The organism is Flavobacterium aestivum, assembly GCF_026870175.2.
In the GTDB taxonomy this organism is placed as follows: domain Bacteria; phylum Bacteroidota; class Bacteroidia; order Flavobacteriales; family Flavobacteriaceae; genus Flavobacterium; species Flavobacterium aestivum.
The window spans coordinates 1,325,953-1,383,623 of the sequence record NZ_CP113977.2 but is presented as its reverse complement, the minus strand read 5'-3'; the positions used below and the strand labels follow the sequence as shown (position 1 = coordinate 1,383,623).

The 57,671-nt window shown below is 33.3% G+C and carries 52 protein-coding genes, 1 tRNA gene and 1 riboswitch (2 of these 54 only partly in view); of the genes, 26 read left to right on the top strand and 27 right to left on the bottom strand.

From position 1 onward, the window contains the following. Positions 1–796, bottom strand: the 5' portion of a protein-coding gene (locus OZP08_RS06025) for a cytochrome c3 family protein (protein WP_268848759.1). 548 nt of this gene lie to the left of the window's left edge; only the first 796 of its 1,344 coding nucleotides appear in the window; its start codon is at positions 794–796; its stop codon lies beyond the left edge, outside the window. 217 nt (positions 797–1,013) lie between these two features. Between OZP08_RS06025 and OZP08_RS06020 the strand changes: the two genes are divergently transcribed. After that, complete coding sequence (locus OZP08_RS06020) at positions 1,014–1,403, top strand: SPOR domain-containing protein (protein WP_268848758.1); 390 nt, start codon at positions 1,014–1,016, stop codon at positions 1,401–1,403. 246 nt (positions 1,404–1,649) lie between these two features. Here the strand turns inward: OZP08_RS06020 and OZP08_RS06015 are convergent, their stop codons facing one another. From OZP08_RS06015 to rimP, 4 genes are all read right to left on the bottom strand, one after another. Further along, the gene (locus OZP08_RS06015; RefSeq protein WP_281323225.1) at positions 1,650–2,408 is read right to left on the bottom strand and encodes a 5'-methylthioadenosine/adenosylhomocysteine nucleosidase; all 759 of its coding nucleotides are present in this window, start codon (positions 2,406–2,408) and stop codon (positions 1,650–1,652) included. 212 nt (positions 2,409–2,620) lie between these two features. Then, the gene (infB, locus tag OZP08_RS06010; protein ID WP_268848756.1) at positions 2,621–5,515 is read right to left on the bottom strand and encodes a translation initiation factor IF-2; all 2,895 of its coding nucleotides are present in this window, start codon (positions 5,513–5,515) and stop codon (positions 2,621–2,623) included. A 95-nt stretch (positions 5,516–5,610) separates the two neighbouring features. Continuing rightward, a complete protein-coding gene (nusA, locus tag OZP08_RS06005; protein ID WP_268848755.1) occupies positions 5,611–6,864 on the bottom strand; it encodes a transcription termination factor NusA in 1,254 nt (417 codons plus the stop codon). 13 nt (positions 6,865–6,877) lie between these two features. After that, positions 6,878–7,342, bottom strand: coding sequence for a ribosome assembly cofactor RimP (gene rimP, locus OZP08_RS06000; RefSeq protein WP_281323224.1), 465 nt, complete (start codon positions 7,340–7,342; stop codon positions 6,878–6,880). Positions 7,343–7,494: 152 nt separating this feature from the next. Here rimP and OZP08_RS05995 point away from each other — a divergent pair, with 152 nt between their 5' ends. Continuing rightward, on the top strand, positions 7,495–8,319 hold the full coding sequence (locus tag OZP08_RS05995) for a universal stress protein (RefSeq protein ID WP_281323223.1): 825 nt from the start codon (positions 7,495–7,497) through the stop codon (positions 8,317–8,319). Between the two features lie 143 nt (positions 8,320–8,462). On the opposite strand, the gene OZP08_RS05990 is transcribed toward OZP08_RS05995, so the two are convergent. Then, positions 8,463–8,533, bottom strand: a tRNA-Gln gene (locus OZP08_RS05990). Positions 8,534–8,806: 273 nt separating this feature from the next. Between OZP08_RS05990 and OZP08_RS05985 the strand changes: the two genes are divergently transcribed. Further along, positions 8,807–12,082: a glycosyltransferase family 117 protein gene (locus OZP08_RS05985; RefSeq protein ID WP_281323222.1), complete on the top strand. Its 3,276-nt coding sequence runs from the start codon at positions 8,807–8,809 to the stop codon at positions 12,080–12,082. A gap of 84 nt (positions 12,083–12,166) precedes the next feature. Then, positions 12,167–12,805: a polysaccharide deacetylase family protein gene (locus OZP08_RS05980; protein ID WP_268848753.1), complete on the top strand. Its 639-nt coding sequence runs from the start codon at positions 12,167–12,169 to the stop codon at positions 12,803–12,805. A 12-nt stretch (positions 12,806–12,817) separates the two neighbouring features. Here OZP08_RS05980 and OZP08_RS05975 read toward each other — a convergent pair whose 3' ends face one another. The 6 genes from OZP08_RS05975 to OZP08_RS05950 all read right to left on the bottom strand — a co-directional run bounded on the left by OZP08_RS05975 (position 12,818) and on the right by OZP08_RS05950 (position 17,415). After that, positions 12,818–13,114, bottom strand: a complete 297-nt coding sequence (locus tag OZP08_RS05975; protein ID WP_268848752.1) for a thioredoxin family protein — start codon at positions 13,112–13,114, stop codon at positions 12,818–12,820. 73 nt (positions 13,115–13,187) lie between these two features. Continuing rightward, a complete protein-coding gene (locus OZP08_RS05970; RefSeq protein ID WP_281323221.1) occupies positions 13,188–14,423 on the bottom strand; it encodes a metallophosphoesterase in 1,236 nt (411 codons plus the stop codon). 185 nt (positions 14,424–14,608) lie between these two features. Continuing rightward, entirely contained in the window at positions 14,609–14,812 is a 204-nt protein-coding gene (locus OZP08_RS05965; protein ID WP_281323220.1) for a hypothetical protein, read from the bottom strand. Between the two features lie 103 nt (positions 14,813–14,915). Further along, positions 14,916–16,250: a sensor histidine kinase gene (locus tag OZP08_RS05960; RefSeq protein WP_281323219.1), complete on the bottom strand. Its 1,335-nt coding sequence runs from the start codon at positions 16,248–16,250 to the stop codon at positions 14,916–14,918. A gap of 105 nt (positions 16,251–16,355) precedes the next feature. Continuing rightward, the gene (locus OZP08_RS05955; RefSeq protein ID WP_268848749.1) at positions 16,356–17,030 is read right to left on the bottom strand and encodes a response regulator transcription factor; all 675 of its coding nucleotides are present in this window, start codon (positions 17,028–17,030) and stop codon (positions 16,356–16,358) included. 187 nt (positions 17,031–17,217) lie between these two features. Further along, positions 17,218–17,415 carry a hypothetical protein gene (locus tag OZP08_RS05950; protein WP_268848748.1) on the bottom strand — a complete coding sequence of 66 codons (198 nt, stop codon included), beginning with the start codon at positions 17,413–17,415 and terminating at the stop codon, positions 17,218–17,220. A gap of 269 nt (positions 17,416–17,684) precedes the next feature. On the opposite strand from OZP08_RS05950, the gene polA reads away from it, so the two are divergent. Both polA and OZP08_RS05940 read left to right on the top strand, forming a co-directional pair. After that, positions 17,685–20,543, top strand: coding sequence for a DNA polymerase I (polA, locus tag OZP08_RS05945; protein ID WP_281323218.1), 2,859 nt, complete (start codon positions 17,685–17,687; stop codon positions 20,541–20,543). A 279-nt stretch (positions 20,544–20,822) separates the two neighbouring features. Then, complete coding sequence (locus OZP08_RS05940; protein ID WP_281323217.1) at positions 20,823–21,227, top strand: hypothetical protein; 405 nt, start codon at positions 20,823–20,825, stop codon at positions 21,225–21,227. Between the two features lie 96 nt (positions 21,228–21,323). Here OZP08_RS05940 and OZP08_RS05935 read toward each other — a convergent pair whose 3' ends face one another. Next, the gene (locus OZP08_RS05935) at positions 21,324–22,352 is read right to left on the bottom strand and encodes a LacI family DNA-binding transcriptional regulator (RefSeq protein ID WP_281323216.1); all 1,029 of its coding nucleotides are present in this window, start codon (positions 22,350–22,352) and stop codon (positions 21,324–21,326) included. A gap of 347 nt (positions 22,353–22,699) precedes the next feature. On the opposite strand from OZP08_RS05935, the gene rplM reads away from it, so the two are divergent. The 4 genes from rplM (at position 22,700) to tsf (ending at position 25,652) form a co-directional block, all read left to right on the top strand. Next, positions 22,700–23,155, top strand: a complete 456-nt coding sequence (gene rplM / locus OZP08_RS05930; protein WP_268848745.1) for a 50S ribosomal protein L13 — start codon at positions 22,700–22,702, stop codon at positions 23,153–23,155. Further along, positions 23,155–23,541 (top strand): 30S ribosomal protein S9, encoded by a 387-nt coding sequence (rpsI, locus tag OZP08_RS05925; protein WP_268848744.1) that lies wholly within the window; start codon positions 23,155–23,157, stop codon positions 23,539–23,541. Before rplM ends, rpsI begins: the two co-directional genes overlap by 1 nt. 243 nt (positions 23,542–23,784) lie before the next feature. Then, on the top strand, positions 23,785–24,564 hold the full coding sequence (rpsB, locus tag OZP08_RS05920) for a 30S ribosomal protein S2 (protein WP_268848743.1): 780 nt from the start codon (positions 23,785–23,787) through the stop codon (positions 24,562–24,564). 125 nt (positions 24,565–24,689) lie between these two features. Then, on the top strand, positions 24,690–25,652 hold the full coding sequence (tsf, locus tag OZP08_RS05915) for a translation elongation factor Ts (protein WP_268848742.1): 963 nt from the start codon (positions 24,690–24,692) through the stop codon (positions 25,650–25,652). A 328-nt stretch (positions 25,653–25,980) separates the two neighbouring features. On the opposite strand, the gene OZP08_RS05910 is transcribed toward tsf, so the two are convergent. Continuing rightward, positions 25,981–27,219 (bottom strand): MFS transporter, encoded by a 1,239-nt coding sequence (locus OZP08_RS05910; protein WP_268848741.1) that lies wholly within the window; start codon positions 27,217–27,219, stop codon positions 25,981–25,983. Between the two features lie 224 nt (positions 27,220–27,443). Here OZP08_RS05910 and OZP08_RS05905 point away from each other — a divergent pair, with 224 nt between their 5' ends. The 11 genes from OZP08_RS05905 to OZP08_RS05855 all read left to right on the top strand — a co-directional run bounded on the left by OZP08_RS05905 (position 27,444) and on the right by OZP08_RS05855 (position 37,291). After that, positions 27,444–28,502: a Ppx/GppA phosphatase family protein gene (locus OZP08_RS05905; RefSeq protein ID WP_268848740.1), complete on the top strand. Its 1,059-nt coding sequence runs from the start codon at positions 27,444–27,446 to the stop codon at positions 28,500–28,502. A 141-nt stretch (positions 28,503–28,643) separates the two neighbouring features. Next, positions 28,644–29,360: a hypothetical protein gene (locus OZP08_RS05900; protein ID WP_268848739.1), complete on the top strand. Its 717-nt coding sequence runs from the start codon at positions 28,644–28,646 to the stop codon at positions 29,358–29,360. Further along, positions 29,360–29,923 carry a DNA-3-methyladenine glycosylase I gene (locus OZP08_RS05895; RefSeq protein ID WP_268848738.1) on the top strand — a complete coding sequence of 188 codons (564 nt, stop codon included), beginning with the start codon at positions 29,360–29,362 and terminating at the stop codon, positions 29,921–29,923. The genes OZP08_RS05900 and OZP08_RS05895 overlap by 1 nt, the downstream gene beginning before the upstream one ends. 109 nt (positions 29,924–30,032) lie before the next feature. Then, positions 30,033–30,128, top strand: a riboswitch (TPP riboswitch). Between the two features lie 63 nt (positions 30,129–30,191). Continuing rightward, positions 30,192–30,398, top strand: coding sequence for a sulfur carrier protein ThiS (gene thiS, locus OZP08_RS05890; RefSeq protein ID WP_268848737.1), 207 nt, complete (start codon positions 30,192–30,194; stop codon positions 30,396–30,398). Between the two features lie 148 nt (positions 30,399–30,546). Next, on the top strand, positions 30,547–32,370 hold the full coding sequence (gene thiC, locus OZP08_RS05885) for a phosphomethylpyrimidine synthase ThiC (protein ID WP_268848736.1): 1,824 nt from the start codon (positions 30,547–30,549) through the stop codon (positions 32,368–32,370). A 78-nt stretch (positions 32,371–32,448) separates the two neighbouring features. Next, complete coding sequence (locus tag OZP08_RS05880; protein ID WP_268848735.1) at positions 32,449–33,060, top strand: thiamine phosphate synthase; 612 nt, start codon at positions 32,449–32,451, stop codon at positions 33,058–33,060. Next, entirely contained in the window at positions 33,033–33,788 is a 756-nt protein-coding gene (locus OZP08_RS05875; protein ID WP_268848734.1) for a hydroxymethylpyrimidine/phosphomethylpyrimidine kinase, read from the top strand. Before OZP08_RS05880 ends, OZP08_RS05875 begins: the two co-directional genes overlap by 28 nt. Next, the gene (locus tag OZP08_RS05870) at positions 33,781–34,419 is read left to right on the top strand and encodes a thiamine phosphate synthase (RefSeq protein WP_281323215.1); all 639 of its coding nucleotides are present in this window, start codon (positions 33,781–33,783) and stop codon (positions 34,417–34,419) included. Before OZP08_RS05875 ends, OZP08_RS05870 begins: the two co-directional genes overlap by 8 nt. Further along, the gene (locus OZP08_RS05865) at positions 34,400–35,176 is read left to right on the top strand and encodes a thiazole synthase (protein WP_268848733.1); all 777 of its coding nucleotides are present in this window, start codon (positions 34,400–34,402) and stop codon (positions 35,174–35,176) included. The genes OZP08_RS05870 and OZP08_RS05865 overlap by 20 nt, the downstream gene beginning before the upstream one ends. Before the next feature lie 198 nt (positions 35,177–35,374). Then, on the top strand, positions 35,375–36,532 hold the full coding sequence (gene thiH / locus OZP08_RS05860) for a 2-iminoacetate synthase ThiH (RefSeq protein ID WP_281323214.1): 1,158 nt from the start codon (positions 35,375–35,377) through the stop codon (positions 36,530–36,532). 48 nt (positions 36,533–36,580) lie between these two features. Beyond that, on the top strand, positions 36,581–37,291 hold the full coding sequence (locus OZP08_RS05855) for a HesA/MoeB/ThiF family protein (protein WP_281323213.1): 711 nt from the start codon (positions 36,581–36,583) through the stop codon (positions 37,289–37,291). Between the two features lie 28 nt (positions 37,292–37,319). Here the strand turns inward: OZP08_RS05855 and aat are convergent, their stop codons facing one another. The 3 genes from aat to OZP08_RS05840 form a co-directional block, all read right to left on the bottom strand. After that, entirely contained in the window at positions 37,320–37,958 is a 639-nt protein-coding gene (gene aat, locus OZP08_RS05850; RefSeq protein WP_268848732.1) for a leucyl/phenylalanyl-tRNA--protein transferase, read from the bottom strand. Between the two features lie 84 nt (positions 37,959–38,042). Continuing rightward, positions 38,043–38,417, bottom strand: coding sequence for a DUF3127 domain-containing protein (locus OZP08_RS05845; protein WP_268848731.1), 375 nt, complete (start codon positions 38,415–38,417; stop codon positions 38,043–38,045). A 20-nt stretch (positions 38,418–38,437) separates the two neighbouring features. Then, positions 38,438–39,325 (bottom strand): flavin reductase family protein, encoded by an 888-nt coding sequence (locus OZP08_RS05840; protein ID WP_268848730.1) that lies wholly within the window; start codon positions 39,323–39,325, stop codon positions 38,438–38,440. Positions 39,326–39,582: 257 nt separating this feature from the next. On the opposite strand from OZP08_RS05840, the gene OZP08_RS05835 reads away from it, so the two are divergent. Continuing rightward, entirely contained in the window at positions 39,583–40,740 is a 1,158-nt protein-coding gene (locus tag OZP08_RS05835; protein WP_268848729.1) for a sensor histidine kinase, read from the top strand. Here the strand turns inward: OZP08_RS05835 and OZP08_RS05830 are convergent. From OZP08_RS05830 to greA, 3 genes are all read right to left on the bottom strand, one after another. Next, positions 40,733–41,899: a transglutaminase domain-containing protein gene (locus OZP08_RS05830; RefSeq protein ID WP_268848728.1), complete on the bottom strand. Its 1,167-nt coding sequence runs from the start codon at positions 41,897–41,899 to the stop codon at positions 40,733–40,735. The genes OZP08_RS05835 and OZP08_RS05830 overlap by 8 nt on opposite strands. An 82-nt stretch (positions 41,900–41,981) precedes the next feature. After that, positions 41,982–42,371 carry an HIT family protein gene (locus tag OZP08_RS05825; protein WP_268848727.1) on the bottom strand — a complete coding sequence of 130 codons (390 nt, stop codon included), beginning with the start codon at positions 42,369–42,371 and terminating at the stop codon, positions 41,982–41,984. A 74-nt stretch (positions 42,372–42,445) separates the two neighbouring features. Further along, a complete protein-coding gene (gene greA, locus OZP08_RS05820; RefSeq protein ID WP_268848726.1) occupies positions 42,446–42,922 on the bottom strand; it encodes a transcription elongation factor GreA in 477 nt (158 codons plus the stop codon). Positions 42,923–43,153: 231 nt separating this feature from the next. Here greA and OZP08_RS05815 point away from each other — a divergent pair, with 231 nt between their 5' ends. Next, a complete protein-coding gene (locus tag OZP08_RS05815; protein ID WP_281323212.1) occupies positions 43,154–43,567 on the top strand; it encodes a Rieske (2Fe-2S) protein in 414 nt (137 codons plus the stop codon). A 68-nt stretch (positions 43,568–43,635) separates the two neighbouring features. Here the strand turns inward: OZP08_RS05815 and OZP08_RS05810 are convergent, their stop codons facing one another. The 6 genes from OZP08_RS05810 to OZP08_RS05785 form a co-directional block, all read right to left on the bottom strand. Beyond that, positions 43,636–45,867: a TonB-dependent receptor gene (locus tag OZP08_RS05810; protein ID WP_432419629.1), complete on the bottom strand. Its 2,232-nt coding sequence runs from the start codon at positions 45,865–45,867 to the stop codon at positions 43,636–43,638. A 276-nt stretch (positions 45,868–46,143) separates the two neighbouring features. Next, entirely contained in the window at positions 46,144–46,545 is a 402-nt protein-coding gene (arfB, locus tag OZP08_RS05805; RefSeq protein ID WP_268848723.1) for an alternative ribosome rescue aminoacyl-tRNA hydrolase ArfB, read from the bottom strand. 2 nt (positions 46,546–46,547) lie between these two features. Next, a complete protein-coding gene (locus tag OZP08_RS05800) occupies positions 46,548–48,674 on the bottom strand; it encodes a DUF4301 family protein (RefSeq protein WP_281323211.1) in 2,127 nt (708 codons plus the stop codon). Beyond that, positions 48,623–49,258 carry a nicotinamide riboside transporter PnuC gene (gene pnuC, locus OZP08_RS05795; protein ID WP_268848721.1) on the bottom strand — a complete coding sequence of 212 codons (636 nt, stop codon included), beginning with the start codon at positions 49,256–49,258 and terminating at the stop codon, positions 48,623–48,625. Before pnuC ends, OZP08_RS05800 begins: the two co-directional genes overlap by 52 nt. A 40-nt stretch (positions 49,259–49,298) precedes the next feature. After that, entirely contained in the window at positions 49,299–50,021 is a 723-nt protein-coding gene (locus OZP08_RS05790) for a phosphoglycerol geranylgeranyltransferase (RefSeq protein WP_281323210.1), read from the bottom strand. A 66-nt stretch (positions 50,022–50,087) separates the two neighbouring features. Beyond that, on the bottom strand, positions 50,088–50,744 hold the full coding sequence (locus OZP08_RS05785) for a 4'-phosphopantetheinyl transferase family protein (protein WP_268848719.1): 657 nt from the start codon (positions 50,742–50,744) through the stop codon (positions 50,088–50,090). 240 nt (positions 50,745–50,984) lie between these two features. On the opposite strand from OZP08_RS05785, the gene ahcY reads away from it, so the two are divergent. After that, complete coding sequence (ahcY, locus tag OZP08_RS05780) at positions 50,985–52,301, top strand: adenosylhomocysteinase (RefSeq protein ID WP_281323209.1); 1,317 nt, start codon at positions 50,985–50,987, stop codon at positions 52,299–52,301. Between the two features lie 91 nt (positions 52,302–52,392). On the opposite strand, the gene OZP08_RS05775 is transcribed toward ahcY, so the two are convergent. Beyond that, positions 52,393–54,234 (bottom strand): hypothetical protein, encoded by a 1,842-nt coding sequence (locus OZP08_RS05775; protein WP_281323208.1) that lies wholly within the window; start codon positions 54,232–54,234, stop codon positions 52,393–52,395. A gap of 690 nt (positions 54,235–54,924) precedes the next feature. Between OZP08_RS05775 and OZP08_RS05770 the strand changes: the two genes are divergently transcribed. After that, positions 54,925–56,028, top strand: coding sequence for a fatty acid desaturase family protein (locus OZP08_RS05770; protein ID WP_281323207.1), 1,104 nt, complete (start codon positions 54,925–54,927; stop codon positions 56,026–56,028). A 165-nt stretch (positions 56,029–56,193) separates the two neighbouring features. Continuing rightward, a protein-coding gene (locus OZP08_RS05765; protein ID WP_281323206.1) for a patatin-like phospholipase family protein crosses the window boundary here: on the top strand, positions 56,194–57,671 show its 5' portion. It continues 847 nt past the right edge of the window; only the first 1,478 of its 2,325 coding nucleotides appear in the window; its start codon is at positions 56,194–56,196; its stop codon lies off the right edge, out of view.

The window sequence follows — 57,671 nt, the reverse complement described above, 5'->3', positions numbered from 1 at the left end:
TATGTGAGTAATGTATAGGCTGAATTGGCTGATAATTTTGATCAACTCCAACCTGCATAAAGAAACCATATACGAAATAAGCTCCAGACAACAACATTAATATTGCAGCTACCAAAACTAAAAACTGGTTCTTAACAAAAGCTTTCCAGATTGGCATTGATGGTTCTTTTGAAGCAACTTCAATACCGTTAGCCAAAGCAACTTTTCTTAAAACTTTGTTAACTAAAACCAACATTACAATAAGTATTGCCATTACCAATGACAAAGCACCTAATATCACATTATTAGAAATACCTCCTTCTTGCGAAGCATCTTTTGCAGTAGCAGCAGTACCAGCCGCCGGTGTTGCAGCAGCAGCATCAGCTTTTGGCTCAGAAGTATAAGCTATAATATTATCAATATCCCCTTCAGACAATTGAGGAAAACTTGTCATAGGGATTTTATTGTTTTCTTCAAAAACTTTTACAGCGGCAGCATCGCCAGATTTAATCAAATCAGAACTATTATGAACCCACTTGTATATCCAAGAAATATCATGTCTTGAAATAACATCTCTTAGTGCTGGCCCAGTAGATTTAGCATCTAATTTGTGACATGCAGCACAATTTGCATTAAAAAGTTCTTTACCTTTTGCAGCATCACCACCACCTGTAGCAGCAGCTGGAGCAGCTGAAGTTGTAGCATCTGCAGCAGGGGCTGCATCTTGCGCAAAAGAAGTTAAGGAAACACTTAACATTAACGCTAAGCTTAAGATTAATTTCCTTGAAATCGAATTATGGTTACCCACCTTTTCCATATAGTATAATGATTATCTACTAAAACTTACCCGTTTATTGCATATAAATATTAAACAACAAACGAATCTATATTTTAAAATTTCGACAAAAATACGACTTAAGAACTATTCTCAAAACTTAAAATAATCTTAATTATAATTTATATTTAATCTAAATAAGGTTTCTAACTTTCATTTACTCATTAAATGCTATTTTTGCATTATAAACAATCACATTATGAGAATTTTAAGAACCCTAAAATCACTGTCTCTCTGCACAATCCTATTTTTTTGCAGTAATAGCCTAAAAGCACAAAACCAAAATTTGACCGTAAATCAAGACCCAAAATTCGAACAACTGTTAAACGAAAAAAGAAAAATAAATTCCAATTTACCTTACACAGACCGTTACAAAATTCAAATATTTAATGGCTCAAGTGAAACTGCCAAAAAAACCTTAAATGAATTCAAACAAGAATTCAAAAACATAGACGGGACTATAATCTTTAACACTCCAAATTATAAAGTTTGGGTTGGTAATTTTAGGACAAGAATGGAAGCCGAACGCAATCTTGTCGATATCCGAAAAAAATACAAAACCGTATTTTTAATCAAGCCGAGTAAATAAAAAAAGAGCCATTTTGAATTTAAAATTCAAAATGGCTCTTTTTTTATTTACTATCATTTATGTAAACTAACATCATTTTTCAGCAAATTTTCTGCAATTTACATTTTTTTTAATCATAAAAGTATTTATACACCAATTATAACAAGAAAAAGCTTTTTTAAAATAGCCAAAACCCAATAAAAAACCTATCAATAGGTGTTATCTACAGAAAATCTTATATATTCTAAAATCACTAGAAACTGTCTATTATTTCACTAAAGCCTTAATAATTGCAATTCCAAATCTAGAGGCAACCTGCCCAACAAACTCTTTAAAATCAACATGCGACGACTCATTTGCCGCATCCGAGATCGTTCGAATAATTACATATGGAATATTGTATTCAAAACATACTTGAGCAACCGCAGCACCCTCCATTTCAACACATAATACATCGGGAAGTAATTTCAGAAGACTTTCTTTTTCATTGTTATTAGCAAAAAACTTATCCCCACTTGCAATTTTACCCAGAAAAACTTTTGGATTTGAGATAGAAAAGTTTTCCTGTTGTTCCATTGAAATCAACTGCAACAAACTTGAACTACTTTCTAGTTTCTTCATTTCATAAAATGACCTTTCCAATAACTCTTTCGGAGGATACAATTCTACTTTACCCAATAATGGAATTTCAAATTGTTTCACTATTGGTCGCGCATCCATATCGTGTTGCACTAAACTACTCGCAACAACTATATCTCCTATTGCTAAATCCAAACTAACCGAGCCAGCAACACCTATAAAATACAACTGGGAGATCCCAAATTCTACAATTAAATGCGTAACAGTAGTTGCCGAAGCCACTTTACCCCACCTAGAAAAAACAACTACTACCTCTATATCATTTATTGTACCCACATAATAGGTACGCATTCCTTTTACAATTTCTTGCTTATCCTTAAGCAAAGAAACAATTCCGTTTATCTCTTCAGGCATCGCGCCAAGAATACCGATTCTATTAACACTCATACATGATGTTTTATTTTTATATTCAAAGCTAGGTCTCTCTTGCTTTTGAATTTTAGATTTAAATCTAATTATATAGCCAAAAACTATACAACCAAGTAACAATTAATTTTTAGCGAAACACAACAACAGACTTCATTTTACAAATCAGATTGTAATGTATAAAAAAATCCCAACGAATTGGGATTTTAAAATTTTAAAAATATTTTGAAATACTATTTTAATTTCTTTTTAATAGCTACTTCATGGTAAGCTTCAATAATATCTCTTTCTTCGATATCATTGTAGCCTTTAATTTGAATACCGCAATCATATCCTTTAGAAACTTCTTTAACATCATCTTTGAAACGTTTCAATGCAATCAGCTCACCTTCATGAACTACTACCCCATCACGGACAATTCTGATTTTTGCATTTCTAAGGATTTTACCATCCATAACCATACAACCTGCGATAGTACCAACTTTAGAAATTTTGAATAACTCTCTGATTTCAGCAGTACCAAGCACTTCTTCTTTCATTTCTGGAGCCAACATACCTTCCATCGCATCTTTCAAGTCATCGATAGCTGCATAGATAATAGAGTAATAACGTATATCAATTTCTTCCTTATCTGCCAACTGTCTAGCATTTCCTGCAGGACGAACATTAAATCCGATAATGATAGCATCTGAAGCTGAAGCCAACATAACATCAGTTTCTGTAATTGCCCCTACTCCTTTATGAATAATATTGATTTGAATCTCATCTGTAGATAATTTAGAGAACGAATCAGACAATGCCTCAACAGAACCATCCACGTCTCCTTTAAGAATAATATTCAATTCTTTAAACTGACCTAATGCTATTCTTCGTCCAATTTCATCTAATGTGATGTGACGTTGCGTACGAACTGATTGTTCACGCATTAATTGAGAACGTTTTGCCGCAATTTGTTTTGCCTCTTTTTCGTCTTCAAAAACATTGAATTTATCACCCGCAGTTGCAGCACCGTCTAGACCTAGAACTGATACTGGAGTTGAAGGACCAGCTTCTTTTACCGTATTCCCTCTTTCATCATGCATGGCTTTAATTTTACCATGATGTTTTCCAGCCAACATATAATCTCCAATTCTAAGAGTTCCTTGTTGAACTAATATAGTAGAAACATATCCTTTACCTTTATCTAAAAATGCCTCAACAACTGTTCCTTGAGCCACTTTATTTGGATTTGCTTTCAAGTCAAGAATTTCAGCTTCTAACAACACTTTTTCCAACAATTCTTTCACCCCTGTTCCCACTTTTGCAGAAATATCGTGTGATTGAATTTTTCCTCCCCAATCTTCAACAAGTAAATTCATACCTGCCAAACGCTCCTTAATCTTCTCAACATTCGCATTTGGCTTGTCAATTTTATTGATTGCAAATATAATTGGCACCCCAGCAGCTTGTGCATGAGAAATAGCTTCTTTGGTTTGTGGCATAATATCATCATCGGCAGCCACCACGATAATAGCAATATCGGTAACTTGAGCTCCACGTGCACGCATCGCTGTAAACGCTTCGTGACCAGGTGTATCTAAGAACGCTATTTTTTGACCGTTATCAAGAGTCACTCCATACGCTCCAATATGTTGCGTAATTCCTCCTGACTCACCCGCAATAACATTTTCTTTACGAATATAATCCAGTAAAGATGTTTTACCGTGGTCAACGTGCCCCATTACGGTAACGATAGGCGCTCTTGTAACTAAATCTTCTTCTTTATCTTCTACAACTTGAATTGCTTCTTCAATATCAACTGTGATAAACTCAACTTCATAACCAAACTCATCGGCAACAATAGTTAATGTTTCTGCATCAAGTCTTTGATTCATGGTAACCATGATCCCTAACGACATACACGTTCCAATTACTTTTGTAATTGGCACATCCATCATAATTGCAATTTCACCTACAGTAACAAATTCAGTAACTTTTATCGTTTTACTTCCTTCGTCTAAAGCTCTTTGCTCATCATCGGATTTCTGACGGTGTGTATCTCTTTTATCTCTTCTATATTTTGCCGCTTTAGATTTACCTCCTTTACCTTGAAGTTTCTCAAGAGTTTCACGGATTTGGTTTTTAACTTCCTCTTCTGTTGGCTCAACTTTTGCTACAATAGCCGGTCTGTTTCCTTTAACGAAACCAGGTCTTGCACTTCTGTTTGCATTAAAACCACCACCAGTTGTATTTGGAGTAATCTTATTAGGATTTGGTGCTCCAGGAACTGCAGGCGGTCTAGGCGCACCTGGCTTTGGAGCAATTCTTTTGCGTTTATTTTTATTTGCACTATTAGCTCCTGCTGCACCTGGTGTACCTGGTTTATTAGGAGTAATTTTTGGCTCTTCTTTTTTCTTCTTAGGCTTATTAAATTGAGATAAATCAATAACTTGACCAGTCAAAGTTGCTCCAGTAAGTTTTTGATACTGAGTAGTGATAGATTCCTCTGCAGGAGTTTCATCAGCAGGAGTTTCTGCTTTTTTATCAGAGACAACTACTGGTTTTTCAACTTTACTAACCTCTTTTTCTTCTGAAACAGGCTTTTCAGCAATCGGTTTATCTACTGAAGGCTCTTTAGCTATTGGTTTTTCAACAGGCGTCTCTTTCTGAATAACTTCTTTTTGAACAACTTCTTTTTGAACAGGCTTTTCTTCTTGAATTACGTCTTTAGGAGCAATCTCTTTCTCAGCAATAACGGGAGCAGGAGCTACAGCAGGTTTCTTAGGATTAAGATCAATTTTTCCAACTTGAACAGGACCTGACAAAACAGCTCTTGCTTTGATAACTTCCTGTTGTTTCAGTCGGTCTTCCTCAAGTTTGCGTTTATCTTCAACTTCTTTTTCTCGCTCAACACGCAAAGCTTCTTTTTCTTTCCTTTTCTCTTCCCCTACTTCTTTTGAAGCTTCTTTATTCCCCTTGTCGCCTGCAAACTGACTTTGTAGGATATTAAATTCCTGGTCAGAAATTTTAGCGTTTGGATTTGCTTCAATAGCAATTCCCTTATCTTTTAGATAATCCACAGCTCTTTCTAACGAAATATTTAATTCCCTTAAAACCTTGTTTATTCTAATAATTCTCTCTTCAGACATAAAATCTTTTTAATATTACCTTATTCGTTGTTCTGCTTTGTATTTTCTTCAAATATATAACAGAAATTTATTTTAAGCGAGGAATTAATAGTTAACTAACTATCAAATTCTTCCTTCAATATTCTAATTACATCTAGAATTGTTTCTTCTTCTAGATCAGTTCTTCTAACTAAATCTTCAACATCTTGGTTTAAAATACTTCTTGCTGTATCCAAACCAATTTTTGCAAATTCTTCAATTACCCATTCTTCTATCTCGTCTGAAAACTCTGTTAATTCAACATCATCATCATCAGATATAGAACCAGCAACATCTCCTTCACGAATAACATCTAACTCGTACCCGGTTAATTGCCCTGCCAATCTAATATTATGTCCGCCTCTACCGATTGCTTTTGAAACTTCTTCTAATTTCAAAAACACTTCTGCTCTTTTCGTTTCTTCATTAATTTTGATAGATGAAACTTTCGCAGGGCTCAACGCTCTTGTAATATACAACTGAATATTATTTGTATAATTAATTACATCAATATTCTCATTTCCTAACTCACGAACAATTCCGTGAATACGAGAACCTTTCATTCCTACACAAGCTCCTACTGGATCAATTCTGTCATCATAAGAATCTACGGCTACTTTTGCTTTTTCACCAGGAATTCTCACTACATTTTTAACCATAATTAAACCGTCAAAAACTTCAGGAATTTCTTGTTCAAATAATTTTTCCAAGAACTTTTCAGAAGTTCTAGACATTATAATCTGAGGTTTATTACCTTTTAGCTCAACACTTTCAATTATTCCTCTAACATTATCTCCTTTACGGAAGAAATCCGAAGGTATTTGTTTTTCTTTTGGCAAAACAATCTCATTTCCTTCATCATCAACCAAAATAACCACTCTAGGACGTACGTGATGCACTTCTGCAGTGTAAATATCGCCAATAATATCTTTAAATTGCTTATAAAGATTAGTATTATCGTGTTCGTGTATTTTAGATATTAAATTTTGGCGTAAAGCTAATATTGCTCTTCTTCCTAAATCTATTAATTTCACTTCCTCAGAAACTTCTTCACCAATTTCAAAATCAGATTCAATTTTTCTTGCTTCAGTAAGCGTTATTTCTTCATTTTCAAAATCCAAATCCTCGTCAGCAACGATTACTCTTCTTCTCCATATCTCCATATCTCCTTTATCAGGATTTATAATGATATCGAAATTATCATCTGAACCGTATTTTTTCTTCAATGCATTTCTAAATACATCTTCCAAAATTGCCATAAGCGTTACACGATCAATAAGTTTATCATCTTTAAACTCTGAAAATGAATCGATTAATGCTAAATTTTCCATGCGAATTCTTTAATTAAAATGTTACTGTAACAATTGCTTCTTTAATATCTGTGTAAGGAATTTGTAATTCTTTTTGAACTGTTTCTTTTCCTTTACCTATTTTTTTGGCTTCTCTAGCTTTCCAAGACAAAATTATAAAAAGATCATTAGCTTCAACTAATTCTGCTTCAATATTTTCTGTTGCAGTCTTAACGATTAACGTTCTTCCTATATTTTTTTTGTATTGTCTGATCAACTTTAATGGCGAACCTACACCAACTGATGCTACTTCTAAAGAGAAATCTTGCTCTTCTCTGTCTAAGTTGCCCTCTACAGCACGACTAATATCAATACAGTCTTGCAAAATCACTCCATTATCTCCATCAACACCTATGATAATCTTAAAAGCATCCGTAATGGTGAGATCAATTAAAAAAATCGATGGCTTTTCCAGAAGCGCTTCTTCTAATGCCGCTAATACTTTTTCTTTGAATGTCATATCTTTATAAAAAGAGGGGACTAACGTCCCCTCATTATTCAAGTTTTAATAAATAACGGTGCAAATATAGTGTTTTTTTATAAATCAAAAAAAATTGATTACTATTAAAAAAAATTATATCTTTAAAGTATCTATAAAAAACCAAAACTACTATGAAAAGAATACTAATTCCCACCGACTTTTCTAAATACGCTGACCTAGCCATTGAAGCTGGTGCCCAAATCGCCAAAAAAAACAATGCAGAGATTATTTTAATACACATGCTAGAGTTACCCGGACAATCAAATGATGCGATAACTGGCGAAACAAGTATACCAGCAATCATGCTTTTCAAAAAAAAAGCAGAAGAAATCCTAAAAAGCATTAAAAACCGTCCTTATCTAAAAGGAATCCCTATTACAGAAGTGGTTCAGCTAGACAACGCCTATAGCGGAATAGCCTCATATTCCAACAGCAATAACATCGATCTAATAATCATGGGATCTCATGGAAGTTCCGGATTTGAGGAAATATTTATAGGAACCAACACCGAAAAAGTAGTACGCCTTTCTAATGTTCCTGTTTTAATCATCAAAAATGAAGTTGACGATCTAAACATTCAAAAAATAGTTTTCGCATCAGATTTCTCAAAAGAAATAAAAAAACCTTTTCATGAATTACTCAAATTTGTAAAGCTTTTTAACGCAAAGTTAAAATTAGTAATGATCTGTACTCCTAACAGTTTCAAAAGCACCTCTGCCGCCGAAAAAATAATGAAAGATTTCGTAGCCGATTTCGATATGCCAGAACATACTATGGAAATCTACAATGATACAAATATAGAGAAAGGAATAACCAATTATGCCAATGCAAAAAATGCTGACTTAATAGCTTTATGCACACACGGAAGAACCGCTTTAATACACTTCTTTAACGGAAGCATCTCTGAAGACTTAGTGAATCACACTTCAAGACCCGTAGTCACATTTAAAATTTAAACCTATTTTTAGCAAAATAAAAAAGAAGCCGTCCATTGAGACGGTTTTTTTGTTTCATAATCAAGAAACACTCGAATATACCCTGAAATCAATTCTTGAATTAAGAGCATAAAAAAAGCCCTTCATTTCTGAAGGGCTTTCCGTTGGTCTACTAGGACTCGAACCTAGAAAGACTGCACCAAAAACAGTTGTGTTACCATTACACCATAGACCAATTCCGTTTTGCTTAGCTACTGTTGTTTTGCTTAGCGAGTGCAAATTTAGAACAAAATTCAGTTTACACAAATTTTTTTCGTGTTTTTATTTAAAAAAAATGAAAATAATTTCCTTTTCAAAAATCAAAACCATCTAAAATACTAACAAACAAAATGTTATCAAAACTGAATTCTTTTAGATAAAATTATAATAATGGAGTCAAACATTAAAAAAAAAAACATTTTCTTTGTAACACAAAATATAAATACAAAAAAACACAGAAAACTACTATATGGCATCTTTCAATTTCAATAAATGGAATACGATTACAGGTTGGTTTGCATTTTCAATCGCATTAATTACCTACACTCTTACTGTTGAACCTACCATGAGTTTTTGGGATTGTGGAGAATACATAGCTACAGCAGCAAAACTAGAAGTTGGACATCCACCCGGAGCACCACTATTCCAAATGATTGGAGCCTTTTTCGCAATGTTTGCCATAGACAAAGAACATATTGCATTAATGGTAAACATGACCTCTGTATTTTCAAGTGCTTTTACCATTCTATTTATGTTTTGGTCTTCTTCAATGCTTTTGAAGAAAATAATATCTCAATACACTGAAATAAACAAAGACAATTCTATTGTTATTCTTGGTAGCTCATTAGTTGGGTCATTGGCATACACTTTTTCAGACAGCTTTTGGTTTAATGCCGTGGAAGCCGAAGTATACGCAATGGCATCTTTACTGATATCACTGCTTTTTTGGTTAGGGCTACGTTGGGAACAAGAAATGAACACCCCAAGAGGAGACAAATGGCTTATATTAATTTCACTAGTAGTTGGACTGTCATTTGGTGTTCACTTTATGGCCTTATTAACTATTCCTGCAATTGGTTTCCTTTATTATTTTAAAAACTACAAAGTAGTAACAGTCAAAAACTTCATCATTGCTAATATTGTAGTTGTTTCTGTTTTACTTTTCATCTTTAAGTTATTACTCCCATTAACAATGGCATTCTTTGGTAAAACCGAAGTTTTTATGGTTAATTCTATGGGATTACCTTTTAACTCAGGAACCATTTTTGTTACATTGCTACTTATTGCATTCTTTTATTTTGGATTGAAATATACTCGCAAGAAAAATCTAGTTCAGTACAATACACTTATTTTATGTATTTTATTTATTCTAATTGGATTTTCAACTTGGTTAATGTTACCAATACGTGCCAATTCTAACACTGTAATTAACGAAAACAAACCATCGGATGCTGCCGAAGTTCTTGCCTACTATAATAGAGAACAATACGGTGTAAACCCTTTGTTCTACGGACCTCAATATACAGAGAAGTTTGCAGGACTAGATCCAAACAATCCATACATGGACAAAGCTCCTAACTATGAGAGAGACTACAAAACTGGCAAATACGTCATTGTAAACAATTATAAAAACGCAGAACAAAATAGTGACGACAATCAAAAAACTATTTTGCCAAGGATGTGGAGTACCGATCATATAGAAAACTACATCAATTTTACAAACCCACCAGCATTTAGAATGAATCCTGACTATCCGTATGAAGAGGATTTAGCAAAATATGGATTGGATCCAAATCAATTAAGCGAAGAAGATTACAACAAAGCTATCGCTCAGTTAAAAAACGAAACTGAAAAAACCATAGCCGAGTTTAGACAAGCTTACGCTCAAAAACAAATTGACAATGAAGGCTATGTTTCTTTCCTAAAACACTACGGAGACTACTTAATCATTGAAAAACCTACTACTGCAGACAATTTTAGCTTTATGCTTGAATACCAATTTGGTTACATGTATTGGAGGTATTTAATGTGGAATTTTGTAGGAAGACAAAACGATGAGCAAGGAAGATATGACTACTTAGACGGAAACTGGATAAGCGGAATTTCATTTATTGACAGCATGCATCTAGGTTCTCAAGACAATTTACCTTCAGATGTATTGAATAACAAAGGGCGTAATGTATATTTCTTTTTGCCTTTTATATTAGGCCTTATAGGTATTATGTATCATGCTACCAAAGACAGAAAAAGCTTTTACGTTTTACTGACTCTTTTCCTCTTTATGGGAATTGCCTTAAAAATATACTTAAACGAAAGACCTTTTGAACCACGTGAAAGAGATTATGCTTTAGTAGGCTCTTTCTATGTTTTTGCTATCTGGATTGGTTTTGGAGTTTATGCACTATATGAAAGCTTACAAAAATACCTTGCTCCAAAAATTGCAGGTCCAGCACTTATAGCAGCTAGCTTATTAGCAGCTCCAGTACTTATGGCATCTCAAAACTGGGATGATCATGATCGTTCAGGAAAATATACTGCTACTGCAATGGCAAAAGCGTATTTAGAATCATGCGATCCTAACGCAATTTTATTCACCATAGGGGATAATGATACTTTCCCATTATGGTATGCACAAGAAATAGAAGGCATTCGTACCGATATAAAAATTGTAAATACAAGCCTTTTCATGACGGATTGGTACATTGACCAAATGAAAAGAAAAGCATACGAATCTGCACCGCTACCAATTTCATTTACACATGATGAATATGTTGGGGACAAACTAGATTACGTTGCCCATATTCCTAAAACAGAAAGTCGTTGGGATATAAAAGATTTTATTGAATTTATAAAAAACCCAAAATCAACTGTAGAAATGCAGAATGGACAAACCATTCATTTCTACCCAACTGATAAAATTAAATTCCCAATTGATAAAGCCAATATTATTAAAAACAAAGTAGTAGATCCTAAATTAAATGACTCTATTGTTTCCAGCATTGATATTGACATAAAAGGAAATGCATTATACAAAAACAGATTAATGATGTTAGACCTTATAGCTAACAACAACTGGAAAAGACCTGTTTACTTTAGTGGTGGAGCTTTTGATGATGAAGATTACTTATGGATGAAAGAATACCTTCAGTTAGAAGGAATGGTTTACAAATTGGTTCCGGTAAAAACCAAGTTACCTGAAGATTCAAGCCAAATGGATATGGGAAGAATTGACACTGAAAACATGTATGCCAAAGTAATGAAATGGGATTGGGGCAACAGCGAAAGTGACAAGATTTATCACGACCCAGAAACAAGAAGAGAAAGCTTAACATACAGAATGAATCTTTCTCGCTTGATGGACCAACTAGTTACAGAAGGAAAAATAGACAAAGCCAAAAACATCATTGAGTTGGCTATGACAAAAATGCCTTTGGATAAATTTGGATACTACTCTTTAGTTGAACCTTTCGCGAAAGGGTATTATGAAGTAGGAGAAAAAAATAAAGCTCATAATTTACTTGAAAAACTTATTGGCAAATACACCGATAATCTTAATTATTATGCCAAATTAAATCCATCTGAGCAATCAAGCATTGGAATAGAAATTATCACTAACCTTGAGCGTTACAGAGGATTGTTAGAAGTCATGAAAGAAAGTGGAGATACTGAGTATTACAACAAAAGCAAAAAAACTTTTAATACTTATATCGAAATATTTGCTCGCTTTGGGCGCAAAAAAGAATAACATCAATTGAATTCATGAAATGTAGTGCTAATAAAAAGGCACTACATTTTTTGTTTAAACCAAGTTTAATTACACTATTGAAAGATGAATTTCTATTGGATTAAAACAAATTCGCTCATCAAAAGAATTTTCCACAACTATATTTGGGACATTCCTAATATGGAGAATAAAATCTATTTGACTTTTGATGATGGTCCAACACCTGAAATCACCTCTTGGGTATTAGACATACTAAAAGAGCATCAAATAAAAGCTACTTTTTTCTGTATTGGAAAAAACATCGAGAAAAATCCAGCTCTTTTTAATAGAATCATAGATAACGGACATACAATAGGAAATCACACCTACAATCATCGCAACGGATGGAAAACTTCAATTGAAGAATATTTAGAAAACATCAACTTGTGCAAGTTTGAAATCTCAAAAATTTTAAATCTACCCTCCCTTCTATTTCGTCCGCCTTATGGCAAAATAAAAACTACGCAGTCCAAAAAACTACGCCAATTAGGATACAAAATAATTATGTGGGATGTTCTTAGTGCCGATTTCGACCAAAGCATTACTCCAGAAAAATGTTTAGAGAATGTATTACAAAATACACGATCAGGAAGTGTAATTGTTTTTCACGATAGTATAAAAGCATACAAAAACTTAGAATACACACTACCCAAGTCCATAGCAATACTAAAACAAAAAGGATTTGAATTTGATATAATTCGATAAGAGGGTGTTGAATTAGATCTGCTCTTGAACTATTCCAATAATAGTATTGGCATCTAGTTCTCCAGATTGCCTCCAAACCATTAGCCCTTCTTTATAAATCATCAATGTAGGAAGACCTTTGATACGTAGAGCATCGGCTAGTTCTTGATTTTTATCTACATCTATTTTTACCACCTTCACTTTATCACCAAGTGCTGCAGCTACATCTTTAATAACGGGATGCATTGATACTGAAGGTTCGTTCCAATCTGTGTAAAAATCTATTAACACAGGAACTTGAGCGTTTATAAGTTCTCCAAATTTTGACATAAAACCAAAATATTTAATTTCTAATACTTTTCGAAAAGAGATATTATCTTGCAAATTTAGCATTTAAAACTAATTATGCTAATTTTTCACCCTTTATTAGTTTAACAACTGTTATTTCAGGCATAATTCCTACCCGACCTGGGTAAGCATGAAAACCAAATCCTCGGTTCACATACACATATCTGCCTGCGTTTTCATATAATCCTGCCCATTGTTTATACACATATTGTGCCAAACTCCATTTGAAATAACCTGGAATTTCTATCCCAAATTGCATTCCGTGTGTATGTCCGGATAAAGTTAGATGAAAATTCTTTTCATCGTGTTGAACTACATGATCCCAATGACTTGGATCATGACTCATTAAGATTTTAAAATCCTCTTTGGCTAAATGCTGAGAAGCTTTTTTCAAATCACCAGCTTTCTTGAAATTATGTCCCCAATTTTCTACACCTACTAAAGCAATCTTATCGCCATCTTTTTCGATGAATGTATGTTCGTTCAATAATAATGTAAACCCAATTTGACCATATAAACTCTTTATGGCGTCAAAATTTTCTTCTTTTGCCTTATCCGTTGGCCAAGTTACATATTCACCATAATCGTGATTTCCCAGAACCGAAAATTTACCATACTTGTGTTTCTTAATTCTGTTAAAAGTCTCAATCCAAGGATGCATCTCTTTGGCATGAGTATTAACAATATCACCGGTAAACAAAATCATATCCGAATTTTGTTCATTTACTAAATCAATAGCGTAGTTAATTTTTTCGTGATTATCAAAACTACCACTATGAACATCCGAAATTTGAGTAATGGTAAAACCATCAAACGCATCTGGCAAATCCGGAAAATATATTGCTTGCTTTATAACTTTATAATTATATCTCCCCTCAAATATTCCATATATCAAAGATAAAAAAGGAATCGAAGCCAATCCTAAACCTATTTGACTAACAAATTTACGCCTGGAAGGTAAAAAATCAGTATTACTATTATTATCAATAAAATAATTAATTGCTCCAGCTGTCAATCTAAACACATCTTCTCCCAAAAGAATTACTGTCATTACAATTTTAGGAAGATAAACAACCAGCAACAAGCCCATTGTAAACATAGTTTGCTTGGTTTGCCCAACCGAACGGTCGAATTGCGTGAAAGAATAAAGGATAAATACAAAAAGAAAGAGACTTATTATTTGATATGAAATCAGTGCCCATCTTAATTTAATTAAAGTTTTAACAGCCTGAAAGGCATAAAGCTCAATAACAAAAAGAATGGCACCTATAAGGAATAAACGTAAGATCATTATTTTATAAATTTTATACAAAGTAACAAAAGTAACAACTATTGAAAATGCTTACTACTCATATTATCATAATTTTAACGCAAAAAAAGGGGAGCAAATTTCTTTGTCTCCCCTTTTCACCTATTAAAACCAACTTATAACATCACTAGAAATATTCCATAAAATATTCACTCACTAAGGATTGATTATTTTTTTGGTGCTGCACTCTCTGTAGTAGTAGCCATTTTGTTAGCTTCTGCTTTGTGCGCTTCTGATTTATGTGTTTTTTTTGCTTCTTTTTTAGTAGCTTTTACTTCTTTGGCTGGTTTAGTTTGAGTTGGTGCAGTTTGAGCACTCATCATAACTGTTGTACCTAAAGCTACTGCCAATACCATCAATAATTTTCTCATGATTTTAAGTTTTTAAATTAATAATTAGTTTATTAATAAGTCAAATTTATTCATGAAAAATGAAGATTAGATGAAGTTCTGGGCTTCTATAAAAAATTAACTTTTAATTGGGTTTTGACTCATTTGGAAATATCAAAAGAAAAGTAGTTCCAACGTTTATTTCCGATTTTATCTCAATGGCAATATGATGAAACTGAGCGATACTTTCAACAATTGCAAGCCCCAACCCTTGTCCTTCCTGATCAGAGCTTACTCTGGCAAATCGCTTGAAGACATTTTGCTGTTGCTTCTCATTCATCCCGATACCCGAATCTGAAACTGACAAAAAATATTTTCCTTGCATATAACCGTCATTAATTTCTATTGTACCCAATGGCTTATTGTATTTAATAGCATTGACAATTAAATTATAAAAAAGAATATGCATCAGTGTTGCATTTCCTCTGAATTTAAAATGATGCTCCAAATTTTTATTAAAAGATAATTCCTTGTCTTCAATTCTGTCTTGCAGATCGGTTAGTAAATCTGTGATTATAGCATCAAAATCAATTACTTCATTTGCTTCATATTGGTTGTTTTCGATTTTTGAAATCAACAACAAATTGGCAATTACCTTTTTCAACAAATCTAATGTACTCAGTGAACCCACAATTTTATCTACTGCTTCATCATCCAAAGATTCGTTTTGAAGTAAATTTTCGAATTTGTTTTTCAATAATGCAATGGGAGTCAATAATTCATGGGAAACATTGGCAATAAATTGTTTCTCTTTTTTAAACAACTCCGTGATTCTGTCCATCATCTGATTTAAAACCGTATCCAATTCCTCAAAATCCGTAGAATGTGCTTTAATTGGAGTGTGGTCAAAAGCTTCAGGTTCGTTTACATGACGAATTTTAGTATCAATGATTTTATAAAAAGGCTTTAATAAATATTCGATATAAAAAGTATCCGCCAGAAAAGTAATGACAACAATTATAATTAATACAATTATGAAAAAAAGCCGAATTACAAAAGTAAGGTCATTAATTTCACTTAAACTGTTTCCTATCTCCAAAAGGTAGTTTGTGTTTTCATATTTAAAATAATATTGAAGAATTCTATAATCATTACGCTCTTCTTCAATTATTCTTGGTTCTGTGACAAAAAGGGTTTGGTTTATTTTGTTGTTAGAAGGCTCTCTTGATAGCTGAAGAAATTCGCTATGCAAAGTTGAAAAACTGGCGTAAGTCTCGGAAGTATCATTTCGGACAATAAAATCATTTATTTCTTCCTTGTCCAAGTGCTCAATGAACTTTTGCTTTTTCTCCAGCAAACTTTTATTCATGTGACTATAAACCACTTTTTCGACCAAAACAGGAAGCATTAGCCATAAAACTAAAACCAGCAACAAACGTGATAATGCATTAAAAATAGCCAGCTGATGTTTAATTTTCATGTCCTATATAGTTATGAGTTTTGAATTATGAGTTATGAGTTTTCAGTTATACATTTCCCCAATTGCTTTTTTGCATATTGCCTAAAGCTTATTGCTTATAGCCAATTAAACATTTATCCTATACCCTACATTTCTAACGGTTTCAAACCATTCAATTGGCGAATGCTTATCTAATTTTTTTCTTAGATTTCGAACATGAACATCTATAAAATTAGAATCAGAATTTACTTCCAGAATATCACCCCAAATATGCTCGGTCAATTGCAAACGGGTTATTACCCGATTTTTGTTTAAGACTAAATACTGAAAAATATCAAACTCTTTTTTGGTTAGATTTATTGGAACCTCATTATAACTCACTTTGTAATCCTGTAATTGCAAACTAAACCCATGAATATCCAACTGATTGACAGTATAACCGTGCATTCTGCGAATAATGGCAAACAAACGAGCACCTAATTCTGTCAAAGCAAAAGGTTTTGTCAAATAATCATCGGCGCCAAGTTGCAATCCGTTTATTCTGTCTTCTAATTCTCCTTGGGCTGTAATAATGATTACTGCAACTTTAGAATCGGTTTTGCGAATGTTCTTTAAAACATCAAAACCACTTCCATCAGGTAGCCCTAAATCCAAAAGCATGATATCGTAATCATTACTATTGATTTCCTCCAATGCCTCTTCGCAATTCTTTGAAATTTTACAGATATAGCCATTGCCGGAAAGATATTCTTTCACTTCCAGAGCCAACTCGGGATTATCTTCAACGATAAGAATTTTCATAAATGATTATAATTTAAAAAACACTCTATGTAACAACTAATTAAAAATTAAAACACATTACGTCATTAAAGTTTAACGTATCTAAAATACAAAAAAAGCCAGTAAATTTCTCCACTGGCTTTCACAAAAACAATTAACCCTTTTGTTTTGCGTCAATCCTCATATGCAATCAAAACAGAAACATCAATTATTTTTTGGCTTTTGCTGTTTCAGCTTTTGGAGCTTCACTTTTTTCTGCTTTTGCTTTTTTGTTAGATTTATGTTTAGGGTGTTTTGTCATTTTAATTTCTTTTACAGAAGTTGATTTTACATCTTTTGCAGGAAATGCATGAACCATTGCACTTGTACCTAAAACTGCTACTAATAACATCAATAAATTTCTCATGATTTCTAAAATTTAAAATTAATATCTTTTTATTTTACAGATCAAAATTACTTTCGCAAAATGAAGAGAAAATGAAGAAAACTTACATCTTAATTTTTTTAACTTTAGATTAACGATTTACAACAAATATTGGTTTCTAAACAATAATTACTAAAGAAGTTTGGCAATATTAATATCATAAATCACTTATAAGTTCAATCAAATTAATTTTAAGAACCGAATCATTTTTAAAACCCAATTGTTTATTTTTACAGACTAATATTATTTTTATGTCAACCCAAAAAAGACTTTTTCTACTCGACGCATACGCGCTTATCTTTCGCGGCTATTTCGCCTTTATAAAAAACCCAAGAATCAATTCCAAAGGAATGGACACATCCGCCATTATGGGATTTATGAATGCCTTGATGGATGTTATCAAAAGAGAGAAACCCGACCATTTAGCAGTAGCATTCGATAAAGGTGGAAGCACCTATCGCTACGAAATGTACCAAGAATACAAAGCCAATCGTGACGAAACCCCAGAGGCCATAAAAATAGCCGTTCCTTATATTCAGGAATTATTAAAAGCAATGCACATTCCTATTATCGAAGTTCCGGGTTTTGAGGCCGATGACTTAATAGGAACTTTGGCCAAACAGGCAGAAAAAGAAGATTACAAAGTTTTTATGGTAACTCCAGATAAGGATTTTGCACAATTGGTTTCCGAAAATATTTTTATGTACAAACCTGCAAGAATGGGGAACGACATAGAAATATGGGGAATCCCAGAAGTTTTAGAAAAATTCGAAATAGAACGCCCAGAACAAGTAATCGACTATTTGGGAATGATGGGGGATGCTGCCGATAACATACCGGGCTTACCAGGTGTTGGAGAAAAAACAGCCAAAAAACTACTTAAGGAATTTGGTTCGATGGAAAACCTTTTGGCTAATACTGACAAACTAAAAGGCGCGATGAAAGAAAAAATTGAAGCTAATGCCGACAAAGGAATTTTGTCTAAAAAATTAGCCGCTATTTTGCTCGATTGCCCAGTTCAATTTAATGCAAGTGACTACGAATTATCTAAACCAGATGTTGAAAAAACAGACGAATTATTCCAAGAATTGGAATTTCGCCAAATGAAAGCTCAGTTTGATAAATTCTTTGGAACCGGAAAAGAATATGACGAGATTGAAACGAACGGAAATGGAACTTCTGACCAATCTCAACCAGCTAAAAAAGCTCCCTCTAAGAAATCTAATGAAGACCAATTTGATTTATTTGGATTTTCGGATGAAGAAACTGGCGAGGTAAAATCAAGTTCGCATTATGCCACTTTAGAAAACACAGAACATTTTTACCAAACAATTCAAGGTGATTTTGCCGTAAAATTGTTGTTGCAAAATCTACTCAATCAAACTTCCGTATGCTTTGACACTGAAACTACCGGAATTGATGCCTTGAATGCTGAACTGGTTGGAATGTCATTTTCTTTCGAAAAAGGGAAAGCCTTTTATGTTCCGTTTCCTGAAAACCAGGAAGAGGCTCAAATTTTAGCTGACAAATTCAAAGCTTTCTTTGAAAATGAGAACATCGAAAAAATTGGTCAAAACGTAAAATACGATTTAAAAATTCTTTCGAATTATGGTATCCAAATAAAAGGAAAACTATTCGATACAATGATTGCGCATTATTTAATCAATCCTGATATGCGTCATAATATGGATGTGTTGTCTGAAACCTATTTGAAATATTCGCCAAAATCCATCGAAGATTTAATTGGCAAAAAAGGAAAAGGTCAAAAATCAATGCGTGAGGTAGCCTTAGAAGATATCAAAGAATATGCTGCCGAAGACGCAGACGTCACCTATCAGTTGAAGCAAAATTTCAGCCCGATTCTCGACAAAGCCGAAACCAAAAAACTATTTGACGAAATCGAAATTCCATTAATACCTGTTTTAGCCGCAATGGAATTAGAAGGAATCAATCTTGATGTTCCTTTCTTAAAATCGATGTCTGTTGAAATGGCAACCGAAAGTAATGCACTGGAACAAAAAATCTACGAAACTGCAGGCGAGAAATTTAACTTGGCTTCACCAAAACAACTGGGTGATATTTTATTCGAAAAATTAAAAATTGGCGGAACCAAACAAAAGAAAACTAAAACCGGCCAATACGCCACTGGCGAAGAAGTTTTGTCTTATCTAGCCAATGACAATGAAATTGTTCGTGACATCCTCGAATGGAGACAAATGGTAAAATTACAAAGCACTTATATTGATGCATTGCCTACCCAAGTTGATTCAAAAACAGGACGTGTCCACACAGATTATATGCAAACTGTTGCCGCGACGGGGCGTTTAAGTTCAAACAATCCGAATTTACAAAACATTCCGATTCGTACCGAAAGAGGCCGATTGATCCGAAAAGCATTTATTGCCCGTGATGAAAATTACACCTTGGTTTCTGCGGATTATTCGCAAATAGAATTACGAATTATTGCCGCTCTGTCTGGTGAAGAAAATATGATCAAAGCTTTCCAAAACAAAGAAGACATTCACAGAAGTACAGCTGCAAAAGTTTTTCATGTTTCGTTAGAAGAAGTTACAAAAGAGCAACGTAGTAATGCTAAAACAGTGAATTTTGGAATTATCTATGGTGTTTCGGCTTTTGGTTTAAGTAATCAAACGTCGCTTTCAAGAAAAGAAAGTGCCGAGTTAATCGATGCTTATTATGCAACTTATCCTAAGCTAAAATCATATATGTCTAATCAAGTGGATTTTGCCAGAAAAAATGGCTATGTCCAAACCATATCAGGCCGTCGCCGTTATTTGAAAGACATCAATTCGGCCAATGCTGTTGTCCGTAGTGCTGCAGAAAGAAATGCTGTGAATGCTCCAATTCAAGGAAGCGCCGCCGATATTATAAAAATTGCAATGATTAACATTCACAAGAAACTCACCTCAGAAAACTGGAAAAGCAAAATGCTATTACAGGTTCATGATGAGCTTGTGTTCGATGTTCATAATTCTGAACTCGAAAAAATCCAGCCAATGATTAAACACGAAATGGAAAATGCCTTTGCAATGGCTGTTCCGTTGGATGTAGAAATAGGCTCAGGAAAAGATTGGTTAGAAGCACATTGATTTTAATCTACTATCTCTAGTTTTTAATACTCAGTTAAAACAGGAATCATTATGGCTATTCGCTAAACATGATTCCTGTTTTTTTTAAGACAATTCAACTTTTTTTGTGGAAAGCAAAAACATTATAAACAAAGCTCTACAAAAGAAATCACGGAGAACTAAACCAAATACTATAACCAAAACCCAACATCATCTAAATTCTCTTATAAAAAATAAAAACTAATTCATTACCTTTAATCTTTTGATTACTAATACTTTTTATCAACCAAAAAAATTATTATGAGAAAAACTATCAAAACCATTATTTTATTTTTTGTGTTTTTTATCGGAGTAGGTACATGTGTCGTTAATGCACAAAACCCGCCGGCTCACGCAAAAGCTCACGGAGTGAAAAAGAAATACAGATATTATCCGGAAGCCAATGTATATTTTGACCCGATAGTCAAGAGATACACCTACTTTACAGCTGGCAGATGGACTACAGTAGTCAATTTACCTACTTCTATACATTTAGTAGGAAGCTATAATGACTTTGATTTTGAGGGAGACGATCCTTGGAAAGAAAATTCTAAGCACAAAGAGAAATACAAAGTAGCCAAACCTGCAAAAAACAATGATGATAAAAAAAGTGAAAAAGCATACAATTCGAACAATGGAAATGGAGGGAAAAAGAACAAAAAATAATTTTTAGATAAGCACTCACTTTTAAACATAAAAAAAGGCAATCAGATTTTTTCTTGATTGCCTTTTTTATGTTTAAGTTCTATATTTTTAGACTCTTTACACTCTTCCGGTAGATTCTCTTTCTTTAAGCTTTGTTCTAATCACTAACGTTTCATACGGACTTTCCTCCTCTTCTTCAGACTCCAATCTTTTGATGAGTAATTTTGCGGCTACTTCTCCAATTTCAACACCGTGTTGACTTACTGTAGTCAAACTAGGCGACAAACGTCTAGAAGCTAGGATACCATCAGCAAAACCAATAATTTTAAGATCCTTTGGAATTTTATATCCTTTTTTGACTCCTATTTTTAGCGCGGCAACCGAATCATTCTCATCCAAAGCAAAAACACCATCAACAAGATTATTGGAATAAACTTCCTCTATTTGTTCCTTTAAATCAAGTTCTGTATCCGTACGTACAATAATGTTTTCATTTACTGTAATATTATTATCTTTCAAAGCTTTAAAATAACCATCAGCTCTTAACTTACCAACACTTAAATTATCTATCGAAGAAAACATCGCGATATTCTTGCATCCTAAATCGATCAAATGCTGAGTAGCATTTAACCCTGAATCAAAATCATCTACAATAACCTTGTCACACTCAACCTCGTCTGTTGTCCTGTCAAACATTACAATAGGAGTACCATCAACAATAGTATGTTTAAAATGATTGTAATCTTCTAACTTCTGAGCTTCTTCGGAAATTGACAATATAAATCCATCAATAGTACCATTACTCAACATCTCTAAGGTATGCGCTTCTTTTTCGATCGACTCATTAGAGATACACATAATTACATTGTATCCTTTTTTATCAGCCACTTTTTCTATTCCACTAAATACTTTTGCAAAAAAAGAGTTTAAAATATTAGGAATAATTACTCCAATGGTTTTGGTTTTTCTGTTTTTTAGATTCAATCCGATAACATTGGGTTTGTAATTTTTTAGTTTTGCATATTCTTTAATTCTAATTTTTGTTTGTTCACTAATCTCGGGACTGTCATTAAGTGCTTTAGAAACGGTAGATACTGAAACATTAAGTTCTTTCGCAATTTGTTTTAATGTAGCCTTTGCTTTCATTGGAATTTAGAATTTAGGTGGTATTTTAGAAACTTTAAAATAAAAAAATTAGGATTTTTCAATACTTAGCTTCATTATTGTAAAAAAAGCAATAAAAAATCAAGTATTTAAACTGATAAAAGCGAAAAGTACAAAAATTTTACTATACCAAAAAGATTTTTGATGCAAAATACTGCAAATAAAGGATCTTCAATAAAAATAAAAATAAAATACCTTAAATATACATTTGATAATCAGGACCAACCATATTGAAAAATAATCAATTAAGCTATTTGGATTTAAAATAATTAATTGTACTTTTGCAACCCCTTTATTGGGGATGGAATGTTTAATTAAAATATATTATTGTGAACGCATTAAGCTACAAGACAATTTCAGCAACAAAAGCCAATTCTACAAAAGAATGGATCGTTGTAGACGCTGACGGTCATAACTTAGGTCGTCTTGCTTCAAAAGTCGCTATGATTTTAAGAGGTAAATACAAACCAAGTTATACACCACACGTGGACTGTGGAGATAACGTAATCGTTATCAACGCAGAAAAAATCAACCTTACAGGTAACAAAATGGATGAGAAAACATACATCCGTCACACTGGTTACCCTGGAGGACAAAGAACTTTAACTGCCAAAGTATTGCAAGCTAAAAACCCTGCATTATTAGTAGAGAAAGCTGTAAAAGGGATGTTACCTAAAAACAAATTAGGAGCTGAACTTTTTAGAAATTTAAATGTTGTTGTTGGTTCAGAGCACAAACAAGGAGCTCAAAAACCTAGAACTGTTAACCTAAACGATCTTAAGTAATGGGAGTTATTCACAAAATCGGTAGAAGAAAAACCGCTGTTGCACGTGTTTATGTTTCTGAAGGAACAGGAGTAATCACTGTAAACAAAAAGCCATTCGCAACTTATTTCCCAACTGCAACTTTACAATACAAAGTTTTGCAACCAATGTCTATGACAGAGAACGCATCAAACTTTGACGTAAAAGTAAACGTTTATGGAGGTGGTTCAAATGGACAAGCAGAAGCTGTAAGAATGGCATTGGCACGTGTTATGTGTGATGTAAATGCTGAAAACAGAGCTATCTTGAAACCAGAAGGTTTATTAACTAGAGACCCAAGAATGGTTGAACGTAAGAAATTCGGTCAGAAGAAAGCTCGTAAGAGATTCCAATTCTCTAAACGTTAATATTACCTGTCTTGTATTATTCGTACAAGACATTCTAGAATGTATTAAAAAAATTAAAACAATGTTGTTGTTGTCCAGCCGAGGTTGGAAATTAGTTTAGCATCTAAATGAAACCGGGATTAAAAGATTAAAAATTGAATAATTAAAAAAATTAGACTCTAAAATTTTTAACTCTTTGAATTTTTAAATCATTAAATCTAAAACGGGACATTGCTAATCAACAGAACGTAAACTAGTACAAAAATGTCAAACAAAGTAGAAGTAAAAGAATTACTAGAAGCAGGTGTTCATTTTGGACACATGACTAGAAAATGGGACCCAAATATGGCTCCTTACATTTATATGGAACGTAATGGTATACACATTATCAATCTATATAAAACTGCAGCAAAAATCGAAGAAGCTAACGAAGCTTTGAAAAAAATCGCTGCATCAGGTAGAAAAATATTATTTGTTGCTACCAAGAAACAAGCAAAAGACATCGTTGCTGATAAAGCAAAAGCTGCAAACATGCCTTACATCACTGAAAGATGGCCAGGTGGAATGCTAACTAACTTCGTAACTATCAGAAAGGCAGTTAAAAAAATGTCTTCTATTGATAAAATGAAGAAAGATGGTACTTTCAACACTCTATCTAAAAAAGAGCGTTTGCAAGTTGATCGTCTTCGTGCTAAATTAGAGAAAAACTTAGGATCAATCGCAGATATGTCTAGACTACCTGCTGCATTGTTCGTAGTAGATATCAAAGCTGAACACATCGCAATAAAAGAAGCACAAAAATTAAACATTCCAGTTTTCGCAATGGTTGATACTAACTCTGATCCACGTGAAGTAGATTATGTTATCCCTGCAAATGATGATGCTTCTAAATCAATTGATAAAATTTTATCTTTAGTAACTACTTCAATTATCGATGGTCTTGCAAACAGAACTTCTGATAAAGAAACTGATGCTAATGAAGTTGTTGCTGAAGCTGAAGCTCCAGCAGTTGAAGCTAACGAGGCTCCAGCAACTGAAGAATAAATCAAATTTTAAATTCCAAATTTAAATTCCAAATTCCAAAATCAGATTTTTAACCATCTGATAACGTTGGAATTTGGGATTTGAAGATTGGAATTTTTACTTTTAACATTAAAATTCAAAATATTATGGCAACAATTACTGCTGCAGACGTAAATAAATTAAGACAAACTACAGGTGCCGGAATGATGGACTGTAAAAAAGCTTTAGTTGAAGCTGATGGAGATTTCGATAAAGCTATACAAAACCTTAGAGAAAAAGGACAAAAAGTTGCTGCTAACCGTTCTGACCGTGAGTCTTCAGAAGGAGCTGCTGTTTCTTTTATTAATGCTGACAAAACTAAAGGAGCTATCATCACTTTAAACTGTGAGACAGATTTCGTAGGTAAAAACGAAGCTTTCGTAACTTTAGCTAAAGAATTAGTTGAAAGAGCTATTAACTTTTCTTCAAAAGAGGAATTTTTAGCTTCAGATTTCAACGGAATTACTGTTGCTGAAAAATTAATCGAGCAAACTGGTGTTATCGGTGAAAAAATCGAAATCGGTGGCTTTGAAATTTTAGAAGGCGCTTTCGTAGGATCTTATGTTCACGTTAACAAGATTGCTGCATTAACTGCAATTTCTGCACCAATTGCTAATGGTGACGTTTTAACTAAAGACATCTCTATGCAAGTTGCTTCTATGGGAGCTGACACATTATCTTACAAAGATTTTGACCCATCTTTCGTTGCTTCTGAACTTGCTGCTCGTATTGCAATAATCGAAAAAGAAAATGAAGAGGCAAAACGTTTAGGAAAAACTTTAAAAAATGTTCCTAAATACATTTCTTTCTCTCAATTAACTGAAGAAGTTATCAAACAAGCTGAAGAAGATGCTAAAGCTGAATTAAAAGCCGAAGGAAAACCAGAACAAATTTGGGATAAAATTATTCCAGGAAAAATTCAGCGTTTCATTTCTGATAATACAACTTTAGATCAAGAGAAAGCTTTATTAGATCAAAACTTCATCAAAGATGACAGTAAAAAAGTAGGTGATTATGTAAAAGGATTCAACGTTGAAATCTCAGGTTTCAAAAGAGTTACTTTAGGATAATCTAATTTAGTTTTAAAATATAAAATCCCATCTTGTTTATTACGAGATGGGATTTTTTCATTAAATCACATTTTAGGTCGACAAATAAATTCAAATACAAGTGCTACACGAAACGCTGTTACAACACACAACAAGAGCATTTCTTAATTAAGATTAAAACATTATCCTCCTTTCAAAATACTATCAAAAAACAAGCAAAAACCAGCCCTTATTAAACAAAAAAAGCGGCAGTAAACAAAATGTTACTACCGCTTAAAATTTATTCTAATAAAACCCTTTTCAGGATTAAGTGTTTCTATAATCTAAATAAAATTAAAACAGACCCGTTTTATTCATCAAGAAAAATAGCATCTACTTTCTTATCCGTATCTACTTCTTCTTTCTCAACCATAGCAAACAACTTAAACACTAGTAAAGAACCAACCAATCCTAGAGCTGCCATAAATATCCAGTTAGAATCATATCCAGACCTTTGAATGATTTCCATTCCGCTTTTAGCGCTCAAAATATGAGCAAAACTATAACTCATTGTAAAAGCAGCCATATATTTCCCTTCATGCGATTCATATGATCTCCCCATTGCAAATGAATTAGCAAATGGGAAAGTCAACATTACACCAAATGTCATAAACAACATCATAGGAATCAAAGTAGCTTCCCAAGGCATTAACAAAAGCAAGAAGCTAGAAGACATAAACAAAAGTCCAATAAAAATAACTCTATGATTATCTATTTTATTTTTAATAACATAATTCACAATAGGAAGCTCAAAAAGCAAAATAAGAAGTCCATTTAAACTCAAAAGTAACCCACTATCAAATTCCGACATATTGAAACGTTCTTTATGATACAATGGTAATGTGGTGAAAATTTGAAAAAATAGTATCCCAGTTATCATACAGATCAATAAATGTAACATAAAAGGGCGATCTTTTCTTATTGAAACCTTTTTATAACCATCATGGTGCTTTTTCAACTTCACAGGCAACGCTTTTTCCTTAACAAAAAGCATAAAAACAATTATTGCTAATATACAGGTTGCTCCATCTACATAAAAGATGTACTCATAACCCATTTGCATAATAATCAAACCACCTAATACTGGCCCGAAAAGGAATCCTAAGTTAACCGCTGCACGCGTTAATGCAAAAGCACGAGCTCTGTTTTCTTTTTTAGTAAACGTTTTTAAACATACAAGCATAGCTGGTCTAAACATATCTGCAACAGTAGTCAATACAAGTATACCTACACAAAGTGCTTCAAAAGTGGTTGCATATTGCAACAAAATAAACACTATACCACTGGTAAACAAACTGAACACCATGACTTTATAAAAGCCAATTTTATCAGATAATTTACCACTAAGCCAAGTTCCTATTATAGAACCCACTCCAAAGAAAACCATAACCCAGCCAATTTGACTGTACGTGAATTGCAAATTTTCTTTCATGTATTTTGACAAGAAAGGTATCACCATAGTCCCTGCACGGTTGATGAATGTAATTAAAGTAAGTATCCAAATCTCTTTTGGAAAATCTTTAAAATTGTCGAGGTATTTTTTTATCATAATCATTTGTTTTTTTGGGGCAAAAAATTTTCTATCTTGGCAAAAATAGATTTTTTTTTAAATCAACCAACAATCAATAAGTTAAAAAAAATAAACATTTTAATAACAATTAAATAACAAATCAGCTTTAAAAAAAAGTTACACAAAAAAGTAAATAAAAAAAGGAAATCATATATTTTTAATATAGATTTGCAAACAACAAAAAACCCCAAACAATTAAGAACATGAAAGAAAAAATTTACATTTTGATAGCTTGTTTTATTCTTTCCTATTCAGCACAAGCCCAGCTATATGGCGGAATTGAGATAGGAAGTAAAGGAATAAAAATGACTGTCCTTGACGTCGAAAATTTAAAAAGAAACACCTACGATGTAAAAGAGTTTTGGACTGAAAACGTAGGTATCGCAGCTGGTATTGGAATAGACGGTGCATTATTGCAAGAAGATATTGACAAAGCTGGTGCAGTAGTTTACAACAACTACAAAAAAATGCTTTCTGAATACCGAATTGAAGACAAAAACATTTTCATTGTTGCTTCTTCAGGTGTAGGTTTAGCAAACAACACTAATGACTTAGTGGCAAAAATTAAAGAATTAACAAACAAAAAAATTGAAATCATTTCTTCATCACTTGAAGCTAAATTACTTTTAAGAGGATGTATACCTCCTAAAAATTATTTAAGTTCAGTAATTATTGACATTGGAGGAGGAAATACAAAAGGAGGTTATGCCAAAGAAATCAATGGTTCTTCAGTATTTTTCCCAATTTCATGTGATTTAGGAACTGTTACATTAACTGAGCTTATCAATAAAAAATGTAAACAAAAAACAATATTTGAATTCAGTGAAAACTTATTTGACTACTTGCCTTCTATGAGAGAGAGTTTCAAAAAAATGTACATTAGTAGACCTGAATCTCAAGAAAAAAGTAATGTTTACATCTCAGGTGGTGCAGCTTGGGCTTTCTACACCTTATCAACTGGAGTAAAAGCAGAAGAAAACTTTACTCAAGTACAATATGATGACATTTTAGCAATCAGAACAATTGCAGAAAACAATTATCAAAGATTTGTAACAGGTGCTGAAAGTAATGTAGAAATGCAAAAAGTATTAAAAACATACCAGCAAAAATCATTAATAGCTGCTTTTAACCTTTTGGAGACTTCTCTTGAAGTTATTCCTAACATCCAAAATAAAAAGATCTATTTTGCTAAACAAGGTCAGATTGCTTGGTTAGTTAGTTATGTATTTGATAACGCTAAAGGTGTAAAACAAATCAATTAGACTTATCTAATAACCGTATTCTTAGAATAATTAAATCCCATTCATTAAATGTTTGGGATTTTTTTTTGCATTTTTCCATATTTGGTTTCATTAGAATTTAAAAAAAGTTAAATTTGAGAACAAAAGCATTAAACACTGACCATGAAGAATTTAAAAACACTATTTTCTTTTATATTTCTTGCTTTACTAATTAGTTGTGGAAGAAACGAGCCCAAAGAAAAAGAAATGGATTATCCAGAAGCTACAACTGCTATACCTAGCAATACAACCACAAAAACAAATAATACTATAAAAAAATCAACAGAATCAGAATCAGTATCAGTATCAGACCCAGAAACAGATAGTTCACACGAAGATTCAGGTTTGGCCACTGCTATACAAAGACAAATTCCAAATTCTAATACTTCTCAATTTCAAAGCAATCAAGATAGCAACCCTAACCTATCACATGTCCCATTAACTCATGTCATAACAGAAAAAAATGCAGAAGTTATCATCAACTCACCCTTGCGAAATTTATTAAGAAATGCTGAAATGGGTAAATCATACACTAAGAGTGAACTGATTCAAAAATACAAATTCCCAAAAGAAGCAGTAGACCTCGTTAAACATGTAACCTGTGTTGGTCCAAATAAATTATATTTCAATTGGGGATCTACTTGGCTAGTAGAAAAAGTTTCGGATGCCGAATTCGAAAATGACACAATGATTTTCACCTTCAAAAAAAACAAAACCTATGTTTCCGGGGGAGCTATCGGCATCAAATACAACAAAAAAATATACACAGAATTAATACTTAATAACGGATCAGCCTACATACCGTCAGTAAAAGGCTACCACTGGGAGATAAATAAATAATGAAAAAAGAACTTGTAAGATGCGGCTGGTGTAATTCGAGTGAATTATATCAAAAATACCATGATGAAGAATGGGGTGTTCCCGTTTATGAAGATTCGAAGTTATTTGAATTTCTAATACTGGAAACTTTCCAGGCAGGATTGAGCTGGATCACGATACTCAACAAAAGAGAAAATTTCAGAGTAGCTTTTGATGCATTCGATTATAAAAAAATCGCTAGCTATTCCGAAGACAAAGTTCAGGATTTAATGCAGGACCCAGGCATCATTCGTAACCAATTAAAAATACGTTCCGCAATTTCAAACGCTATAGCCTTTATGAAAGTGCAAGATGAATTTGGCAGTTTTTCCAAATACATTTGGGGCTTTGTAGATGGAAAACCTATTATAAACAATCGAAAAAGTTTAAGTGAAGTTCAAGCCACAACTCCCCTGTCTGACGCTATTAGTAAGGACTTAAAAAAACGTGGGTTCAAATTTGTTGGTTCAACAGTAGTATATGCCCACATGCAAGCCACTGGTATGGTAGATGACCATATAGCCGATTGCTGGAAGAGAAATTAGTTACCAAAAGACAAATTTGCCTTTCAGAAATATCACAAAAATATCAAGACTTCAAAAAGTTTTAAACATTAAACTTTTTAAACTTCTAAACTTTTTTAATTACATTTGCTCCAAACTTTAGGGGTGTCTACAATTGTAGGCTGAGATTTTACCCTCTGAACCTGATCTAGTTCATACTAGCGTAGGGAAAAGTAAGATGACTTCCGTGTACCATTGCGTACTCCTATAGCCATTCCTAAAGTATAACTTATACTAAATTCAAAAAGGAATGGAACTAAAAATTAACAATCAAATCAAACAATTTGCTCTTGACAGCCTAACTGTTCAAGCACTTCTTGACTTGGAACTTCCCGAAAAACAAAACGGAATCGCCATAGCGATCAATGCTACAGTTATTCCAAAAAACAACTGGAATAATCATTTCCTCAATCCAACCGACGATATTCTTATCATTTCTGCCACACAAGGCGGATAATAAATTTAAAAATTGGAAGATTTAAGAATTTAACGATTCGAATCTTTCAATCTTTCAATCTTTCAATCTTTCAATCTTTCAATCTTTCAATCTTTCAATCTTTCAATCTTTCAATCTTTCAATCTTTCAATAAAAAATAAAAAATAAAATGAGCAACGAAGAAAAAATCTCAAGAGCCCCTTTCCCTAACTCAAAAAAAGTATATATCGAAGGCGAAATACATCCGATTAAAGTAGCCATGCGTGAAATTTCACTAGCAGATACTAAATTATCCAACGGAAGAATCGAAAAAAATCCATCAGTAACCGTTTATGACACTTCTGGTCCATACACTGATCCAAACATAGATATTGATGTTCGAAAAGGATTGCCACGCATTCGCGAGCAATGGATTCTAGACCGTAATGATGTGGAAGAACTAACTGAAATCTCATCGGATTACGGAAAATCCCGTTTGAATAACGAGAAACTGGATCATTTGCGTTTTGAATATTTACACAAACCTATGCGTGCCAAAAAAGGAGCTAATGTATCCCAATTGCATTACGCAAAACAAGGCATCATCACTCCTGAAATGGAATACATTGCTATTCGTGAAAACCAACGCATCGAGCAATTGAATGAGCAAACCAAAGCGATGCAATGCCAACACGCAGGAAACAGCTTTGGCGCCAAAACTCCAAAAAGCAAAATCACACCTGAATTCGTAAGAAGCGAAGTAGCTCGTGGTCGTGCCATTATCCCTAATAACATCAACCATCCAGAAAGTGAACCTATGATTGTAGGTCGTAACTTTTTGGTTAAAATAAATGCAAACATTGGGAACAGTGCTGTTACTTCAAGTATTGAGGAAGAAGTAGAGAAAGCTGTCTGGGCTTGCCGTTGGGGTGCCGACACCATCATGGACTTATCAACCGGAAAAAACATACACGAAACCAGAGAATGGATTATTCGTAACTCACCAGTACCAATCGGGACGGTGCCTATATATCAAGCTCTAGAAAAAGTAAACGGAATTGCCGAAGATCTGACTTGGGAAGTCTTTCGCGACACTCTTATTGAGCAAGCAGAACAGGGAGTTTCTTATTTCACTATCCATGCTGGAGTTTTATTGCGCTATATTCACTTAACTGCAGAACGTGTAACAGGTATTGTTTCCCGTGGTGGTTCTATTATGGCAAAATGGTGTTTGTTTCACCACAAAGAAAACTTTCTTTACACTCACTTCGAGGACATTTGCGAAATCATGAAACAATACGATGTTGCCTTTTCTCTTGGAGATGGCTTACGTCCTGGTTCTATTGCAGATGCCAATGATGCTGCGCAATTTGCAGAATTAGAAACTCTTGGTGAATTAGCTAAAATTGCTTGGAAACATGATGTTCAAGTATTTATCGAAGGTCCTGGTCACGTCCCAATGCACATGATCAAAGAAAATATGGAGAAACAATTGGAACATTGTGATGAAGCTCCATTTTACACATTAGGCCCACTTACAACAGACATTGCACCTGGTTACGATCACATTACCTCAGCAATTGGAGCTGCAATGATTGGTTGGTACGGATGTGCTATGTTATGTTATGTTACTCCAAAAGAACATCTTGGTTTGCCAAATAAAAAAGACGTAAAAGACGGAGTAATAACCTATAAAATTGCCGCACACGCTGCCGACTTAGCCAAAGGACACCCTGGGTCACAATACCGTGACAATGCATTAAGCAAAGCACGATTTGAATTCCGCTGGGAAGATCAATTCAATTTATCATTAGATCCAGATACAGCAAGAGAATTTCATGATGAAACTCTACCTGCTGACGGTGCAAAAGTGGCGCATTTTTGTTCTATGTGCGGTCCTAAATTTTGCTCAATGAAAATTTCACAGGAAATACGTGATGTTGCCGAAGCCGAAAAAGGAATGCAAGAGAAGTCAGAAGAATTCATCGAACAAGGCAAAGAAATTTATATTTAAAATTGATAGAAAGATTGAAAGATTAAAAAATCTTGTATTTAAACCATCTTTCAATCTTTCAATTCTTAAATCAAAAAAATGATTGTAATTTCAAATCCAATTACAGTAGATAACGAAATCAACATTATTCATTCTCTTTTTGAGGAAGGTCTAATGTTATTTCATGTTCGAAAACCTCATTTTGGAATTTCCCAAATGAAACAATTTCTTTTGAACATCAATTCCAACTACAGAGATCGTTTGGTTTTACACAGTCATTATGATATTGCCGAAGAATTTGGTATTAATCGTATTCATTTTAGCGAAAGCAAGCGAAAAGTAACACTAATGCTACCTAATAACTTGCCCTTTGCTCAGCATACAAAAAAAGGTTTCCGATTGTCGACATCAGTTCACTCCATTGAAGATTTTAATGAATTAGACGATAGTTTCGAATATGCCTTTTTAGCACCGGTCTATCCAAGTATATCTAAAGAAAATTATTTTTCTAAAGTAAATCTACTTGAAACTATTAAAAATCGTAACAATTATTCGACTTCACTCGTTGCTTTGGGCGGAATAGAATCTAAAAACATCAAAAAAACATTAAAAAAAGGGTTTGATAAAGTAGCCATTTTAGGAACCATTTGGAATCGGAACAATCCCATCGAAAATTTTAAATCATGTCAGAAAATCATCCAATCGTTTTAACAATAGCGGGATTTGATCCTTCGGGTGGTGCGGGAGTTTTGGCAGATATCAAAACTTTTGAGCAACACAAAGTACTTGGATTTGCAATCAATACAGCAAACACAATACAAACCGAGAATGAGTTTCATAGAATACAATGGACTCCTATTGATTTTGTTGTAGAATCTATAATGGTCCTTTTGGCAAGTTATCCTGTTAGAGTGGCCAAAATTGGCATAGTACCCTCATTTGACTATTTGAATGAAATAATCATTTTTCTAAAAAAGCATTCACCGAATATCAAAATCATTTGGGATCCAATTATAAAATCCTCAACCAATTTTGAATTTTTATCCCTACGGGATCAAAATATTCTAACAAAAATTCTTAGTCAAATCGAGTTGATTACACCAAATTATAATGAAATCAAATACTTTAATCCTGAAGAAGACAATACACATACTATTGCAAAGTCCTATTCCAATTATTGTTCAATTTTACTAAAAGGAGGACACAACCCTTACGAAACTGGTGTTGATTATCTTTTTACCAAAGACGATCTTTACAAGCTTTTACCAAAAATCGATAATTATTATGAAAAACACGGATCTGGCTGTGTTCTTTCCTCAGCAATTACTGCCAATCTTGCATTAGGACAAAACTTAAAAATGGCTTGTCAAAATGCAAAACTATATATAGAAAACTTTTTACTTTCTAACCCAACTAAACTAGGATACCATTATGTATAATAAACTACAATACATCTCCCAAGGAGACACAATCAAAGAACAATTGTACAACATTCACGAAGCTTTAGACAATGGGTGCGATTGGATACAAATGCGATTCAAGAATCAAAAACCAAAAAAAACATTTGCTTTGGCAGAAGCCGTACATTTCTTGTGTGAAGAATACCTAGCCAACTTCATCATAAACGATGATGTACATTTAGCTGAACAAATAGCTGCTGATGGTGTTCATCTTGGACTTACTGACACAAGCATTCTAGAAGCGCGAGCTATTCTGGGAGAAACCAAAATTATTGGAGCAACCGCAAATACTTTTGAAGACATAACAAATCATATTAATAACGGCTGCGATTATATTGGCCTAGGCCCCTTTCAATTCACAAAAACAAAAGAAAACTTAAGTCCAATTTTAGGATTAGACGGTTATCGTTCAATTATAAACAAACTCAATACTAAGCAAAAAGAAATGCCAATTTATGCCATTGGTGGTATTACATTAGAAAATGTCGATGCTTTAATGACAACAGGAATTCATGGTATTGCAGTTTCGGGCATTATTACCGAAAGTGATCAAAAAAACAAACTCATCACACAACTTAACGAAAAATTATATGCCAACGTCATTATTTAAAATAGGAGACAAAACTCTACAATCCAGACTATTTTTAGGAACTGGAAAATTTGGCTCAAATACTGAAATGGAAGATGCCATTATATCTTCTGAAAGCGAATTGGTAACCGTAGCGCTAAAAAGAATTGATTTAGAAACCGACACCGATGCTATTTTAAATCACTTAAAACATCCTAGAATAAATTTATTACCCAACACTTCGGGAGCAAGAAATGCCAAAGAAGCCATTTTTGCGGCACAATTGGCCAGAGAAGCTTTAGAAACCAATTGGTTAAAACTTGAAATTCATCCAGATCCTAAATACTTAATGCCTGATGCTATAGAAACCCTAAAAGCAACTGAAGCATTGGCTAAATTAGGATTCATCGTTTTGCCTTACATACATGCTGATCCGGTTTTATGTAAACATCTAGAAAATGCTGGAACTACCGCAGTAATGCCATTGGGCTCTCCCATTGGTAGCAACAAAGGATTAAAAACAATAGATTTTCTAGAAATAATAATAGAACAAAGCAAGGTTCCGGTAATTATTGATGCTGGCATTGGCGCTCCATCTGATGCAGCCAAAGCCATGGAAATGGGAGCGGATGCTGTACTGGTAAATACAGCAATTGCAGTAGCTGGAAATCCTAAATTAATGGCTGAAGCCTTTAAAGAAGCCGTAATTTCAGGAAGAAAAGCATTTGAAGCGAAACTGGGACAACAATACAAACAAGCAGTAGCCTCAAGTCCTTTGACCGCTTTTTTATATGAATAATATATTTTAAATGGTACGCAGATTTTGCAGATTCACGCAAATAAAAATCAACAAGATCAGCTGAATTTACATACAAAAAAAACACAAACATATTTACTCAGACCAAAATTAAAAGACACTCATTATAAAAATCTGCGGAAATCATCAAAATCTGCGTACAAGATAACAACTCACAGATTTCGTAAAAAACAAAATGAAATGAAAACATTCAAATCGGTTTTTGGGAATTATGATTGGGACACCATTCAAACCAGAATATACCAAACAACCACAAGGCAGGTAGAACAGGTATTGGCTAAAAGCAAAAGAAATCTAGATGATTTTATCACTTTGATTTCGCCAGCAGCCACAGTCTATTTGGAGCAAATGGCACAAGAATGCCACGAATTGACCAAAAAACGCTTTGGAAAAACTATACAGATGTATGCTCCATTGTATTTGAGCAACGAATGTCAAAACATTTGTACTTATTGCGGATTTAGTTTAGACAATAAAATCAAACGCAAAACATTATCCGATGCTGAAATAAAACTAGAAGTTGAGGCTTTGAAAGAGACAGGCTTTGATCATGTACTATTGGTTACCGGCGAGGCTAATTACACCGTAAACATCAATTATTTTCTAAATGCGATTGACCAAATAAAAGAACAATTCTCAACCATTTCTGTAGAAGTCCAGCCCCTATCTACTGAAGAATACCAACGATTACATGAAGCTGGAGTCTATTCGGTTTTAGTATATCAAGAAACGTATCATCAGGAGGTATATAAAAAGTATCACACCAAAGGCAAAAAATCTAATTTTGATTATCGATTGGAAACACCCGACAGAATTGGAAAAGCAGGAATTCACAAGATTGGATTGGGTGTGTTACTCGGTTTGGAAGATTGGAGAACAGATAGTTTTTTTAATGCCCTGCATTTAGACTATTTACAGAAAACATATTGGCAAACGAAATATTCGGTTTCATTCCCGAGATTGCGCCCAGCAGAAGGAATTATTGAACCCAACTTTATTATGGACGATAAAGATTTGACACAACTCATTTGTGCTTATCGCTTATGGAATGAAGATTTGGAGATTTCAATATCTACTCGAGAAAACGAAAACTTCAGAAATAATATCATCCCAATTGGAGTAACCAGTATGAGTGCGGGTTCCAAGACCAATCCGGGTGGTTACGTTGTTGACCCTCAATCCTTGGAACAATTTGAGATTAGCGATGAACGTTCCGCCGAGGAAATTGCCAAAATAATTAGCAATAAAGGATACGAACCCATTTGGAAAGATTGGGACAGAACATATAGTAAAAAGTCAAAAGCCGAAGGTCATAAAGAAAACCCTATTCTTAATTAATCCCTCCTTTCGACTTTATTACTTTCTAACTTTAAGACTTAATAAAAAATGAGTATCGTTCAAGAATATTTAAGATATAACCGTCAAGTGATGTTACCTGAAATAGGTGAAGAAGGGCAAAAAAAATTAAAAAATGCCAAAGTTTTAGTCATAGGCGCTGGCGGACTGGGCTGTCCAATATTACAGTACATTGCTACAGCTGGAGTGGGAACCATTGGCATTGTAGATTTTGACAAAATCGAGCTTCATAACTTGCATCGCCAAATTCTATATACCGAAAAACAAGTGGGGCTTAGCAAATCCAAAACGGCAAAAGAAACATTAGAAATAATGAATCCTTTGATTACAATTATAGCTTTCGAAGAAAAATTGACCTCTGAAAATGCCAGCCAGATTATGCAGGATTTTGATCTTGTTGTAGATGGATCCGATAATTTTGAAACCCGTTATCTAGCAAATGACACTTGTATTGCTTTAGGAAAAACATTGGTTTATGGCAGTATTTTAAAATTTGAAGGTCAATTGGCCGTTTTCAATCATAATGGCACAAAAAACCTTAGAGATTTGTTTCCGGAACCACCCAACCCAAAAGATGTACCTAACTGCAATTTGAATGGCGTATTGGGAACATTACCAGGAATGATCGGGACTATGATGGCACACGAAACCTTAAAAATAATAATGGATTTACCAACATTAGAAAATGAGTTGGTATTGTTTAATACTTTGAATTGGAGTTTTACAAAGTTGAACTTCTAAGATTTTTACTTACTTTACAACTAAGAAATTAAACCGTTTTTAAAATCTCCATAAAAACGGTTCTTTCTATTTCTACACAGCCTAAACTTTCAAGATGTTCATTATACACTTGGCAATCTAAAAGTTGGTAATTATCTTTTTTAAGCTGATTAGCCAAAGCTATAAAAGCAACTTTAGAAGCATTTGAAACCAAAGAAAACATACTTTCACCACAGAAAACATGGCCCAAATCGATACCATATAATCCACCAACCAATTGATCGTTCTGCCATACCTCAACCGATTTTGCCATTCCCAATTCGTTGAGTTTACAATAAGCATCAATCATTTCATTGGTAATCCAGGTTCCGATCTGCCCGTTTCGCTTTACTTGCTGACAATTAGAAATAACTTCTCTAAAATTTTGATTGAAAGTAACTTTAAAATGATTCCGATTCAGAATATTTCTCATACTTTTTGAAACAATCAATTCATCAAAGAATAATACCATCCTAGGGTCGGGAGCCCACCAAATAATTGGTTCTCCTTCGTTAAACCAAGGAAAAATTCCGCTTTTGTAGGCTAACTGCAACCGCTCTGGAGACAAGTCACCTCCAAATGCAAGAATTCCATCAACATCAGCGTCAGAAACTGGTGGAAAGAATAAAGCTTTAGATAAGTAATACATTTTTCAATTTCAAAAATAAAAAAAGTCAGAAATTCAAGTAACCTCAAACTTCTGACTTTTTAATTCTAATTACTCTTTTATATCTTAGAATGGCAAATCGTCTGCTTCTTCTTCATTTAAGTTAGTAGCTGGTGCAAAAGTAGCAGCTGCTGGCATTGGAGGAGCTTGTTGAACTGGTGCATCAGCAGCCATTCTTTCAATTCTCCATCCTTGAATACTATTAAAATATTTAGTTTCTCCTTGTGGATTAACCCATTCTCTTCCTCTTAAATTGATAGAAACTTTTACGGCTTCCCCTATGTTATAATTGCTTAGCAAATCACATTTATCTTGTGTAAATTCTATCATGATGTGCTGTGGATATTGCTCATCAGTAGTAACAACCAGCTCTCTTTTTCTAAATGATGCGCTTACTTGTTGTTCTGGGTTAACAACTTTAATTTTTCCTAATACTTCCATCTTCTTTTATTTAATTATTGTTATTTTGAATTTATTTTTTTGGCTAAAAGCACTTTCCAAGACGAAAGTACATCATTATTTAAGAGATACCTTTTGGCTTCCAAGTGTACTTTTTCCTGGTCATCCGAGCTCAAAACTGCCTTTACGGCAAAATTTTGATCTACAAATATACTAACTTCTTCTGTTGTGGGCAAGGCTTCAATATTACCTAACATCCCTAAATCATTTCCATCAAAAACTGGACTGTTTTTTACAAAATCCGGTATGGCATCTACACCAATCCCTAATGTTGTCAATGGCTTTGGCACTTCGAACAATCCTTGATTGGATCTAGAATACCAATTAGCTCCTAATCTGGAAACCAAGTCAATTTTATGTTGATCAATAGCACCATTTTCATTCAGAATCGCTTCATTGATATGCATTCTAACAACTTCACAAAGAATTAAATTTCCTGCTCCGCCTTCTGTCCCTAACGGAATGATTTGTGTCACTTTGCATTCAAACTGTACTGGAGATTCCTTAACTCTAAAAGGCTTCACAACATCTGATGGTACTGGTGTAAGTCCAGATTTTAAAAATTCGTCAACTCCATCAGCATACTCAGTACTTGCCAAAGAGGCTTGTTGCACAATATCATAATTTACCACATTGATCACAACTTCTCCAGTAGCTTCTGCATTGATTAAGGTATGCTTAATTGTATTGTCGCGTACTCTTCTTGCTGGCGAAAAAACAAGTATAGGCGGATTGGCACTAAACACATTAAAAAAACTAAAAGGTGACAAATTAGGGACTCCACTTTCGCCAATAGTACTAGCAAAAGCAATAGGTCTAGGCCCTACGGAACTTTGCAAATACCCTTGTAGTTTTACGGTCTCAATACTTTTTGGATCAATACTAATCATAAAATTTTTATTTGGACAAAAATAACAAAATAGCCGTAAGATTACCGATTATTCCACAATTATATTATAACTACAAAAGGCCTAGTCCTGATGCAAGTAGTATCTCCCGATTTATAAAAACAAAGCTTTTTGCCATAGTTTTTGTTAATCAGGAATATAACGAACAGTAAGAACAAGCGCCTAAAAACAATGATTTTTGGCATAACACAATCCCACTCCTATATATTTCGCTATATTTATACCACAAATTTACATTTATGATTTTTTCGCAAAGCAACAACCCTATTCGTTGGATTATCGTTTTTATTTCCTTTCTAATTATCTCCATTATCCTTTGGAACACCTATACATTTTTTCAAATATTCAAAAATGAGGAACGGATAAAAATGAATCTTTGGGCAACAGCTCAAAAAACACTAATCAATGCAGGAGAAAATACCGAAGTAGATTTACCCCTTCAAATATTTAGCAATAACACCACTATTCCTTTAATTCTAACAGAAAATGACAGTATTATCAACTCAGTAAATATTGATGAAACTATTATAAAAGATAAAATAAAAGCTCAAGAATATTTAAATGAATTGAAAAGTGAAAATGAGCCAATAAAAATCATTTATGCTCCTGGAAAATCACAAGAATTATATTATGGTGATTCCTCTTTGATAGACAAACTAAAGTATTATCCTATTGCTTTATCTCTTATTATTATCTTAATTGCTTTTTTGATATATAATTTCTACCAAAGTAACAAAGTGGCAACCCAAAACAAACTGTGGGCTGGAATGGCGAAAGAAACAGCACACCAAATAGGAACGCCTCTCTCCTCCTTAATTGGTTGGTTAGAAATTTTAAAATTGGACAATGTAGACGAATCCATAACGATAGAAATTGAAAAAGATATAGAACGTTTGCAAACTATTACGGATCGTTTCTCTAAAATTGGGTCTGAACCTAAACTGGAGAACAAAGACATTATTGAAGAAACTAAAAATTCTTTTGACTATTTAATTGCTCGATTTTCAAACCAAATTGATTTTACGTTCAAGGCACCACAAACTCCAATAAATATATTGTTCAACCCAACTTTACACAGTTGGACTATAGAAAATCTTGTAAAGAACTCTATTGATGCCATGAAAGGAAGAGGCAAACTATCTTTAAACATTGAAGAAGATGCCCATTTTGTTAAGATAAGCATTATCGATACAGGGAGTGGTATTCCCAAAAAGGAGTTCAATACAATATTTGAACCTGGATTTACTACCAAAAAAAGAGGTTGGGGATTAGGTCTCTCACTTACCAAAAGAATTGTAGAGAAATATCACAAAGGACACATAAAAGTATTAAGCTCTGAGATTGGAAAAGGAACTACAATGCAAATCAGTTTTAAAAAAGAGCATACTTCTATCTAGAGGGAATACCAATAAATGTCACTTTGGTAAACATTGCTTTTCTAGCTAATTTGCTTTTACTTAAATAATCATTAACGAATTTTTCTTGTGCTTCTACTTGTTTAAGTACATCTATTATTGCATTTTTTAATGATTTTACACTCGCAGCATTGGCGTCATTATAACTACCAATCGCATAAATACGGTTTTGACAATCTACTATTTTTTGCTTTGGGGTTTCAATCATTTCCCTAATCACTTCATCTGGTAAAGCTGGCTTGAATTTTTTATTACGGTACAAAATAAAATCATTAAACATAACTATAGCTTGATTATAATCATTACTGATTACCTCCAGCTTAGCCATTGCATCGTTATTCTGAAGAGCCTCTACTTCACTCTTTCTTGAAAGAATTATTTCTCGGATTAAATTATTTTTAACGCCGTTTTTTTCCATTCGGATCAAAGACGTTCTTGCTTTGTCAAGATCTGACAAACGATCATAATCCTCAATTTGAGTTACAAAATCAAAAATAGGTTTAGCTTTATTTAATTGTGTTTTCCCGTCAATAAACTCCTGATTGGTTACCGGATAATTTAAAAATTGCCACAAATAATCAAAAGGCATATGGGTTGCTATATATTGACTTGGAGCTGCTTTATAATGGAGATTATTTATTTTTTTGATAAACTTCTTATTCTGAATATAACCTGCTCCCCATGTTGGATCAAAAAGCCACCAAGCATTATCGATTCTAGCAGCACACCATGCGTGTGACAGTATATCAACTTTTCCGTTTTGTTTTGTATATCCGTAAACAAGATAGGATTTAACTCCCACTTTTTTAGCAATATCATTAAAGACCTCCGCATAATGAATACAGACTCCTTTCTTGGTAAGCAGCGTATTCTTTATTTTATCCTGAGATATTTCTTTATAATCAATAGACCCTATGTTCTGAATATCATATCTAATATTTGATGCTGTCCAATAAAAAGCTGCTCTCACTTTATCATTTTCAGATTTGAAATTGGCATTAATATATTCCGCGATTCCAGTTGTTGTTATACTTAAATCGTGGGGAATTTTATCCATTTTAGCATCTATCAAAGTATAGGTCACTTTTGATTGTCCAAAACCAATAATTGTAAACATCAAAAATAAAAATGTACCCTTCATAACATTTATTTTTTGGCATAAAAAAACACGAATCTTTTAAATTAGTCCTTAAAAGATTCGTGCTCTTATGTCTATAATATTTTTATAAATTCTCTTGAATCCTTTTTGCCAAAGCCTCAAATTCTTCTTTTGTCAAACTCACTTTGTGCTTGAATGTCATTTCTCCCATTTCATTCAAAGGGATTAAGTGCACGTGTGCGTGAGGAACTTCTAAGCCAATTACTGCCATACCAATTCTTTTACAAGGAACTGTTTTTTCAAGAGCAGTGGCTACTTTTTTAGAGAACTTCATCAATCCAAGATACAATTCATCTTCGATATCAAAAAACTTGTCTATTTCTTGCTTAGGAATACAAAGTGTATGTCCTTTTGCATTGGGATTTACGTCCAAAAAAGCCAAAAAGTTTTCATCTTCAGCAACTTTGTAACATGGAATTTCTCCATCAATGATTTTTTTAAAAATAGAACTCATGTTATTTTTATATTTAAAAATTTAGAATAAAAAACATAGAGAAGGTACAGAAACTACCATCTAATTACTAAAGATTACTCTCTGGTAATTTCCAGAATTTCAAATTTCAAAACACCGTTAGGAACTGTAATTTCTGCAACTTCCCCTACTCTTTTACCCAACAAACCTTTTCCTATAGGTGATGTAACCGATATTTTTCCAGTTTTCAAGTCGGCTTCACTTTCGGCAACAAGTGTATACTTCATTTCCATTCCGTTAGTTTGGTTCTTGATTTTCACATTCGACAAAACCAATACTTTCGAAAGATCTAAATTAGACTCATCAATTAATCTAGCATTAGAATGTACCTCTTCTAGTTTAGCGATTCTCATCTCTAGCATTCCTTGGGCTTCCTTAGCTGCATCATATTCTGCATTTTCAGAAAGATCTCCTTTATCTCTTGCCTCGGCTATATCAGCAGATGCTTTTGGACGCATCACACTTTTTAAATAATCTAATTCTTCTCTTAATTTTTTTAATCCTTCCGCTGTGTAATAAGATATTGCGCTCATAATTTCGTCATTTATATAAATAGAAAAAATCCCATCAGGACGGGATTTCTTTCCACAAAGATACTATATTTTTTTCTCAGTCTATAATTATATGTTAATCATATCTATTTCAAAGTTAAATAAATTAAATTTGTTTAACTAATACTTTATACTTAATTTTTGATGATGAAATATGCATATCACTAATCTGGTTGCAAATCCTATATCTCTTTTAAAAAATATTGTCTTTATATGAAAAAATACATTCTTTTAAGTATTGCCTCCTTTTTTTTCCTTGGATGCAGCAATAACGAAAATTCTAACACAAATCCCTACATTCCAAATTACAATTTTACTGTAGATCTAAACACCAATTTACCAACCTATTCTACATTAAAATATCCGAGTAACTCTATTTATTATGCAAATGCTGGCGCACGAGGCATTATTGTTTTTAATACCGGAAGTGGTTACAACGCATTTGATGCTGCCTGCCCCAATCAGGAATTGAGCACATGCTCTACCATGACAGTAAAAGGTGTTAATGCCATTTGTGCATGTGATAATAAAGAATACAGCTTATTTACAGGATTAGGAAACATGAAATATCCCTTGAAACAATACCGGGTAGAAGTAAACGCGAATATTATTAGAGTTTACAATTAAACAAAAAACCTGAAAGTTGACTTTCAGGTTTTTTGTTTGTTCATATAATTTCATATAATACTGAGTTACTAAAACTTTAAAGTCAGTCCTCCCAAAATATTAATTCCTGCTTGTGGATAATAACCGGCACCTTCTATTGTTTTTATAGCTGGTGGATTACTATAATCATCATCATAAGTATAGAAAAATCCATTACTCACATACTTCTTATCAAAAATATTGTTGACCAAAGCTGAAATCAAAATAGACTTAAAAATACTTTTTGGTCTAAACTCATACGAGATATTAAAGTCATTCACAAAATAGCTTTTCAACTTTGAACCATCCGAATCAATATTTCCCATATACTGTTCGCCTACAAACTTAGAGAACAATGACATTTGAAGATCTTTTATAGGTGTAAATCCTAAACGATTCCCTGCCACTACCTCTGGAGAATAAGCAATATTTGTATTTCCTAGATTTTGTAAAACACCATCTCTTGTAAAATAGAAATCTCTGTTTTTGTTTTGACTCAAAGTTACATTAGGCTGTAACACCCATTTTTCCGAAAGCTGAAAAGTTGCATCAACCTCCAAACCAAGTCTATAACTATCACCACTATTGGCTCTTATTGGTGCTCCAACATCATCTAGTTCTCCCGTCAAAACCAATTGATCTTTGTATCCCATATAATACGTATTGACATTTAGTTTAATTTGATCCGAAAGATAACGCCATCCTAATTCAAAATCATTTAATTTTTCCGGTTTTGGACTTCCATTTTCATAATCAGTTCTGTTAGGTTCTCTGTTGGCTCTCGCATACGAAAAATAAAAACTGTTGATTTCATTCAGTTGATAAGTTACTCCCGCTTTTGGATTAAAGAAATTAAAGTTATCATCAACCAAACCAGTTTCTGATGAATTGGCCTTATAAGTAACGTTTCTTAATTGCAAATCTCCAAACAGCGCCCATTTATCATTCAATTTATAATTTGCTTTAGCAAAAATATTGCCATCCGTTTTGGCTGCAAAATCATCATAATAATGATCTCCCAACTCACTTGTCGAAGCATATCTTGCCCAAATCACTTTCCCAAAATGGTCTCCTTCATATTTATTCCATCCACCACCTAAAATGACATCCCATTTGTCTTCTTTATAATTGGCAGAAAAAGTAGTTCCATAAAAGTCATTATCCAACCATTTTTGACGCACAAGATCAGTAGTATTTACAGTTGGTAAAGCAGCGATTGGCGCTAAACCATAATCAGCAAAATCTTGGTCTTCCTTATATTCTTCATAATATCCTTTCCCTTTGGTATAATGAAACGCTAGGTTTGTGTTCCATTTTTCAGAGATTCTTTCATTCCAATGTAATTGATAGTGATCTTGTTGGTAATTATCTGTTTGATTATCATAGAAACGAATATTCCCAAATTCATCCTTAAACATTCCAGCTGCATTAAAAGTTCTATCACTTTCTAAAGTTGCAGCATCTACACCAAACCAAGATTGATATGTTTTTTCGGTTCCGCCAAAAGTCAATGCTTTGATTAAAGTTGTTTTCCCAACATAAGTTCCTTGAAGAAAATACGATTTCAAATCTGAACTAGCTCGGTCTACATATCCATCTGATTGCAATGCTGACAAACGACCTGCAATTTCAAAATGGTCATTCATCAAACCGGTACTGAATTTTACCGTATTTTTGAACGTATTGAAACTTCCATACGAACTGGAAATTTCGCCATAAGCCTTATCCGAATAGAAATCAGTCAACATATTCAAACTCGCTCCGAAAGCCGCTGCTCCATTTGTAGAAGTTCCCACCCCACGTTGCAATTGCAAACTCTGAACGGAAGAGGCAAAATCTGGCATATTTACCCAAAAAGTCCCTTGACTTTCAGAATCATTATACGGAATTCCGTTGATCGTTACATTTACACGAGTCGCATCACTACCACGCACTCTAATTCCAGTATACCCCACACCATTTCCTGCATCTGAAGTTGTCACTACCGAAGGCAGGTAATTCATCAATATCGGAATATCTTGCCCTAAATTTCGAAATTTAATATCTTTTTTATCCAAATTACTAAAAGTCACTGGCGCTTTTGATGTAACCCGTATAGCCGAAACTAAAACTTCATCAAGTTGATTGACCTTTGTTGTGTCTTTCACTTGAGCGAATGAGAATAAAGAAAATAGAGAAAAAGAAATAGACATCAAAAATATTGATTTTTGCGTCTTTGCGTTTTTAGCTTGTCCGTTAGCAGTTACTTGGGTTCGGCTAATAAAATTAAATGAAAATTTCATCCGTAAAAATTACGAATAAAAGGGGGAATTATTCTTTTGTTTAAATTAATAAATAATTGTTCTTATGACAAATTGTTAAAGCAAAAGCTATTTTTTGTCATTTTTTCCCTTGACAGCATTATCTGTCCAGGTTCTTTGGGTATGATCTCAGCTCGTTATTTAGAGCACCCCTTTGAGACGGCACAAAGGTAAAAAAAGAATTAAGATTTATAGTTTATACCTTAAGATTTTCAATCCTAAAACAAGTCATGCTCTTTAAACATCTATACCTTAAGACTAAAACTCTGGCTTTCTACGATTTTTCTTTATCTCCGACACGTTTTTCTTATCCTTAATTCTTTTTCGAATTACTGATTTTGGGATTTTAGTCGGTTTACGTTCTTTAGGAACATGCAACCCTTTTTTTATAATATCTAAAAACCGTTTGGTTACTATCTCTTTGTTCTTGAGCTGACTTCGGTCTTCATCACAATTCAGAATCAACATCAAATCTGCTGTTAATCTGTTCTGCAAATTAGTTTTCAAGATTAGTTTTTCCTCCTCAGACAATGCTTGGGAATTGGGCAAATCAAAAGTCAGCACCACTTTTGATGAAACTTTATTGACGTTTTGTCCTCCAGCACCACTACTCCTTACCGCTTTATATTTTATCTCCGAAAGAATCGTTTGGATTTCCATTTTTACAACGGTTGATGTGCTGGTTTTAATAAATCATTTACAGTTTTCACAGGATTAAAAGTAAATAAAGGAACCTCTACAAAAACTGTTAACCAATTTGCCATAGCACCATTCCACAATCCAGGTAATTCATATGCTTTTACATCAACGCCTCCATTATTTTTATGCACAATAAAACCACTATTGGAATCAATAAATTGCTTTAGATCAAATTTTTCGTTTTTGTAATTTTTCAGACCACAAACCAAATCCACTGGATTAAAATGAGTTGCATTAGATAAAATTTTTACTTGATCTTTATTTGTCAAATCAACTTGGGAGGTTTCTACAATTTGCAAAGAAACACTACCATCCGTTCCTCTTACCCAGAAAGGGCCTCCACCTGGTTCGCCCTCGTTTTTTACCATTCCGCAAACCCTGATAGGCTTGTCTAATGTTTCTTTCAATTTACTAATTTGGTCTTTCAATATGAGTTTATGAAAACCATCGTTCATTTCGACATTCAACTGTTTTTTCAGAAAAACTAAAATTTCATTTATTTTTTCTGGCATAGCTTCGTCGCTGTCCAGTTCTTTCAAATACTCAAAAATCTGATGCTGCAACTCCATTAAAACACCAGCCAAGGCTTTCTTATAAAAAGAAACATTCTTAATGTTATTTTGACTTACATTGTCAATATTTTTTATAAAAACAACATCGGCTTCAATTGCATTTAGATTCTCAATCAAAGCACCATGCCCTCCTGGTCTAAAAACCAACATCCCTTTTTCATTTCGGAAAGGTTTATTGTCAGCATCAACCGCAACTGTGTCGGTTTCTTTCTTTTGATATGAATAACTAACAGCTATAGTTGAATTTGATTCGGCTTCAATTTCGCCCTTCACTTTTTCAATAATTTCTTCAAATTGAGTTTGATGATTTTCTGAAACCGTCAAATGCAAATTGGATTGATTATTAGAAGTGGCATAAAAAGCACATTCAAACAAATGCTCTTGAATTGGAGCCGCAATATGGGTCGCATATTTATGAAAAGGAAGAATTCCTTTTGGTTTATTTGCAAAGTCAAAATATTCCGGTGATAGGAGTATCTTTATAAAATAATAATTTTTATAGTCACGTCCCAAAGCATCAAAATCAGGATATACTTCTTTTAGCTTTTTGTCTACCATTTCAAAAAAAGAAAACTTATCCATCCCAACAATAAAAAGTGACAATTCAGTATCTTTTTTTCGATTAATGTAAGCATTGATACTTTCGTTTTCTAAATCAAACTCATTCAAAAAAGTCGTCAAAAATTTAAACATCCTTGAAGCTGCTCCTGAAGCAGGAACAAATTTCTTTAGCTTAAATTTTGATTTATTCTCGTCAAAATAATTAGCTTTTTGTTCAAAATCAGGATCTGTCAATTTCAGGATTCCATTATTTACGGTAGCCGGATTAACCAAAATACTTTTCGAAATTCCTTCACTAAAAATACTAAGCTGCTTTCTTATATTCTCTAACGGAATTCCATGCTCATGAATTTGTAAAAAATCATCAGACGTAAAGCCCATTTCTAAAGCCTTTGTTAAATCCTCTATGATGGCAACCGCTTTTTTCAAACGGGTTTCTTTATCACCTGAAATAGTTATAAAAGGTTTTTTATTATCAATTAATGACTGTTTGAAAACTCCAAAAATAGTTTCTCTCCCGTTTGGACTATCTCTTAATCCATCGTCTTCCCAAGGCACATCTATATCTGTCAAGAAAAACAAATCATATTGATGAGCCCGAGCAGCTTTGTCTAACAACGGATCGCAAAATCCATAATACAAATCCGAAAAAACTTTGGTTACTAATAAAGTAGTATCACAAAAAAGATATTTATTGGCTATTATCTCCTTTTCATTCTCTAATTTGGTTTGTCCATATGCAATTGGTAGCATATCATTTACATCACAAACACCAAGACCGTTGTCTAATTTTTCTTGTAGATAATCACGTGCGAACTCAGGAACCCAAGCCGTTTTATAATATTCGGCGAGTTGTGTTGCCAATGTAGTTTTCCCAGTAGATTCTGGTCCAAATATGGCAATCCTTATAATTGGCGAAGCTCCAGATTTTGTGAGCTGTTCAAGATTTTCTTCCATTCTAAATAGCCATAAACGGCAATAATTGTAAATATTATATACTGAAAACAAGTAAAGGTATATCCTTTTGCGAAATAAAGTGGGACTGATATTATGTCACCAGCGATCCAAAAAATCCAGTTTTCAATTTTTCTTTTGGCCATTAGCCACATTCCCACAAAAAACAGTGCAGTCAAAAGAGTATCCACATACGAATACCAAGTGGTAAATTTATTAAAATAAAGATATACCATGATAACAAAAACAAGTGTCGCTCCAAAAATAAGTATCCCAATAATTTTCTCTTTATTAGTTGTTACTGATACCGGAAATTCGTCTACATCACCTTTTTTACGAGTCCAGTGGTACCATCCATAAATACTCATTACAAAATAATACATATTAATCATCGAATCACCTAACAGACTCCATTGCCAAAGCAAATAGGCATATATAGATGTACTGACTAAGCCTGTTGGAAAAACCCAAATATTATCTTTCTTAGCGCACCAAACACTCCAAAGCCCAAAAAAGACTGCTATCAATTCTAAGTATACTTCATGAAGTGGATAATCTTTATATTGGGCAAAAAAATAGTCAAACATTTAATTTCAGATTTATTATAGGCGTTACCGCCCAATGTCTTTAATTGTTTTGATTAAAAAATTCAGCATCGTTTTCAAAAGCGGTTCCAATAACAACCAAATCGGCTCCTGCTTCATATGCTTTTTGAATGCCGTGCAAATCTATAATTCCGCCACCAACAATTAGAGGAATTTCAATATTATTTGACACTTTTTTTATCATTTCAATGGGAACTGCTTGTTTGGCGCCACTTCCCGCTTCGAGATAAATAAGTTTATGTCCCAACATCTCTCCTGCCTGAGCGGTATACATAGCACGATCGTCATTATTTCTGGCTAACGGCTTCGTATTACTCACTCTAGCTACTGCTGTTTCGCTACCACTTTCTATTAACATATAACCTGTCGAAATAATTTCGAGTTGGGTTTTCTTCAAAATAGGTACAGCATTTACCTGATATTCTATCAAATAATCCGGATTTCGCCCTGATATCAAGGAAAGAAACAAAATCGCATCAGCATTGGCAGAAATCTGAGATGGATTACCAGGAAAAAGGATAATTGGTAAACTTATTTTTTGCTTTAAAACAACAATTAACTCATCGAGAATATTATTTTGAACATGGCTACCTCCAATAAAAACATGGGTTGCAGGCGATTGATTTATTTTTTGGATTAAATACTCTAAATTCCCCAAAATAATTTTATCGGGATCCAAAAGAATGGCTAGTAATTTTCGGTTTTCAGTTTTCGCCCGAACTATATCATTATAAATATCCATCATACTCAATTACATAGAGATTCTCAAAGCACGCACTTAGCTGTATTAAGATCTTAAATTATTTTTATATTATTCAAAAGCGTAAACAAGAGTAAAATTTTGTTTAAAGCCATTAATATCATTTGATCCAAATTCTTCAAAACAAATATTAAAATCTTTGATTATATCATCAAAATGAAGTTCTGTTTTAGCTTGCATATCATTCATTTCGAAAGCATTTACTTTAATATGGTCTTTGAAACTAATTCCTTTTTCATTTCTAATTTTAAAAATAGCTTCTTTTGCACCCCAAATAACCGTCAATTTCCTAATATATTCTATTTTTTTATTCGGTATCAAATAAGAAAATTCAGTATCGGCAAATTTATCGGCAATTCGGATTATTTTTTCTCGTTGCAATTCTATATCAATTCCTACAACTTTGTCACTTAAAATTATAGCCGAAAATTGATGGGAATGTGTAATCGAAATATGCTTTCCATCATGCAAATGTGGTTTTCCAAATTCGTCATAATACAAATCGAAATCCGTATAACCCACTTCTTGAAACAGTTTACGCACGCTCAGAAAAGCTCGTTGGTGTATTTCAGATTTCATTCCTTTTAATCGGCTCATGTTGCTTTCATTAAGAACAACAGCTTCAAAAAGTTCTTGATAAGACTCGGTTATTTCCCAAACGAGAATTTGAGTTGAAGAATTAAGATTTATTATTTTAAAAAGAGGCATTTGATTGCTGATTGAAGATTAACGATTTCTGATTTTAGATTTATAACCACGTTCTTAAAAAAACAATTTCAGATCTACATCAAAACTTGATGAATGATATAATTCTAAATCGCTAATTCTTAAATCGTTAATCTACAATCTTAAATCCTTTTTTTTTCTAAAGTTATTGTCTAAATTTGCAAAAAAAATTCACCCGAGCCTAAATGGCAAACGGACAAAATAATTACAAATATACTATAAATGAGTACAACGACTACGCCATATGTGGCTTTCAAAGTAAAAGACATTTCTCTGGCTGCCTGGGGAAGAAAAGAAATCGAACTTGCAGAAGCTGAAATGCCAGGATTAATGGCCCTTCGTGCAGAATACAAAGATGAGCAACCTCTTAAAGGAGCTCGTATTGCAGGATGTTTGCACATGACGATTCAAACAGCTGTTTTGATCGAAACATTGATTGCTCTTGGTGCTGAGGTAACTTGGAGTTCTTGTAATATTTTCTCTACTCAAGATCAAGCTGCTGCTGCTATTGCTGCTGCAGGAATTCAGGTTTATGCTTGGAAAGGTCTTGACGAAGAGTCTTTTGACTGGTGTATCGAGCAAACATTATTCTTTGGTGAAGAAAGAAAACCATTGAATATGATTCTTGATGACGGTGGAGATTTGACAAATATGGTTATTGACCGTTACCCAGAATTAGTTCCTGGAATCAAAGGATTATCTGAAGAAACTACAACTGGTGTTCACAGATTGTACGAAAGAGTTAAAGCTGGAACATTGCCAATGCCAGCTATCAACGTAAATGACTCAGTTACTAAATCTAAATTTGACAACAAATACGGATGTAAAGAATCTGCTGTTGATGCAGTTCGTCGTGCTACAGATGTTATGTTGGCTGGAAAAAGAGTAATCGTTTGTGGATACGGTGATGTTGGAAAAGGAACTGCTGCTTCTTTCAGAGGTGCTGGTTCTATCGTAACTGTTACTGAAATTGACCCAATTTGTGCTTTACAAGCTGCAATGGACGGTTATGAAGTTAAAAAATTAGACACTGTTATCGGAAATGCTGACATCATCATTACAACTACGGGAAATAAAGATATCGTTCTTGGAAGTCACTTCGAACAAATGAAAGACAAAACTATTGTTTGCAATATCGGACACTTTGACAACGAAATCGATATGGCTTGGTTAAACAAAAACCATGGTGCTTCAAAAATCGAAATCAAACCACAAGTTGATAAATACACTATCGCCGGAAAAGACATTATCATTTTAGCAGAAGGTCGTTTGGTAAACCTTGGTTGTGCTACAGGTCACCCAAGTTTTGTAATGAGTAACTCATTTACCAACCAAACTCTAGCTCAAATTGAATTGTGGAAAAACAGCGCTGCTTACAAAAATGAAGTTTATATGTTACCAAAACATTTAGATGAAAAAGTAGCAATGTTACACTTAGCTAAATTAGGTGTTGAATTAGAAACTTTACGTCAAGACCAAGCAGAATACATTGGAGTTGAAGTTCAAGGTCCATTCAAACCAGAATATTACAGATACTAGTATTATAATTTAGTACTAAATTTTAAAACCCTTACATTTCTGTAAGGGTTTTTTATTACACTGTCTTGTCCTGAAAAAGTTATCTATAACGCTATTCATATACAAATATTCGCTCTACAAAATTTGCATTTGGAGTTTTAGAATCTAATCCATTCACAAAAAACATTTCGGACCAGTTTTTTTGATTATCAATTTTAAGATATTCCATTTTCATATTTAATTCAATTTTGCCATCCCCTCCAAATTGTGAATCCTGACGTGATCCCTCAATTTTCCTGTTATCCAAGTCGTATTTGCTAAAAATCACCAATGCATCTACATAACCTGAACCATCCATATTATTTTTAAAATGTTCTTCTATAAGATTCCCTCTTTCATCGTATATTAAATCATCTCGAGACTCGGATAACTCAACCGCTCCTTCAACATAATCATATGAAACAGTTGTTTTTACAATGTGATTTTTATTATAATCATATTTTACCAAGCTTCTTAAAGTATCATTTTCCAAATAATTTTTCTCTTCGATTAATTTATTTCCAGGTCCATAATTATAAATCGTTTTTCCAATCACCTTATCATCGTCGTCATACCTTATTGATTCTATCTTTTGTTTCAAATTATTATACTTGTTCTCCGGATAATCAGATTTCTTGGGAAACATTTCATCTTTCACAAACTCCCCATTTGAATTCTTTTTATAAGTGGTATAATTTTGCATTTTACCTTTTACATACTTGCCATTCTTTTTTGTTGCATAATAAAAGTTCTCCTTATATTCTTTAATATTTCCAAATAACTTCTCGTCCCATTCTGCAGATAATTGTGGAGCATTGTAATCTTCTGCGATCATTTTTTTAGGCTCTGGCTCTTTCAGATTCGGAATCATCTCAAAAGTCCTGTCTATCCCATAAACGGGTTCATAAAGGACAAAATCATTTTTAATCGGTGCGATAGTTTGAATAAATATGTACTTCCTTTTATCATTTATTACATCGTCGATAGTAAATGTCTTTTTATATTCTTCAAAAGTCATTATGGGGTTAGCTTTAAAGGCATCAAAAACACGCTTACTTACATTTCCTCTAATATCACTAAAACCCGCCCTTTCATCATTGATTTTTTTGTTTTTCTTTTTTAATTCTGCCACTTCCCTATCGCTGTAATTGATCAATACATTGCCTATTTCATCATAATTTATCAGATGTATTTCATTTTTTCGATCACTGTTCAGATCCGTAGCCTCTATCAAAATCACATTATTTATAACATCAACTAAATTATACTGAATGTTATTTAACTTAAAAGTACTTCCTATATCCTTTTGAGAAAGCTTTACCTGAGAATAATCTGTAATGAATTTAATATTATAAATTACACTACCCTTAATTTCAGAAAGTTCATTGTTATTTTTAAAATCAATTGCGTTATTTATCTGATCTTGCTTACGCAGTGTAGTAAAATTCAAATTAATCTCTTTTCCGTTTTTGAACTTATAAAAAGACTCACTTCCGAAAGAAGTTCCACCAATGTTCATAATTTCAATCAACTCTTTTTTTAAATTAAACAACTTGCTTGTTACAGGGTGAAATTCCACAATAGAAACCTCGTCATTCTCTTTATAATATGCAGGAAATCGAGAATTAAATAACAAGTCATATCCATATTCAGATTTCTCCAATTTCAAAACTCCTCGTGAAATAAGAGTATCTACTGAAGAATTTACCACTTCAGTAGGTTGAATTATTTTCTTTTGAATTTCATCAATTTTTCTATTTACTTTTTTAAAAGGAAAATCAGGAACTTTAAAAATTTCTTTACTCGCATTATAAGTAATTTCATAAATCATTTTTTTTTCCTCTTCACTAGGTTGCTTTTTTTGAGAAAACACAGAAAGACTAACACCCATCAAAACCAATACAATTCTATTCATTTATTTTTTTCTTGAAAAGTACAGTTTTTTACACCAAAAAACCAACTTCATCGATACAGTTTTTTCTTAAAAAATAAGTAGAAAAAATCATTCATACTTCAACTTAGGATAAAAAAGATGGAAACACATAATTTCTTATGTCTTTTCTTTTGGAAGCTCACCATTCGTCTAAGTCTCCCGACTTCGCAAACCATATCCAACATCAAGGCTTCTAATCTTCAAAAAATCAAAAAACTTTTTTTTAAACAATCAAACCTTCAACAACCTAAACCTTTTACACCTTTCTTTTTCAATTGAATACTCATCAAAATAATCACACTTACAGTAAACATAAAAACATTTCTAAAAAGCCCTCAAAAAAATCAAAGCATTTGATGTGGAAGTAATTGAGAAAATAATGAAATTACAAATCTGAAAATAATTCAACAATTAAGAAAACATCCTGAAAATTTTCAAAAACCTGTTTATAAAAAAGAAAATTACACTAAAGTGGACACCAAGAATATATAATCATTAACAAAAAAGCTTTGAAAACCTTTTTTAAAATCATAACAAACCCTTACATCACTGCAAGATTTTTTTGTTTGATAATACCATCTGATAAAAACTAATTTACTAATACTTAACAACAAACGCTTTTTTTAAATAATTTTACGTAATAAATTTGATGTTATTCTCAATTATTTTGATATGCGCGACATTGTACAAAAACCACAATTTCTTCGTGCCGGAAAAGATGATTTTTTCAAAAAATTAGCCCAAGAAGTACACGAAACAGTACTAAAAGATAAAAGATTACAATACAAAAACATCATAAAAGCACTGGGACTTCTAGCTGCATTTTTTATTTCTTACTCCTGCATTTTAGCATTTGGAAACAATACAGCTTTATTGTTTTCTATTTACATCATTATGGGTTTTTCTATGATACTCATTTTTGTGAACTCTTTTCACGATGCCAGCCACGGAGCTCTTTTTGAAACAAAAAAACAAAACCGTATTTTCTGTTATATAATAGATTTTTTTGGCACAAATAGCGAAATTTGGATTCAGCGTCACTTACTGTTACACCATCCTTACCCAAACATTCAGAATTGGGATTGTGATATTAAGCAAACTGATATAATACGCATTTTCCCTAATAGCCCTTTATATAGTTTTCACAAATACCAACATATTTACATATGGTTCTTATATCCCTTTTATACTCTTATTTGGTTATATATTAGAGATTTTAAAGATTTTTTTGGAACCAAAGACAACTATTTAAAACGTGTATACACCATCCCTTCCATAGAATATATAAAACTTTTTGTTGCCAAAGCATTCAATCTGTTTTACATGCTGATTATTCCTTATTGGGTTTTAGAGCAATCTTTCGGAACCATTTTTACCGCTTGGATAGTAATGCACTTAACCTCAAGTTTATTTGGAGTTGTGGCGTTGGTATCTACTCATGCAGACGAAACTGCCCATTTCCCATTACCCCCTTCGAATGGTAAAATGGACGTTACCTGGGCCGAACATCAACTGATGGCTACCAAAGATTTTAATGCCGGAAATCCTGTTTTTGATTTTCTATACGGAGGATTTACCCATCATGTCGCACATCATTTGTTTCCCACAATTGGACATACCTATTACCCGAAAATAACCCCTATTATACGCAAACATGCCAAAGAAAACAAACTCCCATATACCTGTAGACCCGTCTTAAACGCAATAAAATCACATTATTTATTATTAAAAAACTCCAGGAAGGCAGATTCTATTTTTTATTCCTCAGAATTATAAAAATCTAATAAATTGACCTTTCATTTAAAAATTGTTTCTAAAAATTGACATTAAATTAAACACCCTTTTTATATTCTAAAAATATAATTTTCAATATCTTAGTGTTTACTATTAGATACAACCAACTGATTTTACTCTTCAATAACCAACTTAAAACAAGAAACCTTGAAAAGAAATCTCCCCCTCTACCTTTTATTTATTTTTTTTACAGTAAGTCAAATTAATTTTGCACAAGACAAAAAACCTAAAGTCGTATTAGTATTGAGTGGTGGCGGTGCCAAAGGGGTAGCGCATATTCCACTCTTACAAGCATTAGATTCTTTACATATTGTACCAGATCTTATAGTAGGAAACAGCATGGGAAGCATCATGGGAGGCTTGTATGCTATGGGATATTCTGGCGACAGTATAGCAAAACTCACAAGAAGCATGGATTGGGACAAGTTACTAGGCGGAGGTATGTCGCTAAAAAATGTTGGGGTAGAAGAAAAAAGTGAATTTCAAAGATATTTAGTCGGAATTGGAATAAAAGACGGAAAACCCACTAATCTTAGTTCTATATTAAACGATCAAAATTTAAGGGAATATCTTTCTGAATTAACTTTCCCAGTGTACAATGTCAAAGATTTTGACAACCTTTCGATTCCATTTAGAGCGATGGCCACAGACGTTGTAAATGGAAAAGAAATAATCCTCAGTCAAGGAAGTTTAGCATTCGCAATGAGAGCAAGTATGTCTTTACCCGCAGTTTTCAAACCAATGCCGTATGAGGAAACCCTTTTGGTCGATGGAGGCGTTATGAACAATTTCCCCACTGATGTTGCCAAAGAAATGGGAGCCGATATCATAATTGGCAGCGATGTGGGCGGAGGAATGGAACCCAAGGACAAACTGGATAATTTTATAACCATATTAATGCAAACCAGTATGTTTCCCAGCAACATTAAAAATCCAGAGAACCGAAAAAACTGTACGATTCTGGTGGACCATTTACCCAACTTAAGATTCTCTACTGCTGATTTTAATGAAAGCAACGAAATTTACAAAGATGGTAAAATTGCCACAACTCAAAACCTGCCCGCATTAGTCGAATTAGCAAAGAAACTAAATGGCTTCCAACAAAGAACGCACGAGCTTCCTAAAATGGCCAATGAATTTTTTGTCGATACTATTATTTATAAAAATATAAGCAAGGAAAACATCCCTCTTGTAATTGCCCGAACTAACATCAAACCAAAAGCACAATACACCACCAAAGACTTGATTAAAGGCATTAATCGAGCCATGGGAACTAATTTGTTTCATCAAATCACTTACAGCTATTTCATAACCGAACAAAACAAAATAGGACTAACCTTAAATGGATTTGAATACTCTAAAAACCTATTCAATGCATCCCTTCACTATGACACCTATAGAGGCGTGGGGCTAATTCTAAATTACACAGGACGAAATATCCTCATTCCATCTTCTCGCTTTATCGTTACTGCCGATATAGCCGAACAACCAAAAGGTAGAATCGATTTTCAGAAAAATTTCGGAAAAAACAAAGACTGGTGGTGGAGTTCCGAACTTTATGGCGCCTTTTTAAGACAAGAGCTCTTCATCGATGGAAAATCAGCAGACAACATGCTTTATAATTC

Bases quoted from the DNA above. Each gene is read 5' to 3' on its own strand.
- OZP08_RS05840 (WP_268848730.1), bottom strand. From the start codon at position 39,325: ATGATTAGTATTGATCCAAAAAGTATTGAGACCGTAAAACTACAAGGG.
- OZP08_RS05975 (WP_268848752.1), bottom strand. From the start codon at position 13,114: ATGTCAAAATTTGGAGAACTTATAAACGCTCAAGTTCCTGTGTTAATA.
- OZP08_RS05770 (WP_281323207.1), top strand. From the start codon at position 54,925: ATGCGCGACATTGTACAAAAACCACAATTTCTTCGTGCCGGAAAAGAT.
- OZP08_RS05905 (WP_268848740.1), top strand. From the start codon at position 27,444: ATGAAAGAAAAAATTTACATTTTGATAGCTTGTTTTATTCTTTCCTAT.
- OZP08_RS05855 (WP_281323213.1), top strand. From the start codon at position 36,581: ATGAGTATCGTTCAAGAATATTTAAGATATAACCGTCAAGTGATGTTA.
- OZP08_RS05825 (WP_268848727.1), bottom strand. From the start codon at position 42,371: ATGAGTTCTATTTTTAAAAAAATCATTGATGGAGAAATTCCATGTTAC.
- thiC (WP_268848736.1), top strand. From the start codon at position 30,547: ATGAGCAACGAAGAAAAAATCTCAAGAGCCCCTTTCCCTAACTCAAAA.
- OZP08_RS05790 (WP_281323210.1), bottom strand. From the start codon at position 50,021: ATGATGGATATTTATAATGATATAGTTCGGGCGAAAACTGAAAACCGA.
- OZP08_RS05865 (WP_268848733.1), top strand. From the start codon at position 34,400: ATGCCAACGTCATTATTTAAAATAGGAGACAAAACTCTACAATCCAGA.
- aat (WP_268848732.1), bottom strand. From the start codon at position 37,958: ATGTATTACTTATCTAAAGCTTTATTCTTTCCACCAGTTTCTGACGCT.
- OZP08_RS05950 (WP_268848748.1), bottom strand. From the start codon at position 17,415: ATGAGAAATTTATTGATGTTATTAGTAGCAGTTTTAGGTACAAGTGCA.
- OZP08_RS05955 (WP_268848749.1), bottom strand. From the start codon at position 17,030: ATGAAAATTCTTATCGTTGAAGATAATCCCGAGTTGGCTCTGGAAGTG.
- greA (WP_268848726.1), bottom strand. From the start codon at position 42,922: ATGAGCGCAATATCTTATTACACAGCGGAAGGATTAAAAAAATTAAGA.
- rimP (WP_281323224.1), bottom strand. From the start codon at position 7,342: ATGACATTCAAAGAAAAAGTATTAGCGGCATTAGAAGAAGCGCTTCTG.
- arfB (WP_268848723.1), bottom strand. From the start codon at position 46,545: ATGGAAATCCAAACGATTCTTTCGGAGATAAAATATAAAGCGGTAAGG.
- OZP08_RS05835 (WP_268848729.1), top strand. From the start codon at position 39,583: ATGATTTTTTCGCAAAGCAACAACCCTATTCGTTGGATTATCGTTTTT.
- OZP08_RS05995 (WP_281323223.1), top strand. From the start codon at position 7,495: ATGAAAAGAATACTAATTCCCACCGACTTTTCTAAATACGCTGACCTA.
- rpsI (WP_268848744.1), top strand. From the start codon at position 23,155: ATGGGAGTTATTCACAAAATCGGTAGAAGAAAAACCGCTGTTGCACGT.
- OZP08_RS05800 (WP_281323211.1), bottom strand. From the start codon at position 48,674: ATGGAAGAAAATCTTGAACAGCTCACAAAATCTGGAGCTTCGCCAATT.
- OZP08_RS05935 (WP_281323216.1), bottom strand. From the start codon at position 22,352: ATGAAAGCAAAGGCTACATTAAAACAAATTGCGAAAGAACTTAATGTT.
- OZP08_RS05880 (WP_268848735.1), top strand. From the start codon at position 32,449: ATGATTGTAATTTCAAATCCAATTACAGTAGATAACGAAATCAACATT.
- OZP08_RS05970 (WP_281323221.1), bottom strand. From the start codon at position 14,423: ATGATCTTACGTTTATTCCTTATAGGTGCCATTCTTTTTGTTATTGAG.
- OZP08_RS05980 (WP_268848753.1), top strand. From the start codon at position 12,167: ATGAATTTCTATTGGATTAAAACAAATTCGCTCATCAAAAGAATTTTC.
- OZP08_RS05810 (WP_432419629.1), bottom strand. From the start codon at position 45,867: ATGAAATTTTCATTTAATTTTATTAGCCGAACCCAAGTAACTGCTAAC.
- OZP08_RS05910 (WP_268848741.1), bottom strand. From the start codon at position 27,219: ATGATAAAAAAATACCTCGACAATTTTAAAGATTTTCCAAAAGAGATT.
- OZP08_RS05830 (WP_268848728.1), bottom strand. From the start codon at position 41,899: ATGAAGGGTACATTTTTATTTTTGATGTTTACAATTATTGGTTTTGGA.
- OZP08_RS05985 (WP_281323222.1), top strand. From the start codon at position 8,807: ATGGCATCTTTCAATTTCAATAAATGGAATACGATTACAGGTTGGTTT.
- infB (WP_268848756.1), bottom strand. From the start codon at position 5,515: ATGTCTGAAGAGAGAATTATTAGAATAAACAAGGTTTTAAGGGAATTA.
- tsf (WP_268848742.1), top strand. From the start codon at position 24,690: ATGGCAACAATTACTGCTGCAGACGTAAATAAATTAAGACAAACTACA.
- thiH (WP_281323214.1), top strand. From the start codon at position 35,375: ATGAAAACATTCAAATCGGTTTTTGGGAATTATGATTGGGACACCATT.
- pnuC (WP_268848721.1), bottom strand. From the start codon at position 49,258: ATGTTTGACTATTTTTTTGCCCAATATAAAGATTATCCACTTCATGAA.
- OZP08_RS05940 (WP_281323217.1), top strand. From the start codon at position 20,823: ATGAGAAAAACTATCAAAACCATTATTTTATTTTTTGTGTTTTTTATC.
- OZP08_RS05895 (WP_268848738.1), top strand. From the start codon at position 29,360: ATGAAAAAAGAACTTGTAAGATGCGGCTGGTGTAATTCGAGTGAATTA.
- OZP08_RS05845 (WP_268848731.1), bottom strand. From the start codon at position 38,417: ATGGAAGTATTAGGAAAAATTAAAGTTGTTAACCCAGAACAACAAGTA.
- OZP08_RS05875 (WP_268848734.1), top strand. From the start codon at position 33,033: ATGTCAGAAAATCATCCAATCGTTTTAACAATAGCGGGATTTGATCCT.
- polA (WP_281323218.1), top strand. From the start codon at position 17,685: ATGTCAACCCAAAAAAGACTTTTTCTACTCGACGCATACGCGCTTATC.
- OZP08_RS06020 (WP_268848758.1), top strand. From the start codon at position 1,014: ATGAGAATTTTAAGAACCCTAAAATCACTGTCTCTCTGCACAATCCTA.
- OZP08_RS05785 (WP_268848719.1), bottom strand. From the start codon at position 50,744: ATGCCTCTTTTTAAAATAATAAATCTTAATTCTTCAACTCAAATTCTC.
- OZP08_RS05815 (WP_281323212.1), top strand. From the start codon at position 43,154: ATGAAAAAATACATTCTTTTAAGTATTGCCTCCTTTTTTTTCCTTGGA.
- nusA (WP_268848755.1), bottom strand. From the start codon at position 6,864: ATGGAAAATTTAGCATTAATCGATTCATTTTCAGAGTTTAAAGATGAT.
- rpsB (WP_268848743.1), top strand. From the start codon at position 23,785: ATGTCAAACAAAGTAGAAGTAAAAGAATTACTAGAAGCAGGTGTTCAT.
- OZP08_RS05775 (WP_281323208.1), bottom strand. From the start codon at position 54,234: ATGAATAGAATTGTATTGGTTTTGATGGGTGTTAGTCTTTCTGTGTTT.
- OZP08_RS05870 (WP_281323215.1), top strand. From the start codon at position 33,781: ATGTATAATAAACTACAATACATCTCCCAAGGAGACACAATCAAAGAA.
- thiS (WP_268848737.1), top strand. From the start codon at position 30,192: ATGGAACTAAAAATTAACAATCAAATCAAACAATTTGCTCTTGACAGC.
- OZP08_RS05960 (WP_281323219.1), bottom strand. From the start codon at position 16,250: ATGAAAATTAAACATCAGCTGGCTATTTTTAATGCATTATCACGTTTG.
- OZP08_RS05900 (WP_268848739.1), top strand. From the start codon at position 28,644: ATGAAGAATTTAAAAACACTATTTTCTTTTATATTTCTTGCTTTACTA.
- ahcY (WP_281323209.1), top strand. From the start codon at position 50,985: ATGAGTACAACGACTACGCCATATGTGGCTTTCAAAGTAAAAGACATT.
- OZP08_RS05965 (WP_281323220.1), bottom strand. From the start codon at position 14,812: ATGAGAAAATTATTGATGGTATTGGCAGTAGCTTTAGGTACAACAGTT.
- OZP08_RS06015 (WP_281323225.1), bottom strand. From the start codon at position 2,408: ATGAGTGTTAATAGAATCGGTATTCTTGGCGCGATGCCTGAAGAGATA.